Origin of the sequence: Paenalicyclobacillus ferrooxydans (assembly GCF_001399675.1) — a bacterium.
Lineage (GTDB): Bacteria > Bacillota > Bacilli > Alicyclobacillales > Alicyclobacillaceae > Alicyclobacillus_B > Alicyclobacillus_B ferrooxydans.
This window is the reverse complement of record NZ_LJCO01000096.1, coordinates 115,344-173,014: the sequence shown is the minus strand read 5'-3', so window position 1 is coordinate 173,014 and position 57,671 is coordinate 115,344. Positions and strand designations below refer to the sequence as shown.

At 49.2% G+C, this 57,671-nt stretch carries 41 protein-coding genes and 2 pseudogenes (2 of these 43 cut by a window edge); 33 read left to right on the top strand and 10 right to left on the bottom strand.

Going from position 1 to position 57,671, the window contains the following annotated elements; genetic code table 11:
• The 6 genes from AN477_RS21450 to AN477_RS21425 form a co-directional block, all read left to right on the top strand.
• Nucleotides 1-1,372, top strand: partial view of a glycoside hydrolase family 3 protein gene (locus AN477_RS21450; protein ID WP_054971219.1) — the 3' portion only. 1,403 nt of this gene lie to the left of the window's left edge; the window shows 1,372 of its 2,775 coding nt (coding positions 1,404-2,775); the start codon falls outside the window, past its left edge; it ends in the stop codon at nt 1,370-1,372.
• A gap of 334 nt (nt 1,373-1,706) precedes the next feature.
• Nucleotides 1,707-3,053 (top strand): extracellular solute-binding protein, encoded by a 1,347-nt coding sequence (locus AN477_RS21445; protein ID WP_054971218.1) that lies wholly within the window; start codon nt 1,707-1,709, stop codon nt 3,051-3,053.
• Between the two features lie 94 nt (nt 3,054-3,147).
• The gene (locus tag AN477_RS21440; protein ID WP_245631921.1) at nt 3,148-4,038 is read left to right on the top strand and encodes a carbohydrate ABC transporter permease; all 891 of its coding nucleotides are present in this window, start codon (nt 3,148-3,150) and stop codon (nt 4,036-4,038) included.
• 5 nt (nt 4,039-4,043) lie between these two features.
• Nucleotides 4,044-4,913: a carbohydrate ABC transporter permease gene (locus AN477_RS21435; RefSeq protein WP_054971290.1), complete on the top strand. Its 870-nt coding sequence runs from the start codon at nt 4,044-4,046 to the stop codon at nt 4,911-4,913.
• 148 nt (nt 4,914-5,061) lie between these two features.
• Nucleotides 5,062-6,153, top strand: a complete 1,092-nt coding sequence (locus tag AN477_RS21430; RefSeq protein WP_054971217.1) for a Gfo/Idh/MocA family protein — start codon at nt 5,062-5,064, stop codon at nt 6,151-6,153.
• Nucleotides 6,153-7,004 (top strand): sugar phosphate isomerase/epimerase family protein, encoded by an 852-nt coding sequence (locus AN477_RS21425; protein WP_054971216.1) that lies wholly within the window; start codon nt 6,153-6,155, stop codon nt 7,002-7,004. Before AN477_RS21430 ends, AN477_RS21425 begins: the two co-directional genes overlap by 1 nt.
• Before the next feature lie 177 nt (nt 7,005-7,181).
• On the opposite strand, the gene AN477_RS21420 is transcribed toward AN477_RS21425, so the two are convergent.
• Nucleotides 7,182-8,525, bottom strand: a complete 1,344-nt coding sequence (locus AN477_RS21420) for a family 8 glycosyl hydrolase (protein ID WP_054971215.1) — start codon at nt 8,523-8,525, stop codon at nt 7,182-7,184.
• A gap of 477 nt (nt 8,526-9,002) precedes the next feature.
• Here AN477_RS21420 and cls point away from each other — a divergent pair, with 477 nt between their 5' ends.
• Complete coding sequence (gene cls / locus AN477_RS21415) at nt 9,003-10,460, top strand: cardiolipin synthase (RefSeq protein WP_054971214.1); 1,458 nt, start codon at nt 9,003-9,005, stop codon at nt 10,458-10,460.
• Nucleotides 10,461-10,520: 60 nt separating this feature from the next.
• Nucleotides 10,521-11,645: an FAD-dependent monooxygenase gene (locus tag AN477_RS21410; protein WP_054971213.1), complete on the top strand. Its 1,125-nt coding sequence runs from the start codon at nt 10,521-10,523 to the stop codon at nt 11,643-11,645.
• Between the two features lie 56 nt (nt 11,646-11,701).
• On the opposite strand, the gene AN477_RS21405 is transcribed toward AN477_RS21410, so the two are convergent.
• The 3 genes from AN477_RS21405 to AN477_RS24840 are packed head-to-tail and all read right to left on the bottom strand — an operon-like array spanning nt 11,702 to nt 14,733.
• On the bottom strand, nt 11,702-13,909 hold the full coding sequence (locus AN477_RS21405; RefSeq protein WP_054971212.1) for a glucosaminidase domain-containing protein: 2,208 nt from the start codon (nt 13,907-13,909) through the stop codon (nt 11,702-11,704).
• Nucleotides 13,910-13,954: 45 nt separating this feature from the next.
• Nucleotides 13,955-14,599, bottom strand: coding sequence for a hypothetical protein (locus AN477_RS21400; protein WP_054971211.1), 645 nt, complete (start codon nt 14,597-14,599; stop codon nt 13,955-13,957).
• Nucleotides 14,596-14,733 (bottom strand): hypothetical protein, encoded by a 138-nt coding sequence (locus AN477_RS24840; protein WP_157062107.1) that lies wholly within the window; start codon nt 14,731-14,733, stop codon nt 14,596-14,598. The genes AN477_RS21400 and AN477_RS24840 overlap by 4 nt, the downstream gene beginning before the upstream one ends.
• 325 nt (nt 14,734-15,058) lie before the next feature.
• Here AN477_RS24840 and AN477_RS21395 point away from each other — a divergent pair, with 325 nt between their 5' ends.
• The 10 genes from AN477_RS21395 to AN477_RS21350 all read left to right on the top strand — a co-directional run bounded on the left by AN477_RS21395 (nt 15,059) and on the right by AN477_RS21350 (nt 26,769).
• Nucleotides 15,059-16,033 carry an aldo/keto reductase family protein gene (locus AN477_RS21395; protein WP_054971210.1) on the top strand — a complete coding sequence of 325 codons (975 nt, stop codon included), beginning with the start codon at nt 15,059-15,061 and terminating at the stop codon, nt 16,031-16,033.
• Between the two features lie 102 nt (nt 16,034-16,135).
• Nucleotides 16,136-17,107, top strand: coding sequence for an acetylxylan esterase (locus AN477_RS21390; RefSeq protein ID WP_054971289.1), 972 nt, complete (start codon nt 16,136-16,138; stop codon nt 17,105-17,107).
• Between the two features lie 19 nt (nt 17,108-17,126).
• Complete coding sequence (locus AN477_RS21385; RefSeq protein ID WP_083486545.1) at nt 17,127-17,762, top strand: polysaccharide deacetylase family protein; 636 nt, start codon at nt 17,127-17,129, stop codon at nt 17,760-17,762.
• Between the two features lie 251 nt (nt 17,763-18,013).
• The gene (locus AN477_RS21380; protein ID WP_054971209.1) at nt 18,014-19,678 is read left to right on the top strand and encodes an ABC transporter substrate-binding protein; all 1,665 of its coding nucleotides are present in this window, start codon (nt 18,014-18,016) and stop codon (nt 19,676-19,678) included.
• A gap of 104 nt (nt 19,679-19,782) precedes the next feature.
• Entirely contained in the window at nt 19,783-20,778 is a 996-nt protein-coding gene (locus tag AN477_RS21375) for an ABC transporter permease (RefSeq protein WP_054971208.1), read from the top strand.
• Nucleotides 20,768-21,733: an ABC transporter permease gene (locus AN477_RS21370; protein ID WP_054971207.1), complete on the top strand. Its 966-nt coding sequence runs from the start codon at nt 20,768-20,770 to the stop codon at nt 21,731-21,733. Before AN477_RS21375 ends, AN477_RS21370 begins: the two co-directional genes overlap by 11 nt.
• Nucleotides 21,702-22,691: an ABC transporter ATP-binding protein gene (locus AN477_RS21365; RefSeq protein WP_054971206.1), complete on the top strand. Its 990-nt coding sequence runs from the start codon at nt 21,702-21,704 to the stop codon at nt 22,689-22,691. The genes AN477_RS21370 and AN477_RS21365 overlap by 32 nt, the downstream gene beginning before the upstream one ends.
• A complete protein-coding gene (locus tag AN477_RS21360; RefSeq protein WP_054971205.1) occupies nt 22,692-23,693 on the top strand; it encodes an ABC transporter ATP-binding protein in 1,002 nt (333 codons plus the stop codon).
• Between the two features lie 226 nt (nt 23,694-23,919).
• Entirely contained in the window at nt 23,920-25,908 is a 1,989-nt protein-coding gene (locus tag AN477_RS21355; protein WP_083486557.1) for an alpha-glucuronidase family glycosyl hydrolase, read from the top strand.
• Between the two features lie 66 nt (nt 25,909-25,974).
• The gene (locus tag AN477_RS21350) at nt 25,975-26,769 is read left to right on the top strand and encodes a Nif3-like dinuclear metal center hexameric protein (RefSeq protein ID WP_054971203.1); all 795 of its coding nucleotides are present in this window, start codon (nt 25,975-25,977) and stop codon (nt 26,767-26,769) included.
• Nucleotides 26,770-26,845: 76 nt separating this feature from the next.
• On the opposite strand, the gene AN477_RS21345 is transcribed toward AN477_RS21350, so the two are convergent.
• The gene (locus AN477_RS21345) at nt 26,846-28,354 is read right to left on the bottom strand and encodes a GH39 family glycosyl hydrolase (RefSeq protein ID WP_083486544.1); all 1,509 of its coding nucleotides are present in this window, start codon (nt 28,352-28,354) and stop codon (nt 26,846-26,848) included.
• 180 nt (nt 28,355-28,534) lie between these two features.
• Between AN477_RS21345 and AN477_RS21340 the strand changes: the two are divergent.
• From AN477_RS21340 to AN477_RS21325, 4 genes and pseudogenes are all read left to right on the top strand, one after another.
• A pseudogene (locus AN477_RS21340) lies at nt 28,535-29,379 on the top strand (NAD-dependent epimerase/dehydratase family protein).
• Between the two features lie 34 nt (nt 29,380-29,413).
• Nucleotides 29,414-31,759, top strand: a complete 2,346-nt coding sequence (locus AN477_RS21335) for a glycoside hydrolase family 3 N-terminal domain-containing protein (protein ID WP_054971202.1) — start codon at nt 29,414-29,416, stop codon at nt 31,757-31,759.
• Between the two features lie 83 nt (nt 31,760-31,842).
• Nucleotides 31,843-33,465, top strand: a complete 1,623-nt coding sequence (locus AN477_RS21330) for a glycoside hydrolase family 43 protein (RefSeq protein ID WP_054971201.1) — start codon at nt 31,843-31,845, stop codon at nt 33,463-33,465.
• Entirely contained in the window at nt 33,458-35,572 is a 2,115-nt protein-coding gene (locus AN477_RS21325; protein WP_157062106.1) for a glycoside hydrolase family 52 protein, read from the top strand. Before AN477_RS21330 ends, AN477_RS21325 begins: the two co-directional genes overlap by 8 nt.
• Nucleotides 35,573-35,732: 160 nt before the next feature.
• Here AN477_RS21325 and AN477_RS21320 read toward each other — a convergent pair whose 3' ends face one another.
• On the bottom strand, nt 35,733-36,926 hold the full coding sequence (locus AN477_RS21320) for an ROK family transcriptional regulator (protein WP_054971199.1): 1,194 nt from the start codon (nt 36,924-36,926) through the stop codon (nt 35,733-35,735).
• Nucleotides 36,927-37,213: 287 nt separating this feature from the next.
• Here AN477_RS21320 and xylA point away from each other — a divergent pair, with 287 nt between their 5' ends.
• The 3 genes from xylA to AN477_RS21305 all read left to right on the top strand — a co-directional run bounded on the left by xylA (nt 37,214) and on the right by AN477_RS21305 (nt 41,683).
• Nucleotides 37,214-38,527: a xylose isomerase gene (gene xylA, locus AN477_RS21315; protein ID WP_054971198.1), complete on the top strand. Its 1,314-nt coding sequence runs from the start codon at nt 37,214-37,216 to the stop codon at nt 38,525-38,527.
• 178 nt (nt 38,528-38,705) lie between these two features.
• Complete coding sequence (gene xylB / locus AN477_RS21310; RefSeq protein WP_054971197.1) at nt 38,706-40,214, top strand: xylulokinase; 1,509 nt, start codon at nt 38,706-38,708, stop codon at nt 40,212-40,214.
• Between the two features lie 83 nt (nt 40,215-40,297).
• A complete protein-coding gene (locus AN477_RS21305; RefSeq protein WP_054971196.1) occupies nt 40,298-41,683 on the top strand; it encodes a GH1 family beta-glucosidase in 1,386 nt (461 codons plus the stop codon).
• Between the two features lie 188 nt (nt 41,684-41,871).
• On the opposite strand, the gene AN477_RS21300 is transcribed toward AN477_RS21305, so the two are convergent.
• Nucleotides 41,872-42,987 carry a 5-methyltetrahydropteroyltriglutamate--homocysteine S-methyltransferase gene (locus tag AN477_RS21300; protein WP_054971195.1) on the bottom strand — a complete coding sequence of 372 codons (1,116 nt, stop codon included), beginning with the start codon at nt 42,985-42,987 and terminating at the stop codon, nt 41,872-41,874.
• A 450-nt stretch (nt 42,988-43,437) separates the two neighbouring features.
• Between AN477_RS21300 and arfA the strand changes: the two are divergent.
• Nucleotides 43,438-44,953: pseudogene (gene arfA, locus AN477_RS21295) on the top strand (arabinosylfuranosidase ArfA).
• 58 nt (nt 44,954-45,011) lie between these two features.
• On the opposite strand, the gene AN477_RS21290 reads toward arfA, so the two are convergent.
• Nucleotides 45,012-45,860, bottom strand: coding sequence for an MBL fold metallo-hydrolase (locus tag AN477_RS21290; RefSeq protein WP_054971194.1), 849 nt, complete (start codon nt 45,858-45,860; stop codon nt 45,012-45,014).
• Between the two features lie 204 nt (nt 45,861-46,064).
• On the opposite strand from AN477_RS21290, the gene AN477_RS21285 reads away from it, so the two are divergent.
• From AN477_RS21285 to AN477_RS21270, 4 genes are all read left to right on the top strand, one after another.
• Complete coding sequence (locus tag AN477_RS21285) at nt 46,065-46,943, top strand: aldo/keto reductase (protein ID WP_054971193.1); 879 nt, start codon at nt 46,065-46,067, stop codon at nt 46,941-46,943.
• A 55-nt stretch (nt 46,944-46,998) separates the two neighbouring features.
• Nucleotides 46,999-48,033, top strand: coding sequence for an SDR family oxidoreductase (locus tag AN477_RS21280; protein WP_054971192.1), 1,035 nt, complete (start codon nt 46,999-47,001; stop codon nt 48,031-48,033).
• A 77-nt stretch (nt 48,034-48,110) separates the two neighbouring features.
• Nucleotides 48,111-49,088, top strand: coding sequence for an aldo/keto reductase (locus tag AN477_RS21275; protein WP_054971191.1), 978 nt, complete (start codon nt 48,111-48,113; stop codon nt 49,086-49,088).
• A gap of 165 nt (nt 49,089-49,253) precedes the next feature.
• The gene (locus tag AN477_RS21270; protein WP_054971190.1) at nt 49,254-50,483 is read left to right on the top strand and encodes a dicarboxylate/amino acid:cation symporter; all 1,230 of its coding nucleotides are present in this window, start codon (nt 49,254-49,256) and stop codon (nt 50,481-50,483) included.
• A gap of 76 nt (nt 50,484-50,559) precedes the next feature.
• Here the strand turns inward: AN477_RS21270 and AN477_RS21265 are convergent, their stop codons facing one another.
• Together AN477_RS21265 and AN477_RS21260 are read right to left on the bottom strand one after the other, a co-directional pair.
• Nucleotides 50,560-51,594 carry a chitobiase/beta-hexosaminidase C-terminal domain-containing protein gene (locus AN477_RS21265; RefSeq protein ID WP_054971189.1) on the bottom strand — a complete coding sequence of 345 codons (1,035 nt, stop codon included), beginning with the start codon at nt 51,592-51,594 and terminating at the stop codon, nt 50,560-50,562.
• A 126-nt stretch (nt 51,595-51,720) separates the two neighbouring features.
• Nucleotides 51,721-53,409 (bottom strand): glycosyl hydrolase 53 family protein, encoded by a 1,689-nt coding sequence (locus tag AN477_RS21260; RefSeq protein ID WP_054971188.1) that lies wholly within the window; start codon nt 53,407-53,409, stop codon nt 51,721-51,723.
• A 483-nt stretch (nt 53,410-53,892) separates the two neighbouring features.
• On the opposite strand from AN477_RS21260, the gene AN477_RS21255 reads away from it, so the two are divergent.
• The 3 genes from AN477_RS21255 to AN477_RS21245 all read left to right on the top strand — a co-directional run.
• Entirely contained in the window at nt 53,893-54,921 is a 1,029-nt protein-coding gene (locus AN477_RS21255) for a LacI family DNA-binding transcriptional regulator (protein ID WP_054971187.1), read from the top strand.
• Between the two features lie 484 nt (nt 54,922-55,405).
• Nucleotides 55,406-56,671: a sugar ABC transporter substrate-binding protein gene (locus AN477_RS21250; RefSeq protein WP_245631920.1), complete on the top strand. Its 1,266-nt coding sequence runs from the start codon at nt 55,406-55,408 to the stop codon at nt 56,669-56,671.
• 77 nt (nt 56,672-56,748) lie between these two features.
• On the top strand, nt 56,749-57,671 hold the 5' portion of the coding sequence (locus AN477_RS21245) for a carbohydrate ABC transporter permease (protein WP_054971185.1). It continues 43 nt past the right edge of the window; the window shows 923 of its 966 coding nt (coding positions 1-923); it begins with the start codon at nt 56,749-56,751; its stop codon lies off the right edge, out of view.

Genomic DNA, 57,671 nt, shown 5'->3' with positions numbered 1-57,671 from the left:
GTACAATAGCAAAGTATCACTCGAGTCTTTCCTCGAACAGTTATCAGATGCCGATCTCGCATGCATGGTACGTGGGGAAGGCATGAATTCACCTAAAGTCACGCCAGGAACCGCAGCTGCATTTGGCGGTGTATCGGATCGACTGAATGACTTTGGAATCCCTGCAGCGTGTTGCTCTGATGGCCCTTCTGGAATCCGGATGGACACTGGCACTAAGGCTTTTTCGCTGCCGAATGGAACGCTTTTGGCCTGCACCTTTAATGAGCCTTTGCTGGAAGACCTTTTTGAGATGGTGGGACTGGAACTGCGCAAGAACCAAGTGGACACCCTGCTCGGACCAGGTATCAATATTCATCGCAATCCTTTAAACGGACGAAACTTTGAATACTTCTCCGAAGACCCTTATGTTACAGGGAAAATCGCGGCAGCACAGTTAAGGGGAATGCACCGCGTTGGGGTCACAGGTACACTGAAACATTTCAGCTGTAATAACCAAGAGTTTCATCGGCACGACTTGAATTCCATTGTGTCCGAGCGAGCCTTGCGCGAGATCTATTTAAAGGGCTTTGAGATGGCGGTCAAAGAGGCTAGGGCTTATTCCATCATGACCACCTACGGTGCAGTCAACGGCTTGTGGACGGCGGGGAATTTCGATCAGAATACGCGGATTCTCCGTGATGAATGGGGCTTTCGAGGGGTTGTCATGACTGATTGGTGGGCCAAGATGAATGACGAAGGTCATGCTCCTGCTAAAAACAATACGGCAGCGATGATACGAGCTCAGAACGACCTTTACATGGTTGTCCCAGAGTCTGTTGTGAATCCGTTTGACGATAACACGTTGTCCTCTATCGAGGACAGTTCTCTCACCAGAGGGGAACTTCTGCGAAGTGCAGCCAACATTTGCAGCTTTATCCTGCGTTCGCCGGCTTTTGAGCGCGTGCTTGGGGTAGACAATGCGGTGGAAGTCATTGGTCAGGTGCAGGAGGACGCACAGGAATTCGTGTTCAACGGAGAGTATCGTACGATTGGCGACGGTGAGAGCGTGGACCTTTTAGGCATTGACACCTCGACAGGAAGCTCATACATGTTTGCCGCGGCACTTGCACAATCTGGGCTCTACGAGATCACCATTACCGCCCGCTCTTCGGCTAGTGAACTCGCTCAAATGCCGGTGACCTTATTTCAGAATGTAGACCGTTCGACGACTTTTACATTCAACGGGTCTGGCGGGGAGTGGGTGGCTCAAACCAAGCAGATGTTTTTCTTTAATAAATACGTCTACTTAAAATTATATTTTGGCCTTGCCGGGCTGGAAACGAAGGATCTTCAGTTTAAACTGATTGAGCCCTTCAGTATGAAAGACAGCTGACAAAACTATACTTCTACAGTCAATCCTTGCAGGAACGCATCTCGTACCTACAGGAATCAGGAGGGAGCAAGAACATATTCAGCACATCTTTTCGGTGGAACGCTGGAATAAAAGGAGGTCGTCGTAGATGCGAGGGTTCCACTATTCAGTGGAACCCTTTTTGTCGTATGGTGTTGGCAGATTTTTATGTGTGAAAGGAGCCACTATACAAATATAACAACGTTCAGCGAAACGATTTACTCATTTATGAATAGTCAGATATGTTGTTGACTACTGAATTTTCTTTTCGTATAGTTAGTATACTGAATTAAATAATTCAAAAGGGGGACTGAGCATGAACACATTGAAGAAAGCGCTTGTGGCAGGTGGCTGCCTCGTAGTGACAGCAAGCGTCTTGGCTGGCTGCGGAAACTCTAATGGTGCATCGGGTTCTGGCAACAACACAGGAAGCACCGGTCAAACTGGTTCATCGAAGGCATCCTTGACGTTGTGGGACATTCAAACCGGTACACAGCAACAGGTTATCAAGGACATGGTAAATCGTTTTAATCAGTCGCAGTCTAGCATCACAGTTAACGCTCAGTTTTTTGAGAATGATCCCTTCAAACAAAAACTTCAAATTGCGATGGGTGCGCATAATCCTCCAGATATTTGGACCGGTTGGGGTGGCGGTGTACTAAAGTCATACGTTGACGCAGGAGACGTTTACGACTTAACCAGCGCACTCAACGCCGATCCGAGTTGGAAAAATCGGTTCCTGCCATCTGTTATGAAACCGGTTACGTTTAACGGTAAGATTTATGGTGTCCCCAATGACAACGTACAGCCAGTGTTTTTCTTCTACAACAAACAATTGTTCAAACAGTACAATGTGACACCGCCAACAACCTGGGCACAACTGCTCTCGGATGTGCAACTGTTCAAGTCAAAAGGGGTTACCCCAATCTCTTTAGGCGGCAAAGACAAGTGGCCTGACTTGATGTACGAAGAATACTTAGTTGACCGCATCGGCGGGCCTCAGGTCTTCGACAATGTTCTGGCTGGAAAGGCCAACGCTTGGTCAGACCCAGCTTTCATTAAGGCGAATACGATGATTCAGCAGTTAGCACAAGCTGGTGCATTTGAACCTGGCTTCAGCTCCGTCAGTTCCAATCAAGGCGAGGATGCAGCGCTGATTTACACCAATAAAGCAGCGATGTGGTTGATGGGTGCTTGGGGCTTTGGAAACGTTCTTTCCAACGACAAAGCGTTCATTGCTCAGGGGAACCTAGGATTTTTCCCATTCCCGTCCGTGGCTGGGGGAACTGGAAATCCACAGGACATTGCGGGTAATCCATCTAACTACTATTCAATTTCCACAGCCTCTAAGAATCCGCAAGCTGCTGTCACGTTCCTGAAGGATGCTGTGCTGAATGATCAAAACGTGCAGGATTGGATCAACATTGGTGACGTTCCGCCTGTGCAGGGAATTGATACAAAACTTAAAAACGCAACCTACAGCGACTACATGACATTCACCTACGACTTAGTCAAGAATGCACCGAATTTCCAGGCATCTTGGGACCAAGCACTTTCTCCCGCGGCAGCCCAGGAGTTGCTTACTGATTTGAGCAAGCTGTTCTTGAATCAGATGACACCTCAACAGCTCTCAGCCGACATGAACACTTACATTGGAAAGTAAGCTGAGCCTGTCATGAAGCACGGAGTCGGCTGTTCCAGGTGACTTCACCTGGGACAGCTCTCTACTACTAATCTTCTATTGGGGTGTGAGTACGTTGGGAGCACGTATGAATTGGCAACGGTGGCTGATGATAGCCCCAGCCCTGCTGTTTTTTCTCGTATTCGCGCTCGTGCCGATGCTGGTTGCCGTCTATTATAGTGGATTGCAGTGGAACGGCATTTCTGCGCCGACGTGGGTTGGATTGTTTAACTGGAGGCACGCGTTTGCCAACGGCGAAGCTGTTCACGCAATTTGGCTGACTGTCGAGCTTATGGTTTTGTGCTGGATTATTCAGACACCACTCAGTCTGTTACTTGGTGTCTTCCTAGCCGGGAAACAGAAGCACCGAGCTATCTTTGGTGTGTTTTACTTTGTGCCATTGTTGTTTTCGGCCGTTGCCATCGGCGTGACGTGGTCTTACTTGCTGAACCCCAACTTCGGGCTCATCGATGCGCTTTTGAAAGCTGCCCACATTGGGAGCGGCAATCAAAACTGGATCGGCAATCCGAGTATTGCACTCTTGGTTGTATCGTTGATTATTGGGTGGCAGTTTATACCATTCCATACTTTGCTGTACCAAAGTGGTGCCAAGCAGATTCCGGATTCTTTATATGAAGCAGCCAAAATTGATGGAGCATCTCCGCTAAATTCGTTCTTTTCAATTACACTGCCACAACTCAAGTACACGATCATCACATCGTCAGTACTCATTTTGACAGGCTCTCTCACGTATTTTGACTTGATTTACGTTTTGACCGGGGGAGGCCCTGGCAATGCCACACAAGTCCTTGCAATGGACATGTATAAGGAAGCCTTTGTGAACCAAAATATCGGCGTTGGAAGCGTCTTGGCGGTTGTTCTTGCCGTCTCCGGTGTCGTGCTGTCCATACTGACACTTCGCTTTACTGGTTTCAGTCGTATGGAAAGTCAACTGGAGGGGATGTGATTCCGATGCTAGCCAACGAGCCCGCATTACAAGTCGTAAAGCGAACCCGCCGTCAGGTCCCTACCTGGTATAACGTGCTCTTTACATTACTCGGCGTTTTGTGGCTCATTATCTCCTTCTACCCGGTTCTGTACATGCTGATGACGAGCCTCCGTTCTCAGAATGGGTATTTGGTAGGGATACCATGGCTTCCACCGCTTCATCCGACATTTGGAAACTACGCGACGGTCATTCAGGCGGGATTCGCTCACTATTTCCTAAACAGCGTTATCGTATCTGTCACCTCGGTCGTGCTCATCGTAGGCTGTTCAGTACTGTCCGCTTACGTTATAGTTCGAACAAAGAATAAGGTTGTGCGGTTCATCTTTAACCTGTTTCTGGTCGGCTTGGCATTACCGATACAAGCGGCCATCATTCCCATCTACATCATTATTACGAAGATGGGATTGTACGACACACTGATCGGGATGATTTTGCCCTCGGTCGCTTTCGGATTGCCGCTGACCTTGCTCATCCTTGTGAATTTTGTTCGTGACATTCCTTCTGAACTGTATGAATCAATGGGATTAGACGGTGCCAGTGACTTCCAAGTTATGCGCTCTCTCGTATTGCCACTTGCCATGCCTGCGCTAATTTCTGTTTCTATCTATGATTTTGTCCAGGCATGGAACAACTTTTTGTTTCCTTTGGTTCTCACTCAAAGCGATAGCTCTCGTGTGATGCCTATGGCGATTGTCAGCTTCCAGGGACAGTACACGATGAATGTTCCTGTCACGATGGCAGCCGTCATGCTGTCAGCGTTACCACTCATTCTCGCGTACATTTTTGGCCGCAGGTACCTGCTCGGCGGTTTACTTGCTGGATTTGGTAAATAACAGAGATAGTTGAAAGAGAATGGGTCCACTGCAAGTTAAGTACGATTCGTCCACTCGTGAAGGTGGTCAACGAGCAGTACGAGACAGAACTGTCGCAGTGACTCGGCTACTTAACCTACCGGCAATTTGGATGAAAGCAGGGATAGGAATGCAATCTGTAAAAACGGGACTCATTGGGTGTGGAAACATCAGCAGTGTGTACCTTAAAAACACCAGTATGTTTACTTCATTCGCCATCGTTCAGTGTGCTGATCTGGATGTCGAGCGTGCGAGAGAGAGAGCTGAGGAGTTTAACATCGCCAGGTACGGGACGGTTGCTGACTTGCTCGACAATCCTGAAATTGAACTGGTGATTAATTTGACAACTCCCCACGTTCACGCTCAGATTTCTAGAGCCATTTTGGAAGCCGGCAAGCACGTGTACTCAGAAAAGCCTTTGGCTGTGTTGTTGCAAGACGGCGAAGACATTGTCCAAATGGCGAGAGAACGGAACTTGCGGGTTGGCGTTGCCCCTGACACGGTTCTCGGAGCGGGAATTCAAACTTGCCGCCAGCTCATTGACAGTGGCGAAATTGGTACCCCCGTCGCTGCAACGGCCTTTATGATGTCCCATGGACATGAACACTGGCACCCGGACCCTGCGTTTTACTACCAAGTTGGCGGTGGCCCTATGTTTGATATGGGGCCGTACTATTTGTCGGCACTTGTAACATTGCTGGGGCCCGTACGGCGTGTGACCGGCAGTACCTCGATCGCGTTTCCGGAGCGAACCATCACCAGTTCACCGAAGGCTGGAGAAGTCATCTCAGTTGAGACGCCAACGCATATCGCCGGGGTGATGGACTTTCATACCGGGGCAATTGGCACCATTGTAACCAGTTTTGACGTCTGGTCTGAAGGACTTCCATGCATTGAGGTCTACGGCACTCGAGGGACACTGTCGGTACCAGACCCCAACCGGTTCTCAGGGCCTGTCAGGATCCTGCGGCCGGGTTCGAAAGTCTGGGATAACATTCCAATTACGTACGGATACAATGAAAACTCAAGAGGACTCGGTGTTGCAGATATGGCCGCCGCTATTCAGACTGGCCGACCTCACAGAGCAAACGCTGAGATGGCCTATCACGTTCTTGAATTGATGCATGGCTTTCACATAGCCTCGGATGAGGGCAGACACTATGAACTCGTCAGTACTTGTTCGCGACCGCTGCCAATGGATGAAGATGGGGGGGTGAGTTAATGCCAGAAATCAAGGTTTCTTGTCACCTCATCACTTGGCGGGATGAGTTCAAACTAGGCCTGAAAGAGGCGTCGTCACTTGGTTACAGAGCGTGCGAAACCTTTACGCACATCGCATTAGGCTACGAAAACGAGGTCGCGCGGTTTCAACAGCTCCTGAACGAGCATAGTTTTGTTTTGTCTGCATTGTATGGTGGGGGACGGTTCACAGATGAACGTCAACGCCAGGAGATCATTGACTACAACGAAAAAGTTGCACGTTTTCTTACGTTGAACGGCAGTGACATCATTGTTTTTGGAGCGAAAGGACCACGTTCGAAGGACGGTACGACTCTGGATGAACTGAAAACAGCTGCAAAAACGATCAATGAAGCTGCCAAGAGGTGCGCCGACCTAGGGGTGCGTGCATGCGTGCATCCACACTTGGGTACGGAGATCCAAGATGAGAATGAGCTGGACGCCATTATGGAACTCACGGACCCAGATTACGTGTTTCTATGTCCCGACACTGCACACCTCACCAAAGCAGGAATGGACCCAGTGCAGATCATTGAACGTTATCGGGACAGGGTGAAGTATGTACATTTAAAGGACGTTACACCAGAAGAAGTCGACATAGAGAAGTTCCCCATTTTATCGGGGAACGAAGCCTTGCCTATCTTCTGTGAATTAGGACTGGGTAACGTTGATATGAAACCCGTGATTGCGTGTCTGAAAAATATAGGATATGACGGATGGGTCACGGTCGAGATTGATAAATCGACCAGCACTCCACAGAACAGCCTTGCGGTTTGCCGAGACTACGTGCAGGAGGTGCTGAGCCTATCCATACGTCAAGCAAATCATTATTAGAGCAAAGTCTCTCGTGCCGAGGTGCACTGTAGCCGAGTGGTGATGAAACAAAGCTTTTTAAGGAACGAGATTTCCATTCGCGTGTGCGAAGACATGATATAGCCAACAGCCCCCCTACTCGTTAGGAGGGGCTGTTGGCTTAGATAAACAACGCGACATGTTCTGTGCCTGGTTCAATTACTGCTGCGGATATGCTCGGTTTTCAACCGGATGCCACCAGATTTTAAAGTTCCCACTATCGTACAGCGTTCCGAGCATGGTTAACAAGCCGTCGTAATACCGCCATTGCCCTGTTGGAAGAGGCGTATTCCACAGCGCCTGAACAAAGGCCATCTTATCTGGATTCGTAGCTGATATAGCGGATGAAGCATTCATCGCTACAAGACCTGGAGAATGCCCGGAGCTAGAGGAGAGTTCTGTTCCATCAAGGGCGTAGTTGTTACCATACGTATCGATTATGGGATAAAAGAAGTTCTCGAGGGTGTTCGAATAGGTGGTTTCCCACGGTTTTACTCCAAACCAAGCTGCATCCACATTTGCATTGGCAATGACACGAAAAGCATCAAATTCAAAGTTGTGGTCGTAGCTTAGATCAGAAGCCGTTTCCCCCGGCGCAATGTACGGTGTCCCATTAAAGTTCGAGTAGTCTGGGGCTAATCCAGTCTGCGGGTTATAGGCATTTGCCAACAGAGTTTCACCTGCAGTGTACGCTTTGTTCCAAAGTTGTTTATCCGACGGATCCACCGATGCAAAGATCTTATAGAAGGCTGGTAGGCTGTACGACGGGTCTGTATAGCTCGTTGCATAAGGCGGTGAGAATACCGGTAAGTAAGTGGTGTGACTAAACTCGGGAGCAGGGTCATGCCACATCGCTTGCAGGATCTGTTTAGACTGCTGCTGGTAATTGTAAATTCCCTCTCCATTGCCCCATCGCCCCGCTGCAAAAGCAAGAGCCGCGGCAATCCATTGATCTCCATCGGGAGCAACTCCATAATCAATGACCTGACCGTCCGGGTAGGTATGCCATGCAAACTCTCCCTTCGTCGGCCCGCTCTTAATCTGCATATACGTTTTTGCATAGTTCCACAACGAGTCGAATTCTTTTTTGTGATTCAGCTGTACCGCAATCATCATTCCGTAGCCCATACCTTCAGTACGGACATCGTTCGGGTTTTTGGTACCAGGATAGGAAGAAATAGATGCGATATAGGCCATGTCAGGCGTCATTTGATAGTACAACGCCTGCCCATCATAGTAATTCTGAGAAGCAGTGCCAGGATCACCGTGGAAAAGTTGCTGAAAGTCGGCATTGACTTTCTCATTAATCTGTTTCTGTGTGTATCCTGCTTGTTTAAACAAATTTGGGTATACTCCGGTTTGATAGGCACCCTCCGGATGTGTTCCGATGCCCCAAGATGTTGGTTGTGCGGTTTGAGAAGTCGTTGCTGCCAACGAGGTAATTGGAGTGAGTAAAGCGGCCGCAGAGAGCAATGACATCCCTAGTTTTGCTGTTTTTTTCACATTCATCTCTCCTCAAAATGACAATATTGTTTCAAGAACCCGTCACCTTCTGTATTGCTTCACCTCCCTGTTAAACAAGCGCTTACACGACAACAATTAGTTTAATAAACAAACAAAATATAAGTTAATTATATCTCGTATAAAATGAAAAACTTGTCGAATGAGAGTCATGCTTGGTTTTTTATAATTGTGGATTTTCCTTTAAGGTGATTTACTGAGTCCATAAATAATAAGACTGACGAGAGGTGTGCGGAGACGATTTCATCGTGATCAATGACTTGAATGTTCAGGTGGACCAACACACGGTGACTACGAGTTACCTCTGGTGTGAACTGAACGGCTTATAGAAGGTTCTCTATTCATGATATGCTCGTACTAAGCGCAGACGACGGGGTTATGCGGCGATAAGGCACCGAAAACGTGACTTCGGTTAGTTGGTGAAGTCGCTTTATCACAGCCACGGAGGAGAACGACCGATTGGCATTAGACAATCTCATCACACTGCTGATTTCGTTTATTACGGTCATCAATATCTTATTAGCGGCCGTGATCCTGTTTGTTGAACGAAGAGATGTAAGTTCGACCTGGGCATGGCTCATTGTATTGTTCTTTTTACCATTGATTGGATTCCTCATTTATATCTTTCTTGGCAGGCAACTGAGGCGGAAAAATTTTTATCAACTTACTGAGGAAGAACGACGTTACCTTCAATTTGCTGTGCACGAACAGTTGAAACAACTCAAGAACAGAAGGCTGAGGCACGAAACAGACGTATTTCGAAGGTATGCTGACTTGATGGAGATGAACCTGCTCTCGTCCAACGCGTTGGTATCCACAGACAATGAGATTGAAGTTTTCCACGATGGAAACGAGAAGTTTGCGTCACTCTTCCGCGACATCGCGCGGGCCAGGAGGGACATTAACCTGGAATACTACATCATACAGCCGGATTCTTTAGCCGAACGTTTGCGCGATGAGCTGATAAAGAAAGCAAAAGAGGGTGTAAAGGTACGCATACTGTTTGATGAAGTGGGCTCAAGGAAACTGCATCGGTCATTTTTTAAAGAGCTACTGACCTACGGTGGGGAAGTCGAAGTGTTTTTTCCCTCGTTTTTAAAAATGGTGAATTTGCGAATTAACAACAGGAACCATCGAAAGCTCTGTATCATCGACGATGAAATTGCTTATATTGGCGGATTCAATATTGGAAATGAATACTTGGGTCTGAGTAAAAAATTCGGTTATTGGCGCGATAACCACCTTAGACTTCGGGGTGGGGCGGTGCATGATATCCAGGGGAGATTTTTTCTGGATTGGAACCAGGCTACAAATCAAAACCTAGTTCACTTTGAGGCTTACGCGTTTCAGCCAAATTGGGAGAGAGGCAGCAGCGTCGTTCAGGTTGTAGCCAGCGGACCGAATTCCACAACTGAAAACGTTAAGAACATGTACATCAAGCTTATTATGTCTGCCAGGAGCACCGTCTATATCCAAACTCCGTATTTTGTTCCTGACTCCAGCTTCATGGACGCGTGTAAGATTGCGCTGTTGTCTGGTGTTGACGTTCGCATCATGATACCCAATAAGCCTGACCATCCTTTTGTCCAATGGGCGACGTGGACCTACGCTGGGGAGCTCCTCTCTTACGGTGCGAAGGTGCTCTTGTACGAGGAAGGGTTTATGCACGCCAAAACGGTGATCGTGGACCAAGAAGTTGCATCTGTCGGTACAACCAACATTGATATACGTAGCTTTCGACTCAACTTCGAAGTAAACGCTGTCCTTTATGACAGTACGATCGCCGCGCAGCTTCATGAACTGTTTCTTCGGGACAGCCAGGTCTGTTCTGAACTAACACTCGAACGCTATCGAAATCGCTCTCTCACGATCCGTTTCAAAGAGGCGATATCGCGGCTTCTTTCGCCAATTTTGTAATGAGCTTGTAAGCGGGGGCGGAAGCCACGGTAATGAAGGTGACGAAAAAGGACTGGTCTAATGCGTATCGCAATTATTGGAGCGGGAATCGGCGGTCTTGCGGCAGCCTTAGCCTGTCAGAATGCAAACATTGATTTCACGTTGTTCGATCACGCTGAAAATCCTTTATCTGGCGGGGTCGCACTTACCCTATGGCCAAACGCATTGAGGGCTCTCAAGGAGATCGGCGGATTCACAACAGGGGAGGAGGGGTTTCACGCTATTGAAATTGGGTGTTTACGGACAGATAAAGACAACCAGGTGTATCAGCTTCCATTGACTTGGATGGAAGACACATACGGGTTTAAGCCCGTATGCGTTAGACGGAACGAGTTGACTACAAGGCTGTACAGAGCGCTACAATCCCCTACAATTCGTGAAGCACATTGTACTTTCGTGAGCCCGACTGAAACCGGGGTCATTGTACAATTTTCCGACGGATCGCGTGAAGAATTTGACGGGGCGATTGCTGCAGATGGAATTCATTCTTCCATTCGGCACCAACTGATTGGAGACTCTGAGCGAACGGTTGATTACACCGCTTGGCGCGGAATAGCGATTGACGCAGAAGTACCTCCAGCATCAATGTGTGAGTATTTAGGTCCAGGCGTCCGGATGGGGTATGCGGCCATTAATCCGTCCTTAACCTACTGGTTTGCCACCGTAAATAATAACTTGGTTAAACCGGACATCAAGTGGTCCACAGTCGTCGACAAATTTTCTGGTTTTCCCAAAGCGGTACGAAGCTTAATAGAGAGCACACCCGAAGAGAGCATATTGCAAAACTCAATCCGAGATGTTCTTCCGGGTGCTCCAATGGCTTGGAGCAACGTGGCCTTATTAGGTGATGCGGCACATGCAATTACCCCCAACCTCGGTTTAGGGGGTTGCCTTGCACTTGAGGATGCACAGTTCCTCGGCCGGTCCTTAAGAGCCCTGCAGCAAGGGGAATCCCTGAAACAGGTCTTCGCACACTATGCAAAGAGCCGGCGTGTGCGAGTAGCAAGGATTGCGAACTTTACCAGGTGGCTGGGTCGCGCGACACAGATGGAACAGCGTTCACTCATGGGATTGCGGAACGTGGCAATTGGAGCAGTGCCAAGTACCATCAAAAAGGTCGTATGGAGGTCGGTGTTGGGGCTTTAACAGCTGAAAAAACCGAGTCCGTGAAATCAGGACTCGGTTTTCCATTACTGTTATGCTTATTGCACCTGAACCAAATTGGCTTCTGAGGTTGAAATGTACCCTTGTATCACTTGTCCCGTGCTTTGGTCACATACTTCCACGGGCACAAATCCACCTTGGGGTGTTGTTGAGTTGGCGATGACAAAGTCTCCGGAATGAATGGTGTGGATGACAGATTGCTCGTTCGATCCGTAAATATGGATGGTGGTGTTCGTACTTTGTGGTTGCAAGGCCACTGCACGGTACACATTTTGCAGTTGAAGATACTGTGAGTCAACCCAACCGTAGCCAGTTACATAATCCCACTCAACGACAATTCCATTTGCCATGCCCATCTCTATCTTGCTGACGGTAACTGGTTGTCCAACTGGGATAGTCGGGGGGGCGGAGTTAAACATCTGCCACATGGAAAAAGTCCACTGTCCTGTTTGAGGAAGACCATGTGCAGACTCAAATGCGTTCACTGCATTTGTAGTCAGTGGTCCAAACTGCCCGTCCACGGTCAGTCCGGCATTCATGGTTTGATTGAGATAAGACTGCATCGAGGCTACGCTCCCCCCGAATGACCCCTGCTGGAGCGTCCCAAAAAACATTTCGGAGTTTCCTGCTCCTGGAGATGAATAATAAGGCAATCCTCCGTAATTTGGAACTGTTTGAACCGTGGCACTGGCCTGAGTATAAAATACCGGCTCTTGTGTCGACTCCGGTGCTGGGGGCTGATTGGTTGCTTTGTACTGTGTATAACTGGATACATTATCACCAACGTATGATGCCAGTTGTCCCATTAGAGATCCGATCGAATTCGCCCATCGTTGATCTGTCGCGTAGTTGACATTCATCCCTTGCAAGGTTGGAGAGACGTACTCGCTTGAACCAGGTGTTAAGTAGTTATTTCTAACCTCCCACCCTTGAAACAAGATGGCATATTCTTCACTCGGAAATAACCCCGCGTCTTGACCTGGAGCAGAATCATACGCTCCGTACCCAAAGAGGTTGTTTTTCGTCTGAGCAATTTGGCTCTTTCCCCAGTAGCTCTCGAGGATTGCGTGGGAGACAAGGTAGTTTGCATCGACTCCATAAGTGCTTTGTGATGTCATGAAGGTCTGACCTAGGCCGGTGAGTGGTGAGCCGTATTTCAGCAAGTAGGCGTCTATCGAACTTGCATTAATGTTCGAAGGCGCAGCATAACGCAGGTCTACGTTGGGGAACGTCCCTGTTGGCTGCGTCTGTGGAGTCGTTGACGAGCCCGATGTTGACGAGCCCGATGTTGACGAACTGGATGTTGACGAGCCCGATGTCGTAGGTGCTGACAAGGTCATGTACCAATTGGTTCTGTCCCACTTTGATGTGATAGGCACTTGGTTCAACGCTTGCATCACGTACCAAATCGGGAGGTACTCGGTTGGTTGCTTTGATGCAGGATCCACATTGACGATGCCGCTGCAAGACACGACAACATTTCCGTTGATGGCTATCTTAATCGGTCCTGACTGTGATGAAGCCGCAGTAATTTTGAGTTTCATCGAGGATGGAACGGTGAAATTCAACACGTTGTCTTTCCAAGTGTTCGAAATTCCCGCATGCGACAAAGCTTGTCCAACATACCAAATTGGAATATACGTGGTTTTATTCAGCACAAATCCACTTGCTTTCGACATCAACTTCCCATTGACATAGATACTCTTGGTACTGAAGGCAGATGGCGTTGATGATGCGGTGGATTGCCCCGACCGGCTAACAGGAGGGGTTGGCACGGTTAAGTGCCAGTTTGTTCCGTCCCACTGGGATCTTATCTGAATCTGGTTCAATACCTGAATCAGATACCAAATCGGCACATATTCTGTCTGGGTGTCGGATGCGGGATCAGTATCGACAATCCCGTCGCAAGACATCACAACCTGGCCGTTAATGGCTATCTTCACTGTTCCTGACGTCGAGGTATTCGGCGTTACCTTTGGATTCATGGAGGCCGGAACGGTAAGGTTGAAAACGTTGTTTTTCCAAGTGGCTGAAATTCCTGCTTGAGTTAAGACCTGTCCTACGTACCAAATCGGTACGTAAGTTGTACCATTTTCTACAAATCCGCTCGGTTTCGAAATCAGCTTCCCGTTCAGGTACATAGCTTTCGTGCTCAGTAACGGTGTTGTCGACGCCATTGCGGAGTGGACAGACAAAACGACAGCAAACGACGAGGACAGGGCGAGTATCGACAACGTTCGTTTCAAGAGTCTTTGGCCCCTTTACTTATGTAAAATTTGTTACATATCAATTTAGGATGCGTAATGAAAGCTTTTCATGATGGCATCGCGAAGTTGTTGATTCGGTTGGCTAACTGTGATATCGATCTCGGCGTACCCAGATTCGTTTGTACTGAGCTGCACCATACCTGTGCCTTGATAAGGACTGTCTGATGTGCTGAAGGTGTAATTGGCAATTGATCCGCCAGGCCCCGAGACTTGCACATTGGATGGATTTGTCTCTCCGATGACTTTCGTTGGATCCGGCTTACCGCTTGAGCCCATGTAGCACCCCACACATGTGGAGTAAAGCACGCGAACTTGCTCTTTCGGATTAGATGGATTTGTAAATGTGACTGCCTCGTAGTCACCGCCGGTCGTGGTTGAAGAATTCCATCCCTGCGGAACACTGACAGTAAGTCCTTGGCTCTGAAATCCGGTATAAGGCCGCAGAGAATCACTCGCTGACCCGGAACCGGCTGAATTGGTCATTGAATTGGTGGTCGCGGAGTTGGTTGTCGAGGGCGTTGTCGTGTTTCCTGTCGTTATCTGGTTTGATCCAGTGCCGGTTGTAGATAAACCATTGTTCACTGGCATTTCCTGTCCAGTCGGGCCAGCACCGCATCCAGTCACTACGAGGCATGCTGTGGCAGCAATCCCTAGAACAAGTTTCCTCATTTCATCAACTCCATCTCGTCCGATGTAATCTTTCTAAGAGAAGTGACATGAACAGATCTCGCCTGTACATCTACAGCTTTCGACAGATTTCTGCCATTCTTGACCGTGCCGTTGCCTTTGTTTGCGATATTCATAGGTACAGGAACTCACTGGCTTAGTTCGTCTATGGTTACCAAATATATCGTTTTCAGAGCCTGTACTAGCTATAAAGGTACCATCCGACAGAGCCTGTAACAATTAATTTCTGCCGATTGACGCACAATAATCCCAGTCGATGGGAGGTGCTTTTACACGCATTCGAAGGAACTGCTTCCTCAAGTTGCAGTAACTGAAGTCACTATGGACCATTCAAACTTGTATATTCCGAGAACATTCCAAAAGAGGGTTTTGCAATGTTGAGTGTTGTGCTAGCATGCAGGTGTTTGGTCGAAGACATGATTCGTAAAGGAGTCGTCAGGAATGAAGTATCGCAATGTAGGAGCGAGTGGATTAAAAGTCAGTGAAATTGCTCTTGGCAGTTGGTTGACTTACGGAAATACGACGGAACGTGAAACGGCCATCGCGTGCATTGACCGTGCTTATGAGCTTGGTATCAATTTCTTTGATACGGCAAATGCGTATAACCGGGGGCAAGCGGAAGAGGTTGTCGGAGAAGCTCTTCGAAAATACCCGCGGCAGAGTTACATACTTGCAACCAAAGTCTTCTTTCCCATGGGAGAAGGTCCGAATGATCACGGTTTATCCCGTAAACACATCATGGAACAGTGTAATGCAAGCCTCAAACGTCTCGGGGTTGAGTATATTGACTTGTATCAATGTCATCGGTATGATGCAACGGTTTCGTTGGAAGAGACTCTTCGTGCTTTGGATGATCTCGTCGCACAAGGAAAGATCCTCTATGCCGGTATCAGCGAATGGACTGCAAGTCAAATCACACAAGCCAAAGCGATTGAAGACAAGCGTAATTTACGGCCGCTCATCTCCAATCAGCCCATCTACAACATGTTCGTACGCTACATTGAAAAAGAGGTGATACCAACTTGTGAACAATTTGGTATCGGGCAGATTGTGTTCTCGCCGCTGGCACAAGGGATTTTAACAGGTAAGTACACCCTTGGCGAGTCCATTCCCAAAGACAGCCGAGCTGCAAATGACAGCACAAATCGATGGATTCAAAGTTACTTAAGAGACGAGGTACTCCAAACTGTTGCCAGACTGAAAAACATTGCCGAATCTTTAGGTTTAAGTTTGACCCAGTTGGCGCTAAGTTGGGTCCTTCGTCAACCGAACGTGAGCTCCGCAATTATTGGCGCAAGTCGGCCATCGCAAGTTGACGAGAACGTGAAGGCTGTGGGAGTAGCGCTGAGCAGCGACATTCTAGTTGAAATTGAAAAGGAATTGAAAGAACTCGATAGTTTTGTGCCGCTATGGTAAAGCTGCCGTCGTAAACTGAAGGGTATCGGTCGCTTGCGCAGGCTTAATATTACACGGACAAGACTTCCGAAAACGCCGTCCACCAAGGAGGTTCTATGGATGCTGCAACAGTACGATTTGCCGATTGAAGAACTGAAGCGGTACAAACCGAACTTAACGCGCGCTGAGGATTTTCGCGACTTTTGGACTTCTACCCAGGCAGCTGCGCTGGGCCATGAATCGAATGTCTTGTTGCGTGAAGTGGCATATCCATCGAACGGCGTCAACGTCTATGAACTGAGCTACTTGGGATTCGGGAACAACGTTGTCAAGGGGTGGTATGCTGTTCCAAAATCCGATGCCCCCCATCCTGGGCTGGCGGTGTTTCATGGATACAATTGGAGTTATGAGGGTCAGATTCATGAGATTGTGAACCTCGCACTCCACGGTTACGCGACATTCGGGATGCAAACACGGGGACAGCAAGGCAGTGAAGATAACCTGATTAGTCCGCACGGTCACCATGCAGGCTGGATGACAAAGGGGATCCTGGATAAAGAATCCTATTATTATCTCGGTATCTACATGGATGCGGTACTTGCCATGGAAGTGCTGGCACAACGTCCCGAGGTAGATTCATCGAGGATTGGAGTGACCGGTGCAAGTCAGGGGGGCGGAATCACCTTAGCTGTTGCAGCCCTGTCGAAAATTCCTCGTGTTGCAGTTGCCGGGTATCCATATCTGTGTCATTTCCGGCGAGCTGTCGATGTTGCCCAATCAATGCCGTATCTTGAAATTAACCAATTTTTCCGCCGGAATATGGATCCGATGGTTGAAGAAACAGCTATGAAGACTCTGTCTTACTTTGATGTTATGAATCTGGCGCCATGGATCACGTGCCCCGTTCTGGTGTCAATCGGCTTGATCGATGACATCACACCGCCGTCTACCGTGTTTGCAGCTTTCAACCACCTGAAATGTCCGAAGGAAATTTGTTACTATCGTTATTTCGGACACGAGTATATCCCAGCATTTGAAACTGAACGACTCAGCACTTTAAAGCGGTACCTGCAAGATTGCACAGTCCCTCAATAGGCAAGCTGGAGGTAGTGACATGGACAATCCAGAAACTTTTACTGGACGAATACTGAAGAAAATCGAATCGCATGACAAGACATTATTTCTTACCTTTGATGATGGTCCGGATTCGGACTATACGCCAGCTGTGTTGGACGTTTTAGCTTGTTACGGTGTTCCGGCGACCTTTTTTTGTATCGGCAGTCAGGTTGAAAAGCATCCCGGTGTAGTAAGGGAAATTAGGGAACTTGGTCATACGGTTGGAAATCATACATGGAGTCACCCGTATCTGACTAAAGTTACAGAGGCAGAGCTGATAGACGAGATAGTACGCACCGCGACCGCGATTGAAAATATACTCGGATTGCGCCCGAAACTAATGCGCCCGCCGTACGGAGACGTGAATGGCAATGTCCTGAAGCTGGTATGGGATTTGGGTTGTCACGTGGTGATGTGGGATGTGGATTCAGTTGATTGGTCAGGAATCAAGGGACCTCGCATTGTTTCGAATGTGATTCCTTATCTGCAATCGGGTTCAATTCTTCTTCACCACAGTGCTGGACAAGCGTTTGGTACACCCGAGGCGCTTCCATATATTATCGAGACAGCACGGAAGATGGGTTATTGTTTTGCCAGTATCAGTGAACACATTGGCGTCCAGGTCTACGAGTAAATGCTGTTTGAGTCCGTGGATTAACAACGTCGTAAACGCGGATTTAGAACCAAAAGATCTTCTTGTGCTACTACAATTCATGATATACAATTAGTTTATTCAATGACCAAATTTATTTGGGGGGTATCTAGTAAGACAAAGATAACTTATTTACCAGCGGATTCTATCTATTCGATGGGCTCACACAGATGCTAGTATTGAAAGCGCTTAAGGCACGGTACTGCGTAGAAAAATTCGAGGGGTGTTAACGGATGAAAGTAGTGAAGTCTTCGAGTTTAATTTTGTCCGTACTGACGATGACTGCTTTGCTTGCTGGCTGCGGCAACAGCACAGGGTCCAGCAACAACACGACCACTGGAACAAACACGGCAACTACCACATCAACCGGGATGGGGAAACCGCTTGTGGGTGGTGCTCCAAACGGCAACTGGCAAGAAAACTTTAACCCATTCTCCACTGCAGCACTATACGGAACGAATGGTTTGATTTATCAACCGTTGTTTATGTTCAGCACAGTCAGTCACGATATCTACCCTGCGCTCGGAACGAAGTACCAGTGGATTAACAACAACAAGACGCTCGAAGTCACGCTCCGTCAGGGCGTAAAATGGTCAGATGGACAACCATTTACTGCTAATGACGTCTTGTTTACATTTAACGAGTTGAAAAAATACCCGGATGCTGATACCTCCGGTATCATGAAAGTGGTCACATCGGTAGTCAAAAAGTCTAACTACGTCGTTGACTTCAACTTCGCCGCACCAAACATTCCTTTCCAGGAATACGTACTGCAAGCCAGTATCGTGCCGCAACACATTTGGCAAAACCTCGGAGACCCAACGAAGGTCAACGTAACCAACCCGATTGGCACAGGGCCGTACACACTGGAAAGTTTTACGCCGCAGGTATTCAAGCTGAAGTTGAATCCGAACTTCTACGACGTGAAGAGTTATCATGTTCCGGAAATCGATTTCAACGCTTACAACTCCAACCAGAGTGCACAGTTGGCACTTGTCAGCGGTCAGCTTGATTGGGCTGGTATGTTCATTCCAAATGTCCAACAGGTGTATGCATCAAAGAATCCAAATTTCCATTATTGGTTCCCGGCCGGCTCTGCCATTATGCTCTACCCGAACCTGAAGAACCCAATCCTTGCAGACCTAAACGTTCGTAAAGCTATCAACCTGGCGATTGACCGTAACCAGATTGCCACACAGGCAGAGTATGGTTACGTCGCTCCGCTCAACCCGACAGGCGTACAACCACGCGACAAGAATCTCATCGCGCCACAGTATGCAAATCTGACGTATAAGCAAAACCTGACGCAGGCAGCACAGATCTTGGCTAATGCCGGATACAAGAAGGGCAGCGACGGTATCCTTGTATCGCCGTCAGGTAAAAAGCTGAGCTTTACGATTCAAGTTGTATCAGGTTGGTCGGACTGGGTACAAACATGCCAGCTGATTTCTCAAGACCTGGCCAAGATTGGTATCCAAGTTCAGGTGCAACAGTTGCAGTTTGGTGCCTACCAGAGTAACCTGCAAAATCACAATTTTGACTTGGCGATTGGCTGGACGAACACGGCCGCAACCTCGTACAAGACGTTTTACGATATGCTTGACACTCATGGTGCATGGAACCCCGAAGGTTGGAGCAGCCCGACAACGGACGCAGCCTTTAACCTTTATAAAGGAACTACGGACCTTAATACCCAGAAACAGGCCATGGCAACAATTGAAGGCGTCATGATCAATCAACTGCCGGTCATGCCTCTGTTCTATGGAGAAACGTGGTATGAGTACAGCACGAAGGATTACACTGGTTGGCCAGATGCAAATCATCCTTACGACAGCCCAGCTATTTTCACTTGGCCGTCTGCTGCTTATGTTCTTTCGCAGTTGAAGCCGGTTAACTAATCTGGGGCTTGCAGTCACGATGCTGAAACGAAGAGGAGAAGAGTACCGCTCTTCTCCTCTTTACTCCTTGCGAGTCATTCCTATGGTAAAAGGAGAGGGCCGTATTGCGGTTCATACTAAATCGACTGGGTTTCTTCTTCCTGTCCCTCTGGGCTGCCATCACGATAAACTTCATTCTTCCCCGGTTGATGCCTGGGAATCCTGCAGAGATCATGTTTGCAAAGTTTCAGGGACAGTTGAGTCCGGCGGCTATTGACGCTATGAAAAAGGCCTTTGGACTTACTGACAAACCAATGATTATTCAGTATTTTGAATATTTAAAAGGGCTACTATCTGGACATTGGGGGTTGTCGTTCGCCAACTTTCCAACGCCGGTTATCGATATCATTCGAAACAGCTTGCCGTGGACCATCGCATTGGTTGGACTCGCTACTGTTTTTGCTGTGTTAATCGGAACTTTGGCGGGCATTTACATTGCGTGGAAACGTCAAGGCATTCTTGACAACACACTCCCGATTTTAACCATGGCGATTCAAGCTTTACCATACTTCTGGGTTGCACTGTTATTCTTATTTATCTTCGGATTCAAGTTGAATTGGTTCCCGATGAACCATGGTTATTCCTCAGACCTGACGTCTGGCTTTAACTGGCCCTTCATCGCGAGCGCCCTTTACCACGGCTTCCTCCCAGGAATCACGATCTTGTTGGGCTCGCTGAGCGGATGGCTAGTCGGAATGCGTAACAATATGATCAATACTCTCGGCGAGGATTACGTCGTGTTTGCAGAAGCGAAAGGCGTCAGCTCCGGTCGACTGATGTTCACATACGCTGCACGCAACGCAATTTTGCCGCAGTTAACAAGTTTTGCGATTGCCATTGGTAATGTCGTCAGTGGTTCTATCCTGACCGAGCAAGTGTTCTCTTATCCCGGTATTGGGAACCAACTGACCAATGCAGTGCTCCTCGAGGACTATCCTTTGATTCAAGCATCCTTTTTAATTATCGCTGTGTCAGTCTTGGTGGCGAATTTTATTGTCGACATGCTTTACAGCCGACTCGACCCGCGTGTAAGAACAGGGGGGCTTGCCAATGAGTCTTAAGAAGACTGAAACTGGTGTAAACGGCGGGGGGCCAGTTTACCGAAGGGCGAAGCGTAAGTGGATAGATCGGATGGGCTTTTTGGGAGCGTTCCTGAAGAACGGTCGATCGTTGACTGGGCTGATTGTGTTTGCGATTTTTCTCGTGGTGGCCATCTTTGCTCCCGTCATTGCACCTGACAGCCCAACGGCAACGACTTTCCCAATGAGCTTGGCTCCAAGTGCAGCTCACTTGTTAGGCACAACCAATACTGGGCAGGACATCTTTTCGCAATTTATCTATGGTGCAAGGACAACAATTATTGTTGGATTCGGTGCAGGGATTATTGCGACCTTACTCGGCTTGCTGATTGGAATTTCAGCTGGCTACCGGGGCGGCTGGGTAGATTCCATCCTGACGTTCTTGATGAACCTGTTTCTGGTGCTTCCAGGCTTGGCTTTGCTCATTGTCATTGAGTCTTATGTGAAAAATTCAACCCCTTACATTAACGGGTTGATTATTGGTTTGACCGGATGGGCGTGGGGTGCTCGGGTCTTTCGTGCGCAGACGATGTCTCTCGCCAACCGCGACTTTGTCGTTGCTGCAAAGATGTCCGGAAAGTCTGCGCTAAGTATTATGTTCACCGAGATCGCGCCGAACATGATGTCAATCATTGCTGCTAACGTCATCTACGCAACGCTTGGAGCTATTCTCGCAGAGTCTGGACTGGCATTCCTCGGTTTTGAAAATGTGAGTTCGATTAGCTGGGGCACGATGTTGTACTGGGCAAGTCAGAACGGTGCGCTCTTAACCGGAGCTTGGTGGTGGTTCATTCCGCCTGGTATTGGGATTGGGTTGGTAGGTCTCAGCCTTGTGTTGATGAACTTTGCGATTGATGGCATTACCAATCCACGCTTGAATTCTCAGAAGAGGAGGAAACATCGTCGTGTCGAACAACAATCCACAACCCGTGCTTGAACTTCGAAATGTTTCGGTCGGCTATGAGTCCGCTCGTGGTGTGGTTCAGGCGGTCCGGAATATCTCGCTGACCATCTATCCGAACGAAATTGTCGGTCTCATTGGAGAATCAGGATCGGGCAAGAGTACTTTAGCGAACGCGATTATGCACCTTTTGAGAAACAGCGCGTTTTTACTGGGCGGAGAGGTCATCGTTCAGGGACAGAACGTGTACGACTTGAACAGCAAGGAACTCAAAAAATTCCGCTGGAACCGGATGTCAATGGTCTTCCAAAGTGCCATGAATGCGCTCAATCCAGTGTTGACGATTGAACAACAGATTGCGGACGTGTTTAAAGCACACCGTCCACAGATGTCGAAGCACGAAATCCATGACAAGGCAGTTTCGTTGATGGAATTGGTTAGTATCCATCCGAAACACCTTCGGAGCTACCCGCACGAACTCTCTGGTGGAATGCGCCAGCGCGTCGTCATCGCAATTGCGATTGCGCTGGAGCCGGACCTGGTCATCATGGATGAACCGACGACTGCGCTAGATGTTGTGGTTCAAAAGTCAATCCTCGACAAGATAAAGGAACTTCAGAAGGCTAAAGGTTTTGCTGTCTTGTTTATTAGCCATGACTTTAGTTTGGTGGCCGAATTGGCAGAGAGAGTTGCGATTATGTACGCAGGTCGCCTTGTGGAGGTTACAGGCAGTAAGGAACTGAATTTGGAGACTCGTCACCACCCATATACGGAAGGTTTGCTCCGTGCAATTCCTGAACTCACGGCGGAGAGCGTCACAATCGAAGGTATTCCCGGAAACCCGCCTGACTTGATAAATCTTCCATCTGGATGTGCATACCATCCGCGGTGCAAGTACGCAATGGAGTCATGTAAAACCGTTCCGCCAGTCGAAAAAGACGTCGAAGGAAGATTAATCGCTTGTCATCTTTATACCGAAGAGGCGGTGAAATAAATGGCGGTAACGGAGCCTCGGAATGAAAATCAAAACGTCGTTGAAGTAGAAGATCTTGTTGTTAAATTTCATGTCCGCAGCGATAGTGGCAAACGGACGATTGTTCCTGTTGATCACGTGAGTTTTTCAATTAAAAGCGGAGAGGTTTTGGCACTCGTTGGTGAATCAGGCAGCGGTAAGAGTACGATTGGACGCACACTCGTACGTATCAATCGACCAGCGGGCGGCACCATCCGTTTTGACGGTCAAGATGTAAGTTCCATTCGGGGCACTGCATTGAAAGAATATCGGAAGAATGCACAGATGGTATTCCAGGATCCGTTTGGCTCGCTGAACCCTGTGAAAACGATAGAAAAACATCTCGTTTTTCCCTTGAAGAAACACCGGGGTTATACGGGACAGACGCTGTATCAGAAGGTTGGGGAACTGCTTCATCAAGTGGGCCTCACGCCGGTACAGGAGATTCGCGTGAAGTTTCCGCACGAGTTGTCCGGCGGGCAACGACAACGCTTGGCAATTGCTAGGGCCCTTGCAGTGAATCCCAAGCTTGTTGTTGCTGATGAACCTATTTCGATGCTCGACGTCTCGATTCGAGCAGGAATTCTCCAGCTCATGAACGACCTGAAGCGTGAGTTCGGCTTGTCATACCTCTACATAACGCACGATTTGGCCTCCGCGCGTTACTTTGGCGACCGTATCATGGTGATGTATGGCGGCAAGATGATGGAACTGGCCGATTCAAAGGAACTGATTAAAAACCCTCTGCATCCTTATACTCGCCTGCTTCTGGCTGCAACACCAGGGAGCCATGGCAACGTAAATTTGACAGACCAGTCCAACGAAGCACCGAATCTGGATTCTGAGCGAAAAGGTTGTCCATTTGCGTTCCGATGCCCGCTCGCGACCGATATCTGTCGCGAGGAGATGCCTGAACTGAAAAACCAAGCATCTGCATCATCCCGAGTTGGTGAACACCTCGTCGCATGTCACCACAGCCCGTGAGCTGTTGTGTATCTTATAAGACGGTGTCATTACACGTGAGTCTCTGACGAAGTCATCTTGCCCTGGGTAGGCCCGGAGAGGTTGACTCGCCGCAGGCTCCGTGAATGGCACTGATTTCGTTTTAGGGGGCAAACAAGTGAAGCACAGCCTTCCACAACATCATCAAACCCATGAACGAGACAGGAGTTACGAAGCCTGGTTAGGCTGTACTGCGCCAGTTCATGATATGAAAGGGTTTTCGCGGGTTGTTTGCGACGAATGCTCAGAGCTTCTCGAAACAGCAAAGAAGGAATTGTTGAACGGATTGGCTCGAACGACCGGGTATGAGTTTGCACTGACGACGGAGCTCCGCGAGGACGATGCGGTGGTACTCGGTACGCTGTCCTCTCTTCAGATTCAGTGTGTGTTGTCTGGATTGTCGGCTGACCATCTCGGCGAGGAAGGTTATGCCATTTACCGTGTAGTTAAGGAAGGCAGACAAAGAATTGTTCTGACCGCGAATACGGCGAAGGGGTGTCTCTATGCCGTGTTCCATTTTTTGCGACTGTTGCAGACGGGGGAGGGTGTGGCAAGTATCTCCCTCATGGAGGCACCGAAAAATAAGCTTCGCATGATAAATCACTGGGACAATATGGACGGGAGCATTGAGCGCGGCTATGCTGGCAGGTCAATTTTTTATCGAGATAATAAGTTCTTCGCGGACCTGACACGAGTCAAGGATTATGCGCGGCTTCTAGCATCAGTCGGAATCAATGCTGTCACACTCAACAACGTGAATGTTCACGAGGTTGAAACGTATCTCATTACTGATCAGTTTTTACCAGATGTCGCTCGTGTTGCGGCAGTCTTTCGTAAGTATGGGATTCAAACCTTCCTGAGTGTGAACTTCGCGAGCCCTATCGAAGCAGGGGGACTTCCGACGGCTGACCCAGATGATCCTGTCGTGAAACAATGGTGGGAGACTTCTGTGGAACGGATCTATCGATTTATACCTGATTTCGGAGGGTTTTTAGTCAAGGCCGATTCTGAGTTTCGACCCGGTCCGTTCACATATGGGCGCGACCACGCAGATGGCGCAAACATGCTCGCTGAGGCTCTCATACCCCATGGTGGGATCGTCATCTGGAGATGTTTTGTGTATAACTGTACGCAAGACTGGCGAGACCGTTCGACAGATAGAGCCCGCGCCGCATTTGATCACTTCACACCTTTTGATGGACGGTGTCATGACAATGTCATCCTCCAAATCAAAAACGGTCCTATGGACTTTCAAGTTCGGGAGCCGGTTTCACCACTTTTTGGCGGGTTGATGCAAACCAACCAGGTACTGGAATTACAGATTACTCAGGAGTACACCGGCCAACAACGCCACCTTTGTTACCTGGTCCCACAATGGAAACAAGTCCTCGATTTTGACCTTCACTCGACTGAACAAGGCTGTACGGTTGCAAAAGTGGTCAGTGGTGAACTGCATCACCGGCCACTCGGCGGTGTCGCTGCAGTCGCAAACATTGGGGACGACATGAACTGGACAGGTCACCTCTTGGCTCAGGCAAACTTGTACGGATACGGCAGACTCGCGTGGAATCCTGAGCTGTCTGCACAATCTATCACAGACGAATGGGTGGCACTGACGTTTGGCCGTAACTATGATGTTCTGAGGATTGTATCGAATATGCTGCTTGGGTCCTGGCAGATTTATGAGAACTATACAGCTCCTCTTGGGGTTGGTTGGATGGTAAACCCGGGAGACCACTATGGTCCAAACGTGGATGGCTATGAGTACTCAAAGTGGGGCACGTACCACTTTGCAGACTGTAAGGGAATTGGAGTAGACCGCACGGTTCAGACTGGCACCGGTTACACGGGTCAGTATCACAGCCCACATTCGGAGTTGTTCGAGAGTCTTGAGACATGTCCAGAAGAGTTGTTGTTGTTCTTCCATCATGTTCCCTACACACACAGACTTCGCTCTGGAGAGACGGTCATCCAGTACATTTACGACACGCATTTCAGAGGCGTTGAGCAGGCAATGTCCCTCATCGACAAGTGGAAAGAGCTTGAGAACAAGCTGGACGACAGTCAGTTTGAGCACGTCCTCGAACGTCTTCATGAGCAGGCAAGTCACGCGAAGCAGTGGCGTGATGTGATTAATACCTATTTCTATCGCAAGTCCGGAATCGCGGATGAGAGAGGTCGGGTGATCTTTTCGTAACAGTGACAAGTTTCGTGCTGCAGCTGAAGTCATGTGTTTAAAGGTTCGACAGAGAGGTGAGGGAAATTGACTGTAACCATCCAGGATGTACTCGACAAGCTATTACAGCCGGTCAGAGGTTTACCGTTGAAGGTAGATAGGCTCATCTCCGGGCAAGCTGACGCATCAGTGACAGGCATTGTCACGACCTTTATGGCTACAAACAACGTTATTTCAAAATCTGCAGCATGCGGGGCCAATTTGATCATCACCCATGAAGGACCGTTCTACAATCACTTGGGACAGATAGACCTTTTGCAAGATAACGGAGTATATCTGGAGAAACAAAAACTCATTGAGGAATCCGGCGTCGCCATCTTCCGTTTCCACGATGGCATTCACCGATACCAGCCAGACGGCATCATGACAGGATTACTGCGCTCGTTGGGGTGGGAACAGTATGTAAATCAGCATCGCATGGCAGCGACCACACTCACTATCCCGACGATGACCTTCTGGCAGGTTGTGCAAGCTCTGAAAGAGAAACTGCGGGTCCCTTTTCTTCGCGCGGCAGGGGACCTATCCATGAAATGCTCGAGGGTGGGACTGTTGGTGGGTTACCGGGGCAGTGGCGAACTCACCATCCCATTGTTTGAGAAGGAAGACGTAGACCTGATTATTGCTGGTGAGGGACCGGAGTGGGAGGCACCAGAATACGTTCGTGACGCGGTGAATCAGGGGCAACAGAAAGGTCTCATCATGCTTGGACATCAACAAAGTGAAGAACCTGGGATGCGATATCTTGCTGATACCCTAAGTCGAATGTTCCCGGACGTCCCTGTTTATTTTCTGGGGGACTCACCGTGCTTTCACGTCGTGTAAAGTTTGAAAAGCTCGCAGTTAACAGGGGCTGCGAGCTTTTTCGCTTGTGACTTCATACAACTGATGAATGTACCGATTATGAATAGGACGTGATGAGACTGTCGTCCAGGCCAACATAAGTGTGGGTCTCGTCATCGATCTTGTGAATTTCAATCAATGTGACTTCATTTTTCGAGAGTGTAAGCTGCAACTTCAGGTGCCCGTCCTCTGGTTTTGCGTTCTTGGTTCTTAGACTGGGTATTGCAGCATGTTTGAGTGCATTCACCGCTTCTCGACTCGGATACCTTGGTCTGCCCATCTGTTGCCATGTCTTCCACGGATTCGCATGCTCTTCGTCGACGGTTTGGCGCTTTATAAACACCGTGTCAGCCGAGAATGGGATATCGAGTTCCATCTCGCGCTCAAAACCCTCGCCTTGATCGAATACGAGGTTCCACGCAACAACAGCAAGGGAGCCATCGGGACGTTCTGTAACGAGGATATCATCATCCCGATAAAGCACCTGGTTCCCCAAACGATTAAAAAACGCGAACAGATGATAGGTTGGTTTTCGAATCCCATGTAAGGCGACGAGACCAAACCCACCGTGGAATTGGGCCTTTGGAATATCGGATTCCTCGAACACGTCACTAAACGTCCAGTATGAGAACGAGTCTGCATAATCTCCTGCCTCGCTCAGGATACGTGCCAGGTATGCTGCGTTGAAGACTGTGTCGTGAACCGGATTCGTTGGATTGTACGATGTGTTGTATTCGGTGATATGGAGGGGGAGATTTGGAAACGGTGACGCTTTAATCAACGCTCGAACCTGTTTGAATTCGCCGAGCATGTATGTGGGGGGATAGAGTTCCTGGTAGTAGTACTCGAACGTTTTCTTATTCGGTGCAGCTGAGGTGTAGGCGTGTCGGCTGACGAAATCAACAGGTGCGTTTTCGTCTTGGCAGAAGTTCAAGAAATCCGTGATCCAGTGATCCGACCCAGCACAAATCGCTGGTCCCCCCACTTGAAGTCCTGGATGGACTGCTTTTACAGCTTGAGCCGTCACTTTGTATAGACGGAAATACTCTGCTTCATCGGCATTTTCCCAGAAGTTAATGAGGTTCGGCTCGTTCCAGACTTCAAACGGCCAAGTTAATATCTCGTCGATCCCATATCGTTCAACGAAATGACGGACGACAGCTCGAATTAGAGCCGCCCATTTGCCGTAATCATTTGGTGGAGTCACATTGCCCTTCCAATAAAAAATGGTCTGTTCACCCGACGCAAGGGCCTTCGGCATGAATCCAAGCTCCACAAACGGCTTGATTCCCCGTTCCAAAAATGAATCGAAGATTCTATCAATATACGTGAAGGTGTAAAACGGTTTCATTTTGCCGTCGACTTCAACTTCTCGGTAGATGCCGATGTCGTCGTGCAATAGTCCGTGACCGCGAATGTAGTCAAACCCAATTTCACGTTGGACCAAATCCAAGTGGTCCAGGTACTCTTTCTGCAAAGCTAACCCAAGTCTGCCCGTTCCTACGCACAACTTCCAATTCTGTGGAAACGGTTGCGAATCTGAACCAGAAATCACAATCTTGCGCACCAAAATACCCCCATGCACAATCGTTTTCAATTAAGTAAGAATTCTTGAGAAACCTCCGTTCACGCCTTGTCATCTTGGAGCTCCTCTATATATAATTCTATCATATTGATTTGTTTTTTGTACGAACTAATTACCGAAGGAATCACAAGTGGATGATAACCTGAGAGGACGTGGTGTTCCTTGACCAAAGTGGTTGTAACAGGCGGCAGTGGAAAGTTGGGAACATGGGTTGTTCGAGAATTTGTTGAGCAAGGCTACGATGTCCTGAATGTCGATACGAAGTACCCGGCCGATCCCGTCTGTAACACGGTCATCACCAACTTAACCAATCTGGGCGAAGTTTACGGGGTCCTGAGCGGTGCCGATGCCGTTGTACACCTCGCTGCCATTCCAGTCGCGTATTCGCATCCAAACGAAGTTACTTTTCAAAACAACGTGATGTCTACTTATAACGTGCTTGAAGCCGCTTCCACCCTCGGGATTCAAAAGGCGGTCATTGCTTCCAGCGAATCCTCTTATGGAATCTGCTTTGCCATCCATCCCATCCAACCAGAGTACGTTCCGATTGATGAGGATCACCCCCAGTTCCCGCAAGATTGTTATGGGCTGTCCAAGATTGTGAATGAGGAAACGGCTGCCATGTTTCATAGGAAGACAGGCATTCAAGTTGTCTCGTTCCGCCTAGGCAATGTGATTGTTCCTGAACAATACGCATCTTTCAAGGATTTCATCCACGATCCGATACAAAGGGAGCGCATTCTGTGGAGTTATATTGATGCGAGGGATGCAGCGACAGCCTGCCGCCAGGCCATCGAAACAGACAACCTGGGTGCCGTAGCTTTGAACGTTGCCAACGATGAAACCAGCATGGATATCCCCAGCAGGGAACTCATGGCAGCGCGATATCCGAACGTCAAAGACTTCCGAGCACCACTTGATGGATTTGAAACACTCCTCAGCAACAAAAAGGCCAAGGAATGTTATTGGGGTGGCAACCCGTACACTGCTGGCGGAACCAAGTGTAAGCCATTTAGGTGAGGAAAAGGAGTGTGAGGACAGATGTCTGCTGTCTATTTAGACAAGGATGCATCCGTGGAAGCACGCGTTGAAGACTTGTTGGCTCAAATGACGACCGATGAAAAGATTGCGCAACTGAGCAGTATCTGGTCATATGAAGTGTTGGACAAAACGGCGTTTTCCGAAGAAAAAGCAGACCATTTGCTCAAAGCAGGGATTGGTCAGATTACACGCATCGGCGGCGCAAGCAGTCTCGACCCGGTTGAAAGCGCTAAACTCGCCAACCGTATTCAAAAATACTTGGCTGAAAACACACGTCTTGCCATTCCAGCGATGGTTCACGAAGAGTCTTGCAGCGGCTACATGGCCAAAGGGGCCACATGTTTCCCACAGACGATTGGGGTCGCGAGCACCTGGAACCCCGCCTTGGTTCATGACATGGGAGTTGTCATCCGTGAACAAATGAAATCAGTTGGCGCACATCAAGCGCTTGCGCCGCTGTTGGATATCACGAGAGATGCCCGCTGGGGGCGGTCCGAGGAGACGTTCGGAGAAGACCCATACCTCGTTTCCCAGATGGGGTTGTCGTATGTGAAAGGCCTGCAGACGGATGACATTCGAGACGGCGTGATTGCAACCGGCAAGCACTTCGTCGGTTACGGCATCTCGGAAGGCGGCATGAACTGGGCACCTGCGCACATTCCCTCAAGGGAACTTCGAGAGGATTTCCTGCTGCCGTTTGAGGCGGTTGTGAAGGAAGGCAAACTTGGCGCCATTATGCCTGCGTATCACGAATTGGACGGTGTGCCTTGCCACACTTCGAAGAAGCTCTTAATCGACACACTGCGTACCGAGTGGGGCTTTGTCGGATTGGTGGTCTCAGACTACTTTGCGATTAACATGCTCTACGAATACCATCACCTGGCGAAAGACAAAATGGAAGCCGCAAAGTTGGCACTTGAGGCAGGCGTGGACGTCGAGCTTCCGAGTATGGACTGTTATGCGGACCCGATCAAACAGATGCTAAAGCAGGGTACCATAGATGTTGGACTCGTGGATGCAGTCGTTCGCAGAGTGCTCGCGGCTAAGTTTAGGATGGGGTTGTTCGAGAATCCGTATGTGGACGTAGAGCGGGTTGAGGCTGTTTTTGATACGAAGGAGCAACGGTCGTTAGCCCACCGGATCGCGCAAGAATCCATGGTCCTATTGAAGAATGAAAACAACGTCTTGCCGCTGTCGAGAGACCTGAAAACCATCGCTGTGATTGGTCCCAATGCGGACAGTGTTCGCAATATTATTGGGGACTACGCGTATCCGTGCCACATTGAAACACTGATTGAGATGCGTGATAGTGCGAACGTCTTCAATACCCCGGTTCCTGAAAATTTAGAAATGGAATCTAATTTTGTGCCGATTATCAGCATTCTGCAAGCCATTCGGGACAGAGCCCCCGAAGGTGCACAAGTGCTCTACGCACAAGGCGCTGACGTGACGGGAAGTGACGCATCTGGCATCGCAGAGGCCGTCCGACTGGTGGAGCTTGCAGATATCGCGATTGTCGTGGTTGGGGATAAGCCGGGCCTAACCAATAGTTCGACGTCAGGTGAGTCTCGTGACAGGGCTGATCTGAACCTTCCAGGCGTTCAACAACAGTTGGTCGAAGCAGTTTATCAGACGGGAACTCCAATCGTGGCTGTGTTGGTGAATGGCCGCCCGTTGTCCATTCCTTGGCTGGACGAGCACGTGCCGGCGATTCTCGAAGCCTGGCTGCCAGGGGAGGAAGGTGCAGCTGCAGTGGCCGACGTGCTGTTTGGCGATTACAATCCGGGTGGCAAGCTGCCCATGTCCTTCCCGCGCTCCGTTGGACAAGTTCCGGTTTACTACAACCATAAACCCTCTGGGGGTCGTTCCCACTGGAAGGGGGATTACGTGGAGATGTCGACGAAGCCGCTCTATCCATTTGGTTATGGCCTCAGTTACACAGCTTTCGAGTACTTGAATCTCGTTGTGAAAAACCCGGAGCTTGCGGCGGACGGACAGGTTGAGATACAGGTGGATGTCAAGAATGTCGGCGCCGTTCGCGGTGATGAGACTGTTCAGTTGTACATTCACGACAGTGAGGCGACTGTGACGCGGCCGGTTAAACAGCTGAAGGGCTTCAAACGCATAACCTTGGAGGTCGGTGAGACGAAAACGGTGGCATTTCATCTCCCTGTGAGCAGTCTTGGTCTGTATAACCACGACATGGAGTACGTGGTTGAGCCTGGGCAGTATGAGGTGATGGTCGGCACCTCCTCCGAGGATATTCGCTTAACCGGCGCTTTCAATGTCGTTGGTAAGACAACAGTCATTACAAACCGAGCCTTCACTACGCTTGTGGAAGCCTGATTGAGTTGTGAATGTTGGCCTGAACGGGAGAGCGACGCGGTCCTCTCCCGTGTAAGCGAATCCCCGCAAAGGAGGACGATCTCGTGTCGAACATCAAGAATCCCGTCTTACGAGGCTTCAATCCTGACCCTTCGATTCTTCGCGTCGGTGAAGACTACTATATTGCAACGTCCACGTTTGAGTGGTTTCCAGGTGTCCAAATTCACCATTCGAAGGACTTGGTGAACTGGCGGCTGCTCACGCATGCGCTGACCCGCAGGAGTCAGCTCGACATGCTCGGGAATCCAGATTCCGGCGGCGTTTGGGCACCTTGCCTGAGCTACTCTGACGGGGTTTTCTACCTCATCTTCACCGATGTAAAATCGCATATGGGTCCATTTCGGGACACCCATAACTACCTCGTAACGGCAACAAACATCGAAGGCCCGTGGTCCGATCCGATTTATCTCAACAGCAGCGGCTTCGATCCGTCCCTGTTCCATGACGAGGACGGCAAAAAGTGGCTTGTTAATATGCTTCGGGACTACCGAAAAGGCAGGAACCCTTTCGCTGGTATCGTCATGCAGGAGTACTCTGTGGAAGAAAAGCGTCTGACAGGTCCGATTTACAATATCTTTAAGGGTACCAAGCTCGGTCTCACGGAAGCGCCGCACATCTACAAGCATGATGGGACCTATTACTTGATTGTGGCGGAAGGCGGTACGCGATTTGAACATGCGGTCACGGTCGCTCGGTCAGAGTCACTGTTTGATCCGTTTGAGGCCGATCCCGCAGGCCCCATGCTGACGGCAGCAGACAATCCACAACTCCAATTGCAACGAGCGGGCCACGCAAGCCTTGTTCAAACGCAAACCGGTGAGTGGTACATCGCCTACTTGTGCGGGCGGCCGCTTCGACCATCGATGTATTGCACCTTAGGGCGGGAGACAGCCTTGCAACAGGTCGAGTGGACAAGCGACGGTTGGCTGCGTTTGGCTGGCGGCGGGCATCATCCGCAAGTGGACGTGGAGGCACCCAACCTTCCGCAACACCCGTTTTCAAGCGAACCTGTGACTGTTCATTTTGATGAAGACAAGCTCAGCATTCATATGAACACTCTGCGTGAGCCCTTGTCTGAGAAGTGGGCTTCACTAAAGTCGCGCCCAGGATTTCTTAGACTGACGGGCCGTGAATCCTTGAATTCCCTGCATGGGCAAAGCATGGTAGCGCGAAGGCAACAGGCGTTTGACGTGGAAGTGGAAACCCTGTTGGAGTTCGAACCGGAAAGCTATCAGCATATGGCTGGGATTGTGTATTACTACAACACGAAAAACTACTACTATCTGTACGTGAGCCACGACGAGGAACTGGGGAAATGTCTCAATGTCATTGCGACCGATCACGGTATCTACAACGATGTTCTCTCACGACCTGTGTCCATCGAAGGTCACCCTCAAGTTTACCTGGGGATGCGCATTTCCGATGAAAAGTTACAGTTCTTATACTCTTTTGACGGAATGCGCTGGATGACCATCGGAGGTGTGCTTGACGCAAGCAAGATTTCGGACGAACACGTTGAGTCTCCTTTGAATGGTGTCAAGATGGATGCAGGCTTTACCGGTGCGTTTGTCGGTCTATGTGTGCAAGACTTGAGCGGTCGGAAAAAATACGCTGACTTTGACTACTTTACCTATCGTGAGCTCGAGAGGACGGATGAAAGTGAGTAAAAATATATTCTTTAACGCACATCATGCACCGATTGGTGCATATTCGAGTTTTACCCTCGGATTCCCTGGGGCTGGGGGCGGTCTCGATCTTGAGCTCGGACAATCTCCGAGAAAAAGTGTTTACATCGGCCTTGAGACCAAAGAAGGTGGCAAGTATGACGCTTTACCGTTCTTTGATTTCGGAGACGACGAAGCGAAACGTTACGACGTCGAGAAAGCCGAGTTGGCTTCCGAGTCGAATCAGGTGATACGTCCCATCGAACGACAGCGGATTACGCGTGAATTTCATCTGGGCTCAGACACATGGTCTGCGGACGACTTGACGTTTACCATTTATTCGCCTGTTCAAGGGGTACCTGATCCGACGGTTACTGACGAAAGTGCCCTTAAAGAAGTACTTGTTCCAGCAGTCATTGCCGAGTTGACAGTAGACAATACGACCGGAAACCGCAAGCGACGCGCCTTTTTCGGCTACGAAGGAAATGACCCATACAGCGGCATGCGATTTTTCAACCTTGAGAATGGGTTAAAGGGTGTTGGTCAGGGTCGAATTACCGCACTTATCGCGGCGGACGACAGTGCCAAGCAAGCGATGCATTTCAGCATGCAGGATATCCTTACAACACCGCTGGAGGAAAATTGGACATTCGGCCTCGGCAAGGTTGCCGCGTTTATCATGGATGTCCCTGTGGGTGAAAAGAAAACATTTCGGTTTGCCGTCTGTTTTTACCGAGCAGGTATCGTTACAACGGGACTCGATGCATCGTACTACTATACGAGGTTCTTCAAGAACATCGAAGACGTTGGAGCTTACGCCATTGCCAACTCAGACATGTTGATTGCAAAGGCAGAGCAGTGCAACTCGCTTGTCGAGCGTAACCACTTGTCTGTAGACCAGCAGTTCATGATGGCTCACGCGATTCGAAGTTATTATGGTTCGTCACAACTGCTCGATTTGGAAGGCCGTCCCTTCTGGGTCATTAACGAAGGTGAATACAGAATGATGAACACCTTTGACTTGACGGTTGACCAACTGTTCTATGAGCTGAAGATGAATCCCTGGACGGTGAAAAACGAGCTTGATATGTTTTCATCTCGATACAGTTATCGAGATGAAGTCCGTTTCCCCGGCCAGGCAGAGACACATCAAGGTGGCCTCAGCTTTACTCATGACATGGGCATTGCAAATCAGTTGTCGAGGCCGGGCTACTCTTCGTATGAGGAATATGGATTAACCGGATGTTTCTCACATATGACGCATGAACAGCTTGTCAACTGGGTGCTCTGTGCAGCCGTGTACGCTGAACAAACCGGGGACAAGGAATGGTTGTCCGTCAACCTCCCGATCCTCGAAGCGTGTTTTGAAAGTATGCTGAACCGGGATAACCCGGATCCTGCGAAGCGCAATGGTGTGATGGCTCTCGACAGCAGCCGGACGATGGGTGGGGCAGAAATCACCACGTACGACAGTCTTGACACGTCTCTGGGTCAAGCTCGAAACAACCTCTACTTGGCGAGCAAGTCATGGGCGGCCTACGTTGGGCTGAACAAGCTGTTCCAGGACAATGGGCAAGGTGTGCTCGCAGAACTGGCACTGGACCAAGCCATGAAATGCGCCAAAACCATTGTGTCCTTCCAAACAGAAGCGGGATACATTCCCGCAGTGATGGGTGAAAACAACGACTCGAAAATCATCCCGGCCATTGAAGGACTGGTTTTCCCGTACTACATGAACTGCCAGGAGGCACTCGATAGTGACGGACAGTTTGGTTTCTTCCTTGATGCGCTGAAGAAGCACTTTGAAGTTGTTTTGGTAGAGGATGTATGTCTGTTTCAAGACGGAGGGTGGAAAATTTCGTCCACCAGTGATAACTCTTGGCTCAGCAAAGTGTACCTATGTCAGTTTGTTGCGCGGCAGATTCTTGGCTTCGCAGGGGCAAAATACTCTGCCTCAGCCGACGAGGCACATGTCCGTTGGTTGACGCATCCTACGCTGTCCGTTTGGAGTTGGAGCGATCAAATGGTGCGAGGAGAGGCCATTGGCAGCAGGTATTATCCGCGGGGTGTAACCAGCATCCTTTGGCTGGAAGAAGCGACTCAACAGTAAAGTCAGGGTGTCACGAATCGCATGTTTGGCGTCTTTTGAAGAGACTCGGGTGGAATAGAGAATGGAAGGAAAAAAGGCTGCTCGTCATTACCGACGAGCAGCCTTTATAGTCACTCTGTCCCCTTTGTTCTGACTCCCCAGTCTGTTGTTTTGGAACGGCTCAGGACGAATATGCCTGTGAGTCCGGTCCTGAAAAGTGTGCTTGCAACACCAGGGCCCCAGCCCCGATACCGCATGAGAAGGAACCAAATTGAGATGTTTGAACACGGGCTGGAGAATATGGAGCTATGAACGAACGCTCTGAGATGACTTGTGAAACTCTCTGAATAACGTTTTCTTCTCCCGAATCAAAACGTGAGCTGATTAAAATGAGTGCCGGATTCAACGCATTAACAAGAGAAGCAAGGCCCACCCCTAGGAAATGAGCTGCAGACTCAACCGCCTTTTTTGCGTTCTCGTCTCCCTTTTCCATTTGTCTGATTACGTTTTTGAAGGAAGCAGTGGTGTTTGTCAGTTGATGGTAGTGTCGAATCACCGCCGTCTCTGATGCATAGAGTTCCAGGCAACCTTTGTTGCCGCAAGAGCAGTTTGGTCCGTTTTCGTCAATCGTCATATGGCCAAACTCACCGGCAATGCCTGCTTGTCCGCGAATCAGATGATTGTTCAAGATGACTCCGGTTCCAATACCGCGTCCCAGACTGAGAAATACCACGTTTGATACCCCTCTGCCCGCACCGAACAATTGCTCACCGATTGCTCCGACGTTGGCTTCGTTGTCTATAAATACTGGTAAACGGAGTTCGTTTTCCAGTATGGAACGAAGTGAGACATCTTTCCAATGCAAATTAGGTGCGTTTAAGATGACCCCTCGATTTGAATCGACAAGGCCAGGGATACCGACACCGACTCCGATAACTCCGAGCGGTGTATCGTTCGCAGCGTGAATGGCCAGCTTGATGATGTCAACCATACGGCGAATTGCATCATCGGTACTGTCCGACTCGCCAATTGTCTCATCGTAGGTGGTTAATACCTTGCATGACAGATCCATTACAAGGACGCGAAAGTAGTCAACGCCCAAATCAACCCCAATCACGTGTCCGGCGCTTGGATTAAAGCGCAAAGGAACAGGACGACGCCCGACTCCTGTTGACCCGGTTGGTTCGACATGACTGTCTTCAAGTACATACTGCTCTTGGAGCAGCTGTTCGATGATCCCAGAGACTGTCGCTTTTGTCAGTCCTGTTTGACGCGATATTTCAACGCGCGACAATGGGCTGTTGAAACGCAGCAGATTTAAGACAATGGAGCGGTTCAGATTTTTAATATATGTTTGGTCACCAGTTGCTCTCACACGAATACCGCCTTATTAGAGAAATTGTGGGTGTATGATTTCAGCGATTTTACATCACAGATGCATTGCCAATCACCTATGGTTAGTATATGATAAGTTCAATAAACAAACAAATTGTTTTCCTACCGCATTAACTACGTTTTGCAGTTTAACTGATTTCCCTGCAGAGGCAAGGCTACAGTCCTTCCGAAGCAGCATCCTGCACTGAAAACGGTCTCATATTCACATGAATTACGTGTGGCGTGTGTATATGGGCATCGCACAAATCTTATGTAGAGGTGACCGAAGTGGCGTATTTTGCAGATGTGGAAAAGGTTCAGTACGAAGGCCCGAAGTCTCGTAACCCTCTCGCATTTAAGTACTATAACCCAACTGAAGTGGTCCTTGGAAAAACCATGGAGGAGCACCTTCGATTTGCTGTGAGTTATTGGCACACATTCACTCTTCAAGGAAACGACCCCTTTGGTTTGCCGACAATGGTTCGTCCTTGGGACGGGTTCCAGGGCATGGAACTTGCAAAAAAGCGCGTTGAAGCCGCATTTGAATTCTTCGATAAGTTGAATGTCAACTACTTCTGCTTCCATGACCGCGATATTGCGCCCGAAGGTTCAACCCTGCGCGAAACCAATCATAATCTTGATGTCATTGTAAACATGATTCAAGAATATATGAAGTCTTCTGGAAAAAAACTACTGTGGAATACCGCGAACATGTTTTCCAATCCACGGTTCGTCCATGGTGCGGCAACATCTGCTGACGCGAACGTATTTGCTTTTGCTGCTGCTCAGGTGAAAAAAGGTCTTGAAGTCGCGAAACAGCTTGGTGCCGAGAACTATGTGTTCTGGGGCGGCCGTGAAGGATACGAGACCCTGCTGAACACGGACATGAAACTCGAACTCGACAACATGGCTCGCTTACTGCAAATGGCGTGTGACTACGCGGATGAGATTGGCTTCACGGGTCAATTCCTGCTTGAACCAAAGCCGAAAGAACCAACGAAGCACCAGTACGATTTCGATGCAGCAACGACGATTTCCTTTTTGAAGACACATGGTCTAGATGGCCGGTTCAAGTTGAATATCGAGGCAAATCATGCAACGCTTGCTGGACACACATTTGAGCACGAACTGTACGTCAGCCGCATTCATAACGCCCTGGGCTCTGTCGACGCAAACCAGGGAGATCCGTTGCTCGGGTGGGACACAGACGAGTTCCCGACAGATCTGTACAGTACAACGTTGGCGATGTACCAGATTCTAAAAAACGGTGGTTTGCACAGCGGGGGTTTGAACTTTGACGCTAAGGTGAGAAGGGCATCAATGACCCCGGTTGACCTGTTCTACGGTCACATTGCTGGTATGGATACATTTGCTCGAGGACTCCAGGTCGCGGCCCGACTGACGGAAGACAAGGTTCTCGATAACTTCATTGAAGAACGCTACAGCAGTTACCAGAGCGAAATCGGGAAAACGATTCTTGACGGAACGGCAACGTTCAAGACATTGGAAGAATACATCATCGACAAGGAATTTGTAGTGCAAACATCTGGTCGCCAGGAGCTGCTGTTATCCGTGTTAAACCAATACCTTTTGGAAGTGTGATAGAGGTTAGAGGTTTAATAGACGTCAAGTGAAGCAACTGTGAAATCCTTGTGTTTCTGGGGCGGTCGATTCCAGTTTTTCTGCTGGTATCGGCCGCCGCTAAGGTAAGGAATCGAATGGATAATGCCTCCTCTTTGTTCTCGCCTTGATAAACTCCCGGATCTTCAGGAGGGTAAAAATGAAATATGTCATAGGAATTGACCTGGGCACAAGTGCCGTCAAAGTCTTGTTGGTTAATCAGGAGGGAACGGTCTGCTTCGAGGTCTCGAAAGAGTACCCGCTGATTCAACTACAATCGGGTTTCAGTGAGCAGGATCCTGAAGAATGGGTGAAACAGACGATTTCTGCACTGAAAGACTTAGTGAACAGGGCTGGTGTTTCAGCAGAGGACATTGAAGGGATCAGTTACTCTGGACAAATGCATGGGCTTGTGTTGCTGGATGCCCGGAATCAGGTGCTCCGAAACGCGATTCTATGGAACGATACAAGAACAACCAAGCAGTGCAAGCAGATCACCGACACCCTCGGAGAAAAACTGATTACCATTACGAAAAATATCCCGCTAGAAGGGTTCACCCTTCCTAAACTTTTATGGGTGAAGGAAAACGAACCAGACTTGTTTGGAAAAGCGGTCACTTTGTTGTTGCCGAAAGATTACCTAAGGTTTCGGATGACCGGTTCACTCGCAATGGATTATTCTGATGCTGCAGGGACTTTGCTGCTTGACGTTAGTAGTGGAGCTTGGAGTACGGAGATTTGTGAGATGCTGGACATTCCAATCACACTATGTCCACCTCTGGTGGATTCTTTCGATATGGTTGGCACATTGCTCCCGGGTGTTGCTCGAGAAATCGGACTATCTGGGAGCACGAAAGTTTTCGCAGGTGGTGCGGACAATGCGTGCGGGGCGATTGGGGCCGGCATTTTGTCTGATGGAGATACCATGTGCAGTATTGGCACCTCAGGGGTCGTTTTATCCTATGAGGATAATAAGAACCGTGAGTTTCACGGGAAGGTTCACTTTTTCAACCATGCCAAGGGAAGCGCCTACTATACGATGGGTGTAACGCTTGCGGCGGGATTTAGCTTATCGTGGTTTAAGAGTACGTTCGCGAACGAAGAGAGCTATGAAAACCTACTGTCAGACCTGGGTAAATCCCCTGTTGGTGCCCGGGGGCTCATCTTTACCCCATATTTAGTCGGTGAGCGAACGCCTCACGCAGATGCCATGATTCGAGGCAGCTTTGTGGGCATCGATGCAAATCATCAGCGTGCAGACTTTACGAGGGCCGTGATTGAAGGCATCACGTTCTCTCTCCAAGAGTCGATAGAAATTTTTCGGAGAGAAAGAAAAGAGATTCACCGGATTATCTCTATTGGCGGCGGAGCCAAAAGCGACGACTGGCTGCAGATACAAGCAGATATCTTTAATGCGACTGTCTTGAAGCTGGAAAATGAGCAGGGGCCTGGAATGGGCGCAGCCATGCTCGCAGCATACGGGTGTGGTTGGTTTGACTCGCTCGAAGCGTGTGCACAGGAGTTTACTCGGGTGATAAAAGAGTTCCAGCCAAACAAAGAGAATGTCGGTCAATACGAGGAGCTTTATTCAGTGTACAAAGAGATCTATCCAGCGACACAATCTGTGAGCACGGAGCTATACAAGTTTCGAAACAGCAAGAGTAACTGAGCGGTGATGTATCACCTTGAACGTTTAAATACACAAGTACTCTTGAACGTGTGAATCATTCTGAGCAGGAGAGGAAATAAACCATGAGTGCGATCGAGCAGAGATACCGAGAGTTCCCAAACGGATTCATATGGGGTACTGCGACAGCCTCCTATCAGATCGAAGGTGCTGCTAAAGCAGAAGGACGAGGTCCCTCGATCTGGGATACATTTTCGAAGACGCCCGGAAAGGTCCTGTTCGGTCACACGGGTGACGTTGCCTGTGATCATTTCCATCGCTATCAGGATGACGTCCGATTGATGTCCGAACTCGGAATCAACTCATATCGCTTTTCACTTGCATGGCCCCGTGTTTTTCCTGAGAAGGGAAAATTTCTGGAGCATGGCTTCGATTTTTACAAGCGGCTGCTTGAAGAGTTGCATAAATACAACATTCAGCCGGCAACGACCATTTACCATTGGGATCTGCCTCAATGGCTGGAAGACGAAGGCGGTTGGTCAAACCGGGAAACGGTGAAACACTATCTGGAGTTTGCGGAAGCCGCGTTCAAGGCCCTTGGTGATCAAATTCCGCTTTGGATCACTCACAATGAGCCCTGGTGTGCCTCAATGCTCAGTTACGGCATTGGAGAGCACGCGCCGGGCCTGAAAGACTGGCGACGTGCCTATCGAGCTGCTCATCACCTCATGCTATCGCATGGAGAAACGGTGAAACTGTATAGACAGATGGGGCTTACCGGGGATATTGGGATCACGCTGAACTTGACGCCTGCTTACTCAGCAACAGATAATCTGTCGGACGTTGAGGCAGCAGCTAGACAGGATATTTTCTCGAATCGCTGGTTTCTCGATCCGATTTTCAAGGGTGCCTATCCAAGTGAATTTATCGACCGGCTGGAAAAGCATATCGGGCCTCTCGACTTCGTTCATGAAGGGGATTTAAAGACCATCTCAGAGCCGATAGACTTTCTTGGAATTAACTTTTACAGCCGATCCGTGGTGAAGAATCACTCAGACGGGTCACTGCTCGAGGTTGGTCACGTAAAAACCGAGAACAAAGTCACAGACATGGGCTGGGAAGTGTATCCTCCTGCCTTGTACGATCTCTTAAAGCGTCTTCAATCTGAGTACACAAGTCTGCCTCTTTACATTACCGAAAATGGTGCTGCGAGTCCGGATGTCGTCAGGGAAGGACAAGTGCACGACGACGACCGGATCGACTATGTACATGCGCACCTTCAAGCGGCTCATCAGTTTATCGAGGAAGGCGGAAATTTAAAGGGATACTATGTATGGTCACTCATGGACAACTTTGAGTGGGCTTTTGGTTATACGAAGCGGTTTGGGATTGTGTATGTGGACTACGATACCCAGGCAAGGATTCCGAAGGACAGCTTCCACTGGTATCAAAAGGTAATTACGGACAATGGGGTGCAAGAGCAAGCACAGAACAGGGCATCGACGAAGTAGTTAACACGCGGTATGCAACCTGAAGCATGTCAAAAATCATGCGTGATCCGGAGAAAGTAAAGCCGCGGCCCGAAGAGCAGCCGCGGCTTTGGTCCGAAACGGGCAGGTTGACGGATTTCAAAGGCTCACAGAAAATGATGCTGTAGTCTAATCTGTGTGATTTTGCTTCATCCTGTTGCCCATCGGTCTTATCTCCAGACATCCTTTGCAATCTCAACCACGTGTCGAAGCTTTGCCCACTGTTCATCTTCAGTTAACAAGTTTCCCTCTTCTGTAGATGCAAATCCGCACTGCGGGCTCAGGCACAGTTGCTCGAGCGGTACGTAACGGGTTGCCTCTTCAATACGGTGTTTGACTTCGTTTGCATCTTCCAATGCACCGTGTTTGGAGGTGATGAGACCAAGCACGATTTGCAGGTCAGGGCGCTGTACAAACCGTAAAGGCTCGAATCCGCCCGCTCTGTCTGTATCATATTCGAGAAAGAATCCGTCGATGTTTAGTCCTTGGAACAGCGTCTGTGCGACCGGTTCATACCCCCCTGATGTAATCCATGTGGAACGGAAGTTGCCGCGGCAGATGTGCATTGTAATCCGCATATCGGACGGCCTGTCTGCCACAGCCTGATTAATGGTCCTGGCGTACTGAGCCATGAGATCTTCAGGACTGAGGCCGCGAGAGCGCAACTTTGCTCGTTCATCTTCGGAGCAAAAATAAGCCCAGGATGTGTCGTCTAGTTGCAGATAACGGCAGCCTGCAGCATAGAAGGCCTTAACGGCATTCGCGTAAGCTTGACCGAGATCGTCAAAAAACTCATCTAAGTCAGGATACACGCCGTCCTGAAACGTTCCGCGGTAATGAAGCATGCTCGGGCTTGGGATAGTCATTTTGGCAACATTGTTGCCCGCCGCTTGCTTCAGGAACCTGAAATCCTCCAGCATCGGGTGGTGGCTGAAACCGACCTTGTCCACAACGCGGATAGCCTGGGATTTAGACTTTGTCCCGTGAAACTGAATGCCGTCCATCTCATACCGTTCGACGCCATCGAGTCTTTCAAGAAAGTCAAAGTGCCAGAATGCCCGCCGAAACTCGCCGTCGGTCACCGCAGTCAAGCCGATTTCCTGTTGTTTTTGGACGATGCGGAGAATCTCTTCGTTTTCAATATCACGGAGCTGTTCAGACGTAATCGCACCAGCAGCATAGTCTGAGCGCGCTTTGTGAACGCGATCCGTTCGAAGCAAGCTGCCCACCTGATCGGCTCGGAACGGCGGCGCTTGGCGTGGTCCTGTTGAGTTTGCAGATACCATGATTACACCTCTCTACTTTGAAGATGGAAAACAAAAATAGCACGAGTCTTCTTTACCATCATAGCGATTTTCTTGTATGTCTGCGACTCGAGGAGGGTTCAAAATGGGTGAATTATGTGCAACTGTTGTAAACACAATTGAGCGACAAGCAAATTTGAATTGTAAACGGCGATGCGGTGATATTGGAACTTGCGGCGTGTCATCGGCGCTATCATGCTCCGCTGAGGTGGAATGCGGCAGGAGGATTATGGCGTCGCCTTCAGTGAAACATTTCGCGTTACGGACACGGGGTGTGAGGTACTGGCATATGTACCAAGGACATTGTCAGTGAAGTAGCAATGACGTGCAGGAACTGGAATAAAAGATGAAGAAGGGACATACGGCTCCACCGTAAATCCCTTTTCACTCAGTAAACATAGAAATTCAACAGAGGATTGGAGGAGAACAGTCGTGACGCAGAAAAAGGCAAAGATGATATTAGACAAACATTTTCAAGTAGCTGAAGTGGATAACCGAGTGTACGGTTCGTTCATTGAACACTTGGGACGTGCAGTTTATGGTGGCATTTACGAACCGGGACATCCATATGCAAATGAAAAGGGATTTCGCATGGATGTCATTGAACTGGTTAAAGAGTTACAGGTGTCCATTGTTCGCTATCCGGGTGGCAACTTTGTGTCAGGATATAACTGGGAGGACGGTGTTGGTCTCAAGACCAATCGAAAACGTCGACTTGACCTCGCATGGAGAACGATTGAGACGAATGAAGTCGGCACAAATGAATTCGTGGAATTGGACTAACCTGGTAAATGCAGAAGTGATGATGGCTGTCAATCTGGGAACACGTGGAATTGATGATGCTCGAAATTTCGTTGAATACTGTAACCATCCGAGCGGCTCGTATTGGAGTGACCTGCGCATCTCACACGGCTATAGGGAACCGCACAAGATTAAAACGTGGTGCCTTGGGAATGAGATGGATGGACCCTGGCAAATTGGTCATAAGACAGCTGAAGAATACGGTCGTGTTGCACTGGAGGCCGCTAAAGTCATGAAATGGGTCGACCCATCCATTGAATTAGTCTTGGCTGGAAGCTCTAGTTCTCAAATGCCAACCTTCCCGGAGTGGGAAGCAACAGTGTTGGACCATGCCTACGAACAAGTAGATTACATTTCATTACATAGATACTATGGTAATCGTGACGATGACACTGCGAACTTTCTTGCAAGTTCTTTAGATATGGATCAGTTTATCCACACAGTTGTCTCGACTTGTGACTATGTGAAGGCGAAGAAGCGGAGTAAAAAGACAATCAATCTTTCTTTCGATGAATGGAATGTTTGGTTTCATTCCAATGAGGCAGACAGGCAGATTGAACCTTGGTCGATTGCGCCGCCGCAACTTGAAGATATCTACACCATGGAAGATGCACTGGTTGTCGGCACGATGCTCATCAGCCTCCTCAAACGGGCTGATAGAGTAAAAATGGCAAGCATGGCGCAGTTGGTCAATGTCATCGCACCGATTATGACAATTAAAGGCGGAGATGCCTGGAAGCAGACGATTTACTATCCGTTTTTACATGCCTCTCGGTACGGCCGGGGCACTGTGTTGCGTCCGATTATTTCCTCGCCGAGGTACGATACCAAAGAGTACAACGATGTACCTGTCTTGGAATCGATTGCTGTGTTTAACGAGTCTGCAGAGGAACTAACTATTTTTGCTGTGAATCGTGATCTGGACGATGCACTCGTATTGAATGCGGACATTCGAAGCTTCGATGGCTATGAGGTAATCGAACATATCGTCTTACAAAATGACGATGTGAAAGCATGCAATACTGTCGGTAACCCCAATGTTGTGATACCTCGTCTGGTGAAATTGTCCAATGTAGATGATGGGCATCTAGAGTGTTCATTGCCGAAACTGTCGTGGAACGTAATTCGGTTCGGTAAGAGAAGCTGAGCTGCTTGTTTCTAACCGTATAAATGACCAGGCAACGATATTCGTGGACGGACAGCCGTCAAGGTAGATAGATGAAACGTTCGCCGACGGCCAGCATATGAAACTTTTGATGCCTGTGATGATGGAATAAATAATCTATGGTGTGCGCCGGGTTGTCTCGGTTATTCGGGAACATATCATAGTGGAAGGGAATGAATAAATCGGCCCCTACAGCATTGCAGAAGTCGACGGCTTCGCGTCCGCTCATGTTACCGATGATATTTCGCGACGTGCGGAACACGTCTTGGCCGTTGATAGGCAATATTGCGATATGCGGCTGAAATGCAGCAACGGATGCCATCAACTCCGGGGTAACGACGGTGTCTCCACTAAAGTAGATGCGTACAGTACCGGCGGTAAGGAAATATCCAAGGTAAAGGTCTTGACCCTTGGCATTTTGCACGTATTCCGTGTGAGCGGCCGCAATCGCTTCGCACATGAATGGCCCAGTCTGAAATTTTTGGCCTGCAACGACGCCCACTATGGCATCTTGATTCAGATGAGCGACCATATGTTCATGTGCTGCAGGCAAAACGAACGAAGTCTTCGGTGAAACCTGATGAAGTTCGTTCAGCGTAGACAGGTCTAGGTGGTCGTCGTGATGGTGAGATATCAGGATCGCGTAAGCGTCGGACAATGATATAGGCTCCAGGGGTGGGTCATACTCCCGGACGAACTCGGTACCCGGGTCGTTCACCTCTATCGAGCGGGTCAGGTAGGGATCGAGGACGATGTACTGACTGCTGTTTGGCGCCTTAATCACGAAACCAGCCTGACCAAGGCTCCAAATGCCAACGGCCCCATCCGGAATGATTGTGGTTTCGATATCCTTCTTAAGTGTCTGACCTTGTTGATAGTAGTAGTTCACTGCTATAACCTCCAGTCGCGTGCGTAACGACGCTTGTCTCCTAGCTTACCATGGTTTTACATAGATGAATCTATTGTTTTGTCAATCGAGACGGCAGGCGTACAATAGAAGGTGAAACCCTTTCCATATTCCCTTTTCCTGTTCCCTTTCCGTCTGAAGTCACGCACTGTCTTACGGCACATCGATTAAAGGGAGGTCTTTGTCATGGAACAGCGTCGCTTAGGCAAATTGGAGTACATGAGTTCAGCAGTGATGTTTGGCGCAGCGAGTCTTGGCAATGTCACACAGGATGAAGCAGATAAGTCAATCAAATTTGCTGTCGATCACGGTGTGAACCACTTTGACACCGCTGCGGATTACGGTGACGCAGAGCTGCGTATGGGCCCGTGGATGCCAAAAATTCGCCAACAAATCTTTCTTGCCACCAAGACTGGAAAGCGCACGAAAGAAGAAGCGAAAAGGGAACTTCACAGGTCGCTCGAACGCCTGCAAGTTGATGACGTTGATTTGATTCAATTGCATGCTGTTGGATCCATTGAGGAGCTCGATAAATGTACATCAGCGGGTGGAGCACTCGAAGCCTTGGTGGAAGCGCGTGACGAAGGGATTGTCAAAGCCATCGGGATCACAGGTCACGGGCATATGGCTCCTGCCACCCATCTCGAGGCGTTACGGAGGTTCCCATTCGACGCTGTACTGACGCCGCTTAACTTCAAACTGTACTCCATGCCCGAATACAGGTTCGACTTCGATGCTCTCCGGGCAGAGACCGTGAAACAGGATGTTGCGCTCAGAGTCATTAAGGCGATTGCAAAGGGCCCTTGGGATGTCAATCAGAAACGGAATTACGCGACTTGGTATGAGCCGTTTGATGAACAAAAGGTGATCGACGCGTGTGTGCATTTTGTCCTGAACCAGGCCGGTGTGAGTGCGTTTGCCAGTGCTGGGGATGTTCACTTGTTCCCGAAAATCGTTGACGCCGTAAATCGCTATGGTCAAATGTCGACTGAAGAAGTGACGGACATCTTAAGCCGTATACCGGAGTACACAACTCCATTTGGTGCACCTACCTCCATTGCATGAGGTGCCGTGCCAGTGCGTAACGCACCATGAAATTGGCTGATTGGGGAGGAGTTCTATGAAAGCGCTGTTTATTGGGGGCACGGGAACGATTAGTATGGCGATTACAAAACAACTGGCTGAACAAGGCCACGAATTGTATCTCCTGAACAGGGGTAATCGCAATCAGATGTTGCCGGCGAATGTACGCACGCTTCAAACAGATATCAACGACGAAAATGCTGTGCAAGACCTGCTCGAAGACCACAACTTTGATGTTGTTGCGGATTTTATTGCCTTTGAGCCTGCGCAGGTGGAGAGAGACTACCGTTTGTTTCATGGTCGTACAAAGCAGTTTATCTTTATTAGTTCAGCTTCTGCCTATCAGACGCCGCCGTCAGACTATCGGATCACGGAGAGTACCCCTCTGTCTAATCCGTATTGGGCGTATTCAAGAAACAAAATTGCATGTGAGGAATACCTCATGCAGAAGTATCGCGACGAAGGATTCCCAATCACCATTGTCCGCCCGAGTCACACTTATGACGAGCGTTCAGTCCCGCTTGGGGTTCACGGCAAAAGCGGATCGTGGCAAGTGGTGAAGCGTATGATGGAAGCAAAACCTGTCATCATTCACGGGGATGGCACTTCTCTTTGGACTTTGACCCACAACACTGATTTTGCAAAAGGGTTCATTGGGTTGATGGGCAATATCCACGCCATCGGAGAATCCGTTCATATTACCTCAGATGAAACGGTGACCTGGAATCAGATTTATGCCGTGATTGCGGATGCGCTCGGCGTAAAGCTAAACGCTGTGTACGTTTCATCAGAATTTTTGGCAGCCTGCAGTACGGACGACTTGCGCGGGGGACTGATTGGGGACAAGGCCAATTCCGTCGTCTTCGACAACGCCAAGTTGAAAAGGCTTGTGCCGGAGTTTGTTGCCACAGTTCGTGCCGACCAGGGGATCAAACAGGCTGTCGAGTTCATCCTAGCGCATCCGGAGTATCAAAAAGAAGATCGTGAGTTTGACGCGTGGTGTGATAGGGTGATTGAGGCCCTGGAAGGTGCTGCAAAGTTCATCGCCACTGAGAGTGGGGCTAGCGCGTAACCAATCTCCGCTGCTTTTTGAGCGATACAATGTCGAACGATAAAACTCTTAGATTCAATCAGAAAGAGGTGCTTATCATGGAATTTACATATTTGGGTCGCACTGGACTGAAGGTGAGCCGTCTATGCCTTGGAACGATGAATTTCGGTCCTGAGACGGAAGAGGCGGAAGCGTATCGAATCATGGATGCAGCGCTTGATGCTGGCGTCAATTTCTTTGATACCGCGAATGTCTACGGTGGTCAGGGCCATCGTGGACGTACCGAAGAAATCCTTGGACGCTGGTTTGCACAAGGCGGAGGACGCCGTGAAAAGGTCGTACTCGCCACAAAGGTTTACAACTTCATGGAGGACGAAAACGATGGACCCAATGAAGGCAGAGGGCTTTCGGCCTACAAAATCCGGCGCCATCTCGAAGGCTCCCTCCGCCGGTTGCAGACGGATCACGTTGAGTTGTATCAAATGCACCACATCGAACGCCACGCGACTTGGGAAGAACTGTGGGGGGCATTCGAGGTCGCTGTGAATCAAGGGAAAGTAGGGTACATCGGATCAAGCAACTTCGCTGGCTGGCACATCGCTGTCGCACAGGCGGCTGCAAAAGAACGCCATTTCTTAGGCTTGGTCAGCGAACAACACATCTACAACCTGCTGACACGTGAGCCGGAACTTGAAGTGTTGCCATCGGCCGAAGCGCACGGTATGGGTGTCATTCCCTGGAGCCCTCTCGCTGGTGGATTGCTTGGCCGCAACGCGTTGACCCGTACCGGATCGCGCAGTGCACGGGCCGAGGAGGAATTCGAGCGCCGACGCGGACAACTCGAATCGTTCGCGAAACTCTGCGCAGAACTTGGTGAACACCAGGACACTGTGGCTCTAGCTTGGCTGTTGGCCAATCCGGCAGTGACCGCTCCCATTATTGGGCCGCGGACTTTGCAACAGTTTGAGGACAGCTTGCATGTACTGGAAGTAACGCTTTCGGATGATGTGCTTCGTGAACTGGACGAGATCTTCCCTGGACCTGGACAGCCGGCTCCTGAGGCGTACGCTTGGTAATATTTTGACTGGCACTGAATCCTGAGTTTCTACTTCAAATCATAAAGCTCGACTGACTCATCCTCCCTTACCCAGCTTGGGTAGCGGAGGTTTTTGTTTTTCACACGTAGGGCATATCCAACGAGTTGTCATCGTATTTGTGAACAAGGGAGGAGGACACTGACCATGAAACGTTTTCTGTTGGCCCTTCAGGTTCTCATTGCGCTGATTGTAGGGGCAATCGTCGGATTTTCAAGCAAGACCGTTGGCCTTGATGTACAAGTACTTGGTGCAGCCTTTATTCGACTCATCGAAATGGCCATTGTTCCACTTATCTTTCCGCTCATCGTACTCGGGGTCGCGCAAATGAGATCTGTTCGGAGACTGGGGAGGATTGCCGGAAAGACCATCCTGTACTTTGAGGTTGTTACAACAGTCATTCTCATCGTTGCTGTGATTCTAGCAAATGTAACAGGCGTTGGGCGGGCGACTTCGTTGCCAGGCCAACCGGCACAACTGTCGGGAATTGCTCAGGGTATTGATTTTGAGACCTTCTTGCTGGACATCATACCGAAAAACATTTTCTCTGCGCTGGCCAATGGCAATCTGCTTCCGATTGTCTTTTTCTCCATATTTTTAGGGCTTGCGCTCGCCACGTTGGGAGATGAGGCGAAACCCGTTACTGATTTTCTGGAGTCTATGTCAAAGGCCATGTTCAAAGTCATTGAGTACATTGTAAAGTTCACACCGATTGGCGTTTTTGGTTATATAGCATATGATATCGCCAAATATGGCTGGGCAAGTCTGGGCGCACTTGCGGAGTTTATCGCCGTGGCCTATGTGGGGTTCGCGCTGATTGTGTTTGTGATTCTGCCGATTACTGCAATGATTTTCCGTGTCAAGTATTGGTCATTGTTGCGAGCGGTATGGGATCTGGTTTTTCTGGCGTTTATCACTCGCTCGTCCGAGGTCGTACTGGCTCCTTTGACGGAACGCTTGGAGCAATATGGAGCAGACAATTCGATTGTGTCATTTGTTCTTCCCACCGGGTATTCGTTTAACCTCGATGGAGCCACTCTGTATGAGGCGGTTGCTGTGATCTTTCTCTCTCATGTCTATGGGATTCACTTCTCGATAGGGCACCAATTTGCTATCATCGGAATCCTCATGGTGTTGACCAAAGGACTTGCCGGAGTTCCGTCTGCGGCCATTGTCGTATTACTCGCAACCGCAAAATCTATCGGGTTGCCGGCAGAAGGAATCGCCTTATTGATGGGGATTGACTTTGTCATCGACATGGCTCGAACCGCAACCAACGTGATTGGGAATTCGCTTGCCTCGATTGTCATCGCGAAGTCCGAGAACGTGTTTCGGGTGAAAACGCCGTCACCCTTGGCGGCGTCGAACGACATCTGACGACAAGCTGGTTTTCAAAAAGGGGCATCCCGCAGCGGGTGCCCCTTTGTCGACTGCATCTACGAAGAAATCAGCCTTAATTTTGTGGTTGGTCGTTACCGAGCTTGAGGTCAGCGGGTGAAAGGTCACTTACTTTGAGCAATTTTATGTCATCAAGGTAGCCCCAATAGTTTGGACCGCCTGATACGGTAAACGAAATTGTACAGGATCCATCCATGACGTAGATGTCATTGACCCTGAACTGATTCCACTGATTCCACCCGTTTGCCGCTGTACCCTCGTTGATGACGTTCTTTGATTTCGTTCCAAGCGCTGTTTCAGCCGAAAGCATAATCGTTGCGATGCCAGGGTCATTCGTGGCACGGCCAGTACTACTCAAAACCATGTTATTGCCCCCAGCGGATTCAGCAGACAATGTGTAGACTCCGTTTGATAACCCCGTCACCTTTTGTGACAGCGTAAAGGTGTAACTTTTGGCAGCCCAGTACTTAAACTGTCCAGCCCCCTCGTAAACAACGCCTGGTGTGGAGTCTTGTGTGGCATCAAAAGCGTACGTAGCGTTGTCTGTACCTTCAGGTACACCAGACAGCGTCCACGGAGAAAGTACGCCTTGTTGATTGAAACCACCGTTTTGCACCAATGAACTCGACGATGTATCGTTCGTCGTCAAATGGTAGGTGGTAACGGTGCTTTGCGAATAGCCTGGTGCAATGGCATAAACCTTAAGTTCTGTGTTGGCTGAAATTCGGATGGGACCCGTATAAACGTCGGTTACACTCGAAGCCGTGGTATTCCCGGGTTCGCTTCCGTCTGTGGTGTAGTAGATGACAGCGTCTGGTGTCGGGCTGGATAAGGTGATATACGGTGTATTCGCCGGAATGGTTGAATCACTCGACAGCACTGTACCGTTCGGTGCATAGGCGGTCACGGCTTTGGTTTGAATCGCGGTCGACGACACAGGTGGTAGTCCGAAGTAAAAGTCATCAGCGTCTCCCCAGTCACCGGCTGCTCCATTGAAGTTCACACCGATGGTGACCTGACCAGAAGTGACAGTGACAGGTATGCTGTATTGCTTCCAGACGTTCCAACCAGACGGGGTGAACTTCTGCATCTCAGTTGCCGTTGGGTCTGTCGCACTGTACCCCGTTGCGTATAGAAAGGGTACAGCCGATCCACTTGCAGAACCTTCCCCCCAGACTGAGAGTGTGTAGGTCCCATTGCGCAGACCTGTGAGGGTCTAATATACGGTGTCATTGCTAAATGCTGAGCCGCTCCAGTAATGAATGTCACCAATACCGGTGTGCGGTGTGATACTGCCGCTTGTCGCGGGGGCAGCGACAGATGGATTCGAACTTGTCCAACCTGTGGACCCGCTCTCGAGGCCTGGATTGGTGACGTAGTTCTGTGGTTGATCCGGTTTGACGGTGACAATGGCACTTGCCGCCTTCGGATTATCACCGATGGTGCCATAAACGGTGTATACCCCGGGCTGAGATAAATCAGCTGTCGACGTATTCCAACTGCTTACTGCTGTTTCTTTGTAGTATCCATCGCTGTACTGTCCTTCTACGGTAGATGGGAGCGTGAGCGTACCACCGACAGATGTTGATACGGTCACCGGATCGGCCGCGACGAAGTTTGAAGGGGGTGTCGCGGTTGAAGTCCTCACAAGTTTAAAGACGTTCATGGATGGAAGAGCATGACCGCTGAAGTTAAAGAGGGCTTGGTTTTCCCAACTGCTTCCCTGTCCGGATGTCCAACCTGTGGAATCGCCAGGCAACCAATCAGCACCCCAGTAAAACATTCCGAGTCCCATGTTGTCAGGGACATTCGCGACATTGTTGATGACGTCGCGAATTTCTGCAGCCTGTCCTTGAGGGGTTGGGGTGTAACCGGCCTTATAGGCGAGGTCCTGATTGAAGGTGTTTATCGTCTTATCCCCTTGAGCCAACGTCCATCCATCAGATGTCTCAGCGACAATCACTGGTTTATGGTACTTGCTGGCCAGGGTGTCCAAAATATTCGCATCTTGACTCATCGTACCGTGGTAATAGGGATAATAGGAGATGCCGATGACATCAAAGTCAACTGCCGTACTGCCGGTTGTCCAGGTGTTCAGATCGCTCGTAAAGGTTCCAACACTTCCGCTTGAATCGCCTGCAAGGTGGAGAACAATCTTGATTTTGCGGTTCGGATTGTTCACATTTGGATCCGCAGCTCGAACAGCCGCGGCAGCCTTTTGTAACAATGGTGCTGCTGCAGTGGCGGATTCACCGTCTGGCCATAAGATTCCGTTATTGATTTCATTGCCGATTTGAACCATATTCGGCAACACACCTTGCTCATTCATGGTTCTGAGTGTGTTATAGGTGAAATTGTAGATATCGTTTTGAAGTGCCGTCCCGTGGTCGTTTGCCCAGGCTTTTGGTTTGTTCTGCTTTCCTGGATCAGCCCAAAAGTCGCTGTATTGAAAATCGAGGAGCACTTTCATCCCAAGTGCTTTTGCTTGTTTGGCGATGGAAATATCGGCAGTAAGGTTGTTGTTTCCGCCGCCAAGGGGCTGGCCCAGTGCATTGGTGGGGTCATTCCACAGTCGGATACGGATGTAGTTGACACCGTGATTCTTGAGAATCTGCAAACAGTTTTCCTGGAGGCCGTTTGTGCCGTAGAATTTCTTGTTTGCTTGCTCAAGAGCGTACAACTCAGACACATCCGCACCCATGATAAAGTTGCTTCTTTTTCCGTGCTCTAATGCATGCACGGGGGCCACAGAAACGGTGCCCGCGTTCTGCACTGTTGTGGGGACAACTGGATCTGGATTCAACGTGCTAGCCTTTGACGAGAGCGGCTGTGTTGACACGAGAAACGCAGCCGACAGTGTAATTCCGATGGCTACCCGGATAGATTGCTTCAATTTCCTAGGCATCGATTTCTCCCCTGTCCTTCGGTATGTACTGCTCTTTTTTGTGGCTCACGCGGCTTGAGACAGCGAACACATAGTTAAGCGCTTTCAACGGCGCCAAACGTTTTTCAGGATCACCCCCGGTTTGACCGATGCGACACTACGGTTTCTGAGTCTGTGTGAAATCGAGGCCACATACGTTCTGGAAATATGAAATCGAGACCATATTACATAACTTAAAGAAATTATAGGTGGGGTGACCTTGAACGTCAATCCTAATCTAAGCCTTTCTGCTGAGAAACCGGTTGTCTGACATGAACGATAGAAACCCTAATGCCAATAAAACAATGTGAGATTTGTGATGATTGGATTCTCCTTGTAGGATTGTAGAAGTCGTTCTAGAATTTTACGTTGAACGTCTGTAGACGGAGTCTGGTAACGGAATGAAGTCTCTATTGGTGCAATTAGGGAAACCGCATTCAAGCCATGGCTCAAGGAGGGAGTTTTTTGGCAACCAGTCGAGATGTCGCGAAGCGGGCAGGTGTATCACCTGCGACAGTTTCCCGCGTGTTGAACAACAGTGGATACGTAGGCGCAGATGTGCGAGAAAGGGTCAATCGTGCCATCAGTGAATTAAACTATGTGCCGAACCGCCTTGCTCAAGGGCTGCGCAAACAGCACTACGGGCAGATTGCGTGCGTCATGCCGTCGATTCGAAACCCGTTTTACCCTGAGATTGTTATGGGAATAGAAGAGACCGGCTTGGCACAGGGATATACGTTTTCTCTGTTTAACCGGATCACCAAGAGGGAAGAGTACCTGCAAGTGATTCTCGAGGGATTTTATGACGGAGTCATCTTTCTTTCACCATTCGAAGTAGAGAAGGTCTACGACATTGCGGAAATTGCAAAACAGATCCCAACGGTTGTTTACTCCGATCGTGGACACGCATTCGGGATCCCGCACGTGTTTGTTGACCTCAGAGCAGCGATGGAGAAAAATGTCACACAACTCATTGAAGACGGGCATCGGGAGATTCTATTCCTTGGTTATGAGTTTGTCGATGAATCCGAAAATCCGAGGTATCAAGGATATATGGACGCGATGACGACTCACGGTTTTGACGTGCCAAAGCAGTTAATTCAGTTCATTCCAGATTTTACGGATACGCTGTCCATGGGATATGAATCGATTCAGAATACACTGCACGCCGGAGTTTCATTTACTGCGGTAGCTGCATCGAATGACCTTCTGGCGATTGGTGCGATCCGTGCGATAATCGATCACGGTCTTCATGTTCCGGAAGATGTCAGTGTGACGGGGGTGGATGATATTGAGATGGCGAGGGCAATTACACCAGCACTCACCACAACACGGATTCCGAAACATGACATTGGTCGGATTCTAATGGATTTACTGCTGGCACAGATAAATCAAGACGCACAAGGCGAGTCGGTTGTGGAGGTGGCAACGGAGATCATCCGACGTGAGTCAACCCTGAATCGTCACGGACAGCAAGATGGTAAACAACGCTGAGCAGTTATACTTCATTCAACTGGCTTTCGGGTCTATCAAATTCCGGATTGACACTCGCTAGATGGCGACTTATTATTAAATCGCTTACATTTGGATTTCAGATCTGATCAACATGAGAACCTTGACAACTTTATTTTCTATCGTACAATGTGGCCTCGATTTCACATGTGTGGTCTCGATTCCATACAACTGGAGCTGAAACGTCAGAAAGCGTTGGGCTTCCACTGGGGAAAGGTATATCCCTTATGGCAAGTGGGGTTGGTTTGGAAACGTTTACTTGCTTTTGTGAAATCGAGGCCACACGTCGCGGACCTGAGAGGAGATGATCGCTCCGGGAACAGTGCTTGCCAACGGTCTTATCTGCAGGCAGGGTCCGCAGTCAGACTTGAAGCCGACCTTCGCGTTCATCATACGTGCAAACTTGAGAAGGTTCGCGTTCAGAATTGATTCGAATTTGAATTCTACTGAAAAGGGGCAAATGAAAATGAAACAGAGAAATTCCATCAAATTGCTTGCACTCGGCGTTGTATCCATCGCAGGACTCCTGGCAGGCTGCGGTACCAGTTCTTCGACGGGGAGCAGCTCTACACCAACCAATCAGTCTTCTGGTTCGAGCAGTATTCCAAAAGGGATTACTCTGCATGTACTCTCCTACTGGCAACCCGAAGAGATGACGGTGATTAAGCAGCTTGCTGCACAGTGGGGTAAAGAGCACGGGGACACGGTTGTCGTCGATCAGAACTCAGCAACAGGCAGCAACAAGTTCTCTAACTGGGCACAAGCAGTTCGCGCTGGTACAGGCCCTGACGTCGCGATAGCAATGCCGTCCGACAACCTTGGGACCTTCTATCAAGAGGGATTGCTAGCACCAGCCACTTTGATGAACCCGTCAGACTACCCATCTTCAGTGGCTGAAGGTGTAAAAATGGGCGGAAAATACTACGCCTATCCCGTAGCGGCACAAAGTGTGGCACTCCTATACAACAAAAAGGAAATTTCCACACCGCCAACGACTTGGAGCGAATTCGTTGCTGACGCCAACAAGTACGGCTTCAACATGGCCCAAGAGCAATTCTATTATGACTACGTCTTCATTGGCGGCATGGGCGGCTATATCTTCAAAGACAATAACGGTACTCTGGACCCAAATGACATCGGCTTGGCAAACGAAGGCGCAGTTGCTGGCTTCCAACTGTTACAGGACATGGACTTGAAGTACCACTGGATGAACCCGAGCGTGAACCAGAGCATCGCGACGACTCAGTTTGACAACGGAAAAGTCGGGATGTTTATCAGTGGTCCATGGGACGTTGCTGCGGCACAAAAGGCAGGAATTGATGTCGGTGTGGCACCAATCCCGACACTTCCCAACGGAAAGCCGGGTACACCGCTCATCAGTAACTTGACAGCAATTGTCAGTGACAAGTCAAAGAACGTTGCTGCAGCGCAGTCACTTGCTCAGTACCTAACCAACGCGTCTGCAGAATTACAGTACTTCAAGGCGGATGCTGACCTGCCTGCACTCAGCAGCTTGCAGAGCAATTCGGAAATTACGAGCAATGCAATTGCCAAGGGCTTTGTTGATCAGTTGAATACAGCCGTAGCGTCACCGAACATTGCACAGATGCAATCCGTGTACAGTGCACAGTCCATCATTACATCGATTCTGAACGGAAAATTGACCGCCTCAGCTGGGGCAAAACAATTCGTAGCAAACATTAAGTCTGCTATCAGCGTCCAAGAAGGATAACTTTTCGGCGGACGGAAGCGGACGGGTGACCTACACGAACCCGTCTGCTCCGTCTATGCGTGAAACGGGGGGTTCTCATGAGCGTCATTGCATCCCTGGAAAATGGTGGGCGTGACAGCAAGGTCAAACGAAGAGGCAAGATTCAATGGAGTGCGTACGGGTATATTTCTCCGGCGATTCTTACGATGTCTGTACTGAGTTTTTTGCCCATGTTTTTCACCATCTATATCTCCTTTACAAACTGGAGTCAAATGCATTTTATGAACTACCAGTTTGTTGGCTGGAAGAACTATGTCGAGCTGTTTTCCAAGAACAATCCGCTTTCCATCGCGTTTCTTCCCACGTTGATTTGGACACTGGTCTTCACATTTGTATCGACGACCCTAAACTACTTTGTGGGTTTGATTCTCGCCATCCTCGTCAATGACAAGGCATTGACTGAGGCCCGATTGTATCGAACTTTGTTAATCATCCCCTGGGCTATACCGGCTTTGATCTCCACCCTATCGTGGCAGGGGTTGTTAAATCAAAACTACGGTCCCATAAATGCATTTTTGCACCTGTTACACATCCCTGCGATTCCATGGCTCGTCGCTCCAGGATGGGCCAAAGCAAGCGTCATTCTTGTCAATCTGTGGTTGTCATTTCCGTATTTTATGACCGTTTCTCTTGGGGCGTTGCAATCCATCCCGACTGAGCAGTACGATTCAGCAGCAATTGACGGTACGAGTGCATTTCAACGATTCGCATATATCACGTTCCCGAATGTATGGCGTGTAAGCTTACCGCTTCTGATTCCGGCTTATGCGGCTACGTTCAATAACTTCAACATTATCTTCTTGCTCACTGGCGGTGGCCCGGCCCGGGCATCGACGCAGTTTGCAGGATATACCGATATCCTTGCTTCCTCGTCATACAAGATTGCGTTGCAGTTCAACCGTTATGACTTAAGTGCCACCCTTTCTGTGGTGTTGTTCGTGATGATTGGAGTCATCAGTTT

What these genes read in the sequence shown, in the direction of transcription:
- AN477_RS21445 (WP_054971218.1), top strand. Translation starts at nt 1,707, where the DNA reads ATGAACACATTGAAGAAAGCGCTTGTGGCAGGTGGCTGCCTCGTAGTG.
- AN477_RS21435 (WP_054971290.1), top strand. Translation starts at nt 4,044, where the DNA reads ATGCTAGCCAACGAGCCCGCATTACAAGTCGTAAAGCGAACCCGCCGT.
- AN477_RS21430 (WP_054971217.1), top strand. Translation starts at nt 5,062, where the DNA reads ATGCAATCTGTAAAAACGGGACTCATTGGGTGTGGAAACATCAGCAGT.
- AN477_RS21425 (WP_054971216.1), top strand. Translation starts at nt 6,153, where the DNA reads ATGCCAGAAATCAAGGTTTCTTGTCACCTCATCACTTGGCGGGATGAG.
- AN477_RS21410 (WP_054971213.1), top strand. Translation starts at nt 10,521, where the DNA reads ATGCGTATCGCAATTATTGGAGCGGGAATCGGCGGTCTTGCGGCAGCC.
- AN477_RS21400 (WP_054971211.1), bottom strand. Translation starts at nt 14,599, where the DNA reads ATGAGGAAACTTGTTCTAGGGATTGCTGCCACAGCATGCCTCGTAGTG.
- AN477_RS24840 (WP_157062107.1), bottom strand. Translation starts at nt 14,733, where the DNA reads ATGAATATCGCAAACAAAGGCAACGGCACGGTCAAGAATGGCAGAAAT.
- AN477_RS21395 (WP_054971210.1), top strand. Translation starts at nt 15,059, where the DNA reads ATGAAGTATCGCAATGTAGGAGCGAGTGGATTAAAAGTCAGTGAAATT.
- AN477_RS21385 (WP_083486545.1), top strand. Translation starts at nt 17,127, where the DNA reads ATGGACAATCCAGAAACTTTTACTGGACGAATACTGAAGAAAATCGAA.
- AN477_RS21380 (WP_054971209.1), top strand. Translation starts at nt 18,014, where the DNA reads ATGAAAGTAGTGAAGTCTTCGAGTTTAATTTTGTCCGTACTGACGATG.
- AN477_RS21370 (WP_054971207.1), top strand. Translation starts at nt 20,768, where the DNA reads ATGAGTCTTAAGAAGACTGAAACTGGTGTAAACGGCGGGGGGCCAGTT.
- AN477_RS21360 (WP_054971205.1), top strand. Translation starts at nt 22,692, where the DNA reads ATGGCGGTAACGGAGCCTCGGAATGAAAATCAAAACGTCGTTGAAGTA.
- AN477_RS21355 (WP_083486557.1), top strand. Translation starts at nt 23,920, where the DNA reads ATGAAAGGGTTTTCGCGGGTTGTTTGCGACGAATGCTCAGAGCTTCTC.
- AN477_RS21335 (WP_054971202.1), top strand. Translation starts at nt 29,414, where the DNA reads ATGTCTGCTGTCTATTTAGACAAGGATGCATCCGTGGAAGCACGCGTT.
- xylB (WP_054971197.1), top strand. Translation starts at nt 38,706, where the DNA reads ATGAAATATGTCATAGGAATTGACCTGGGCACAAGTGCCGTCAAAGTC.
- AN477_RS21305 (WP_054971196.1), top strand. Translation starts at nt 40,298, where the DNA reads ATGAGTGCGATCGAGCAGAGATACCGAGAGTTCCCAAACGGATTCATA.
- AN477_RS21300 (WP_054971195.1), bottom strand. Translation starts at nt 42,987, where the DNA reads ATGGTATCTGCAAACTCAACAGGACCACGCCAAGCGCCGCCGTTCCGA.
- AN477_RS21285 (WP_054971193.1), top strand. Translation starts at nt 46,065, where the DNA reads ATGGAACAGCGTCGCTTAGGCAAATTGGAGTACATGAGTTCAGCAGTG.
- AN477_RS21280 (WP_054971192.1), top strand. Translation starts at nt 46,999, where the DNA reads ATGAAAGCGCTGTTTATTGGGGGCACGGGAACGATTAGTATGGCGATT.
- AN477_RS21275 (WP_054971191.1), top strand. Translation starts at nt 48,111, where the DNA reads ATGGAATTTACATATTTGGGTCGCACTGGACTGAAGGTGAGCCGTCTA.
- AN477_RS21270 (WP_054971190.1), top strand. Translation starts at nt 49,254, where the DNA reads ATGAAACGTTTTCTGTTGGCCCTTCAGGTTCTCATTGCGCTGATTGTA.
- AN477_RS21265 (WP_054971189.1), bottom strand. Translation starts at nt 51,594, where the DNA reads ATGCAGAAGTTCACCCCGTCTGGTTGGAACGTCTGGAAGCAATACAGC.
- AN477_RS21260 (WP_054971188.1), bottom strand. Translation starts at nt 53,409, where the DNA reads ATGCCTAGGAAATTGAAGCAATCTATCCGGGTAGCCATCGGAATTACA.
- AN477_RS21250 (WP_245631920.1), top strand. Translation starts at nt 55,406, where the DNA reads ATGAAACAGAGAAATTCCATCAAATTGCTTGCACTCGGCGTTGTATCC.